Here is a 56,700-nt window from a genome sequence, read left to right on the forward strand (position 1 = left end):
CGCTGCACGGCCGGCTGCACCTCCCGGCGGGCACCCGCGCCGTCGTCGTGTTCGCCCACGGCAGCGGGAGCGGCCGCCACAGCCCCCGCAACCGGCTGGTGGCCTCCGTGCTCGCCGAGGCCGGGATCGGCACCCTGCTGCTCGATCTGCTCTCCCCGGTGGAGGAGCAGGACCGGCATGCCGTGTTCGACATCCCGCTGCTCTCGTCCCGCCTCCGGGCGGCCACCGAGTGGCTGCGGAGCAGGCCGGACACCGCGGGGTTCCGCATCGGCTACTTCGGGGCGAGCACGGGCGCGGGGGCCGCGCTCTGCGCCGCCTCCTCGGATCCCGGGATCGCGGCTGTGGTGTCCCGCGGCGGCCGCGCGGACCTCGCCGGCGAGCGGCTCGCCGACGTGCGGTGCCCCGTGCTGCTCATCGTCGGCAGCCGGGACCCGGACGTGCTGATGCTGAACCGCAGGGCGCGGGCCTCGATTTCGGGCGAGGCCGCCCTGGAGGTCGTCCCCGGAGCGTCGCACCTGTTCGAGGAGGCCGGCACGCTCGACCGGGTGGCGGTGCTCGCGCGGGACTGGTTCTCCCGCACCCTGCTGCAGCCCGAGAGCCGCCACGAGCCGATCCTGTCGTGACCCGGGCGCCCGACGATCAGCTGCTCGACGAGATCCGCTCGCTGGCGCGTCCGCTGACCGACGCGGGTTCGCTCGACCCGCTGATCGGCGCCGTCGAGGGTGCGACGATCGTCGCCGTCGGCGAGGCGTCCCACGGCACCTCGGAGTTCTACTCCTGGCGCTGCACCGTGAGCCGGCGGCTCCTCGAGGAGGGCGGCTTCTCCTGGATCGCCGTCGAGGGGGACTGGCCGGACTGCTGGCGCCTCAACAGGTGGGTGCGGGGCGTCGACCAGGAGCCCGGCGATGCGAGGACGCTGCTGCAGGGCTACTCGCCGTGGCCTGCGTGGATGTGGGCGAACGAGGACGTGGCCCTGTTCCTCGACTGGCTCCGGCGGGAGAACTCGGGGCGGCCGCCGCTGCGTCGCATCGGCTTCTACGGCCTCGACGTCTACTCGCTCTGGGACTCGCTTCGCCAGGTGCGCGCGTGGGCCGAGACCGCGGCGCCGGCCGTCCTGCCCGCTGCCTCCCGGGCTCTGCAGTGCCTGGAGCCGTACGGCGAGGACCCGCACGAGTACGCCTGGAGCACCCGTGTCGTCCCGGGGTCCTGTGAACCGCAGCTGCTCCAGCTGCTGCGGGAGGTGCGGGTGCACGCCCTCGAGCGCAGCGCCGACCCCGAGGCGTTCTCTGCGCTGCAGAACGCGGAGGTGGCGGTGAGCGCGGAGCGCTACTACAGGGCCATGGTGCGCGGCGGCAGCGAGTCCTGGAATCTGCGCGACACCGCGATGGCCGAGACGGTGGACCGCATCGCCGATCGCCTGCATCCCGGGTCGCGCGGCCTCGTGTGGGCGCACAACACCCACATCGGTGACGCCCGCGCGACCGACATGGCGGCCGAGGGGATGCTGAACCTCGGGGAGCTGCTCCGCCGGCGCCGTGGGGACGCCGACGTGCGCCTGGTCGGGTTCGCCTGCTCCTCCGGCACGGTCACGGCAGCGAGCTCCTGGGGCGAGCCGGCGGAGCGGATGCCGGTGCCGCCCGCACGGCGAGGATCGCACGAGGACCTCCTGCATCGCGCCCTCGGCGAGCCGGCGCTCCTCCTGTTCCCCGATCGCCGAGACTCCCTGTGGCTCGGGAGCGAGCGCGGCCACCGCGCCATCGGGGTGGTCTACGACGCTCGGAGCGAGTACGGGAACTACGTGCCCACGCGGATGGGCGCCCGCTACGACGCCCTGCTGTGGCTCGAGGAGACGCACGCTCTCACGGTGATCCCGACCCGCGCCGGCGGCCCGGAGTACGAGACGGAGCCGAGCGGGTTCTGACGGCGCTGCTGACGGCGCTTGGCCGCCGGTGCCTCAGGACCCGAGCGCCGAGCCGATCGACCCCACGACGCCGTCGAGCGGGGAGCCGGAGGCGTCCCGCCGTGCGCCGAGCTCGGGCAGGGTGCGCGCGCTGCCGTCCGGTCCCACCGCGAGGGCGGGGTCGGTGCCCACCCAGGCCAGGGACAGCCCGTCCTCGCCCTTCAGGAACCCGTGCGCCCGGACGCCGCCCGTCGCGCGGCCCTTCGCAGGGAAGTCGACGAAGAGCGAGACCTTGGCGCGGCCGGGGTCGGCGCCCGGGAGGGTGCCCGAGCCGGTCGAGATCGTGGCGACCACGGCGTGCTCCGGCTTCGGCACCGCGCCGAAGAAGAGGACCCGCGCGCCGCTGCCGAGGTTTATGCCCGCCATGCCGCCGGCCGCGACGCCCTGCGGCCTCACGGTGGACGCCGGGAAGTGCAGGAGCTGGGCGTCGGAGGCGACGAACACGAGCTCCGCGTCGTCGCCGCACTGGGCCGCGCCGACGACCTCGTCACCGGGCTTGAGGGCGATCACCTCGAAGTCCGGGCGGTTCGGGTACATCCCCGGGACGATGCGCTTGACGACGCCCTCGCGGGTGCCGAGCGCGATCGGCGAGTCGGCGGTGAGCGACACGAGGGCGACGACGCGCTCGCCCTTCGGCAGCGAGAGGTACTCCCCGATCTTCGCGCCCGCCCCCAGCTGCACGGAGTTGCCGGGGACCACCGGCAGGTCGACGGGGGAGAACCGGACCACGCGCCCGGTGCTCGTGAGCGCGCCGAGTTCGCCGCGGCTGGTGGCCGGGACCTGGGAGAGGAGGGCGTCGTGCTTGCTGCGGCGCGACGGGCGGTGCAGCTCGCCGTCCTCCGGCAGGTCGATCCGGACCGCGCGGCCGGTCGTCGAGAGCACGACGACGCAGGGCACGTCGGCGATCTCCAGGGAGGACGCCTTCTTGCCGCGGGAGCTGCCGGCGAGCGACGGCGGGGCCTCGGTCAGCAGCGTCCTGCGCGGGGTGCCGTACTTGTCCGCGGTGGCCTCGAGCTCGTTGCTCACCACCTCGCGGATGCGCTGCTCGCTGCCGAGCAGCTCCTCGAGGTACGCGATCTCCTCCTTCAGAGCATCCCGCTCGGCCTCGAGCTCGATGCGGGAGAACCGGGTGAGGCGGCGCAGGCGCAGCTCGAGGATGTACTCGGCCTGCACATGGGAGAGGTCGAAGACGTCGATGAGGCGGGTCCGCGCCTGCTCGCTGTCGTCGCTGCCGCGGATGACCTGGATGACCTCGTCGATGTCCAGGATCGCGATGAGGAGGCCCTCGACGAGGTGCAGCCGCTCGCGGCGCCGCGCGAGGCGGTAGCGGGTGCGCCGTGTGACGACCTCGACCCGGTGGCCGATGTAGACGCGGAGCAGGTCGAGCAGCCCGAGGGTGCGCGGGCCGCCGTCGACGAGGGCCACGTTGTTGATGCTCATCGACTCCTCGAGGGGCGTGTACCGGTACAGCTGCTCGAGCACGGCCTCGGGGCTGAACCCGGTCTTGATGCCGATGACGAGGCGGAGCCCGTTCTTCCGATCCGTGAGGTCGTTGACGTCCGAGATGCCCTGGAGCTTCTTGGCGTTGACGCCGTCCTTGATCTTCTCGATCACGCGCTCCGGCCCGACGAGGTAGGGCAGCTCGGTGACGACGAGCCCGACCTTGCGCGGGGTGATGTTCTCGATGGAGACGCGGGCGCGCGTGCGGAAGGTGCCGCGTCCCGTCGCGTACGCCTCGCGGATGCCGTCGAGGCCCGAGATGGTGCCGCCGCCCGGCAGGTCGGGGCCCGGGATGAACCGCATGACGTCCTCGAGGGAGGCATCCGGGTTCTCGATGAGGTGCCGGGCCCCCGCGACCACCTCGATGAGGTTGTGCGGGGCCATGTTGGTGGCCATGCCGACCGCGATGCCGCTCGCGCCGTTCACGAGGAGGTTCGGGAACGCGGCGGGCAGGACGTCCGGCTGGGTGAGCTGGTTGTCGTAGTTCGGCACGAAGTCCACGACGTCCTCGCCGAGGTCCTCGACCATCGCCACGGCCGCCGGCGCGAGGCGCGCCTCCGTGTAGCGGGAGGCGGCGGGGCCGTCGTCGAGGGACCCGAAGTTGCCGTGCCCGTCGATGAGGGGCAGCCGCATGGTGAAGGGCTGGGCGAGGCGGACGAGCGCGTCGTAGATCGCGGAGTCGCCGTGGGGGTGGAGCTTGCCCATGACCTCGCCGACGACGCGGGCCGACTTCACGTGGCCGCGGTCGGGCCAGAGGCCCATCTCGGCCATCTGGTACAGGATGCGCCGCTGGACCGGCTTGAGCCCGTCGCGGGCGTCCGGAAGGGCGCGGGAGTAGATGACCGAGTAGGCGTACTCGAGGAACGACCCCTGCATCTCGGAGGAGACGTCGACGTCCTCGATCCGCTCGGTCCCGCCGGGGGGAACCTGGGTGCTCGTCATCGCGCGCGCCGCTCTCGTCGCATGCTCGTTCTGCCGTTCGCTCGATCCGCGCCGGGAGGGCGCGACGGGAGCCGTCGGGCCGGCTCGGGGATGGTCAGGGCCGCTGTGCCAGACTGACCCGGGTGTCCCTCATGGTACGCGGAGGCCCGGAGCTCGACGCCGTTCTCCCCAGCTGTGTCGCCGCCCTCGAAGGGAGACCGAACGTCCTGGGACTGCCCGAGGCCCGGTCGGTGATCGTCGTCGTCGTGGACGGGCTCGGCGCCTCCGCCCTGAAGGCGCGCAAGGGGCATGCCCGGACCATGGGCGGCGCGCTCACCAAGTCCTCGGTCATCTCGACGGGAGTCCCGACGACGACCGCCGCCGCCCTCACCACGCTGATGACCGGCGAGCCGCCGGGCCGGCACGGGGTCGTCGGCTACTCCGTCCTCGATCCGGACACGGACCGGGTCGTCAACCAGCTGAACGGCTGGGGCGACGGCAGTGTCGACCCGCTGACGTGGCAGCGGATGCCGACCGTGTTCGAGACAGGCGACCTGCGGGCCGTCGCGGTGGGCGCGAAGCGGTACCGCTCGTCCGGGTTCACCCGCGCGACCCTGCGCGGCGCCGAGTACGTGGTGGGGGACTCGATCGAGGACCGGTTCGAGGCGGCGCTCGAGGCCGTCCGGTCGGCGCCCGGCACGCTCGTCTACCTGTACATCCCCGAGCTGGACCAGGCCGCGCACGCGGACGGCTGGCAGTCGGACGAGTGGACCGCGGCGCTCGAGGAGGCCGATTCCTCGCTCACCGCGGCGCTGCCCGCCCTGGGTCGGGGCGACCGGCTCCTCGTGACCGCCGACCACGGCATCCTCGACGTCCCCGGCCACCGGCACGTGCTCATCGACGAGCACCACGAGCTCATCGACGGCGTCCGGCACGTGGCGGGGGAGCCGCGGATGCTCCACCTCTACCTCGAGCCGGAGCTCGCCGGCGGCGATCGCACCGCTCTGCTCGAGCGGTGGCGCGCCGCCGAGGGCACCCGGGCCTGGGTGCGCAGCCGAGCGGAGGCCGTGGCCGAGGGCTGGTTCGGCGCGGTGGACGCCGAGGTGGAGCCGCGGATCGGCGACATCCTGGTCGCCGCCCGCGGCTCCGTCGCCTACTACGACACCCGCACCGCGACGGTCGGCTCGCGGGCCATGATCGGCCAGCACGGGTCGTGGACTCCCGAGGAGACGCGCGTCCCCCTGCTCCGGTTCTCGGGCTGACACGGGCGGCGGAGCCGTCAGGCCGGGTCGTCCTCCGGCTTCGCCCCGAACACGATCTCGTCCCAGCTCGGCATCGACGTCCGCCCGCGGCGCTTCGGCACCGGGCCGGTCTTCGTCGTCACCGGAGCCGTCTTGGGCCGGACCTCGGTCGTGTCCACCTGCTCCGTCCGGGCGCGCTCCAGCACCCGGAGCCCGCCGGGCGCCGCCGGCGTGGTGTGGGGCTGCTCGTCCTCGTAGGAGGCCGCCTCACGCTCGCCGCGACGACGGCGGAGCGCCTCGAGGAGGTCCGCCGTGTCCGCCGGCTCGGGCGCCGGAGGCTGCTCGCCCCGGATGACCGGCAGGGAGCCGGTGCGCGGAGGGATGCGGATCCGCCCGGTGGGGGTCTGGTCGACCGGAACCACCGGGTCCGGGATGTCGCCCTCCTCGAGCGGGAACTCGAACGCGGCCGAGTCGAAGCGGGACGAGTCCGGCGGCTCGGGCGCGACCGCCCGGAGGCGGGGCAGGAGGGTCGAGCCGATGTCGTCCTGCTGCGACAGCGCGGTCGCCTCGCCGTTGAGCGGGGTGAGGTGCTGCTTCTTGGGGTCGAACGCCCAGCGGGCGTCGTGGTCGATGCCGTCGGCGGTGAAGCTCAGCTTCACGATCCAGCCGCCCTCGGGCTCCTTCCAGCTCGCCCAGCGCGTCCCCGTCGCGGACAGCTGCTCCAGGCGCTCCTCGAGCACCGATCCGAACGTGAGCGGGTCGCCGTCCGGGTCCTCCGTCGCGCGAGCCGACAGCACGGGGACGCCCAGGGCGGACTCCACCATGTACTGGCGCTCGGCCAGGATCGGTCCCTCGTACCGCTGCACGTACTCGAGCGCGGCGCCCGTGTACTTGGCGACCTGCTCCGCGGACATGCCGCCGCGGATGTAGGTCTGGATCTCGCGAGGAGTGGAACGGCGGGTCGCGATGCTTCCCGTCGGTGTGCCCCGGAGTTTGGAGCGGAGCTCGTCGTCGAGCTGGATACGGAACTCTGTGCCGTCCTCTGCGGTGGCCACGATGGCCCCGTGCTCGACGGCGACGGCTTTCAGATTCTGCATGCCTGTCGCCTCCCGTTGGTCGTCCTCAGGATGGCATCGGGTGGGGCGTTTCCCGCGGAATAGGTGGGGCGTGCCGCGAGTTGATCGGGAGTCGGCCTCGGGCGCGCCCCCTGGTTTGCAATCGATAGGCCGATGGATCACACTGTCTCCGCCGATTCCGGCGGATAGCGAAGAAGTGGATGGGAATGGCGACCGATTACGACGCCCCACGCAAGACGGACGATGACTCCGAGTCGATCGAAGCTCTGAAGGAGCGCGTCCCGGACAAGCTCGCCGCGGTCATCGACGTCGAGGACGCCGACAACCCCGGCAGCTTCGACCTCCCCGGTGCGGACCTCTCCGACCTCGACCTCGACGTCGTCGTCCTTCCGCCTCAGGCGGACGAGTTCACCTGCGTGTCCTGCTTCCTGGTGAAGCACCGCTCGCAGCTCTCGGAGGAGACGAAGCTCGGCCCGGTCTGCCAGGAGTGCCTGGCCTGACGAGCCCGACCCGGACGACCCCGCCGCCACTCACGTGGCAGGCGGGGTTTCTCTTTGTCCCCCCTGCCGCAGGGCGGCGACGAGCTCCTCGGGGCGCCGGGTGGAGACGAGCCAGTAGGGCGCGGGATCGGCGGGGTCCGTGATGTGCACCCGGACGACCGGGTCCACCCAGCCGCGCAGGCACAGCCACGCGCGGGCGTCGAGGTCCACGCCCCGCGCCGCGGTCGCCGCGGCGCCCCGGAAGGCCTCCGGATCCGCCGTGAAGGAGAGGGGGATGCGCGCCGAGCCCGCGCGGAACTCCCCGTCGGCCACCTCGATGACCGGGGCCCAGCGGATCAGCCCGAGCACGGCCGCCCCGAAGAGCCCGATCCCCACCGCGATCCCCGCGGCCAGCGAGATGGGCGTGAAGACGAGCAGGCTCGCCGGCACGAGGAGCAGCGCCACCAGGTACATCCACGCAGAGGGCCACAGGCGTTCTCGGTAGGTCACACCTCATTCCACCAGACGCAATCCACTAGCCTCGTTCCGTGCTGCAGAGCGTGCCGGTGCTGATCACGGGCGACCGGATCCCCGCCTATGCGCACCCCGGCGATGCGGGAGCGGACCTCGTCTCCGCCGAGGAGGTCGTGCTCGGGCCGGGGGAGCGGGCGACGGTCGGCACGGGCGTCGCGATCGCCCTGCCGGAGGGCTATGCGGCCTTCGTCGTGCCGCGCAGCGGGCTCGCCGCCCGGCACGGCATCACGATCGTCAACAGCCCCGGCACCGTGGACGCCGGCTACCGCGGCGAGATCCGGGTCACCCTGCTCAACACCGACCGCTCCGAGCCCTACCGGATCAGCCCCGGCGACCGCATCGCGCAGATCATCGTGATGCCGGTGCCGCCCGTCCGGTTCGTGCCCGTCGACGCGCTGCCGGGCTCCGCCCGGGGCACCGGCGGCTTCGGATCGACCGGATACACATCGCCGGCACCTGCCGGCCAGGAAGGACAGCAGTCGTGAGCGACAGCCCCGAGGACCTCTCGCAGCCGAAGTCGGCGCCGGACGACCGGGCGATCAACGGGCCCTTCGACGTCAGCGAGGCGAACGCCGTCCGCCCGTACGTGGACCTCGGCGGCGTCAAGATCGTCCCCCGCGAGGGCCTGCACCTGCGGCTCGAGGTCGAAGAGGGCACGAAGCGGGTCGTGGCCGTCGGACTCGACTACGCCGGGTCGACGCTGCAGGTGCAGCCGTTCGCCGCGCCGCGCTCTGCCGGGCTGTGGCACGAGATCCGCGCCCAGATCGCGGACCAGATCCGCCGGCAGGGCGGCACCACGCAGGAGGCGAACGGGCCCTTCGGTCCGGAGCTCCTCGCGGAGATCCCGGTGTCCGCCGGTCCCGGTCAGCCGCCCACGGCGCGCCTCGCGCGCTTCATCGGCGTCGACGGGCCGCGCTGGTTCCTCCGCGGCGTCATCGCGGGGGAGGGTGCCGTCAACCCGCAGGCGGCGGCCCAGATCGAGGACCTCTTCCGCAGCGTCGTGGTCGTGCGGGGCTCGACCCCGATGCCGCCGCGCGACCTGATCCCGCTCCACGTGCCCGCGCAGGCGGCCGGTCCCGCGACCGGGACGCAGCTGAACGGGGCCGGATGACGGCCGGCCGCGACGACCGGGCTCCGGGCGTCGAGGACGCCCTGGCGCAGGCCGCGAGGCGCGCCGGGTTCGATCGCGCCGCCGGTCCGGTCACGGGCCGCAGCGTGCTCGAGGCCGTCGGGGGGATCCGCGGCATCCTGGAGTCCCTCGTGCCCGGCCTCGTGTTCGTGGTCCTCTTCGCCCTGACGAACCTGCCGCTCGCGCTCGGGGTGTCGGTCGGCCTCGCCGCGGCGTTCGTCGGGCTGAGGGCGCTCCAGCGCAGCCCGGTGGCGCCGGCGGTGGGCGGCCTCCTCGCCGCCGTGGTCTCCGCCGCGCTCGCCCTGATCACCGGGCGGCCCGAGGACAACTTCGTCCTGGGGCTCATCCAGAACGCCGTCTACGGCGGGGTCCTGCTCGCCTCGGTGCTCGTCGGCTGGCCGCTGATCGGCCTCGCCGTCGGCTTCCTGCTCGGCGAGGGCACCGCCTGGCGGAAGGAGCGGCGGAAGTTCGTCGCGATGCAGGGGCTCACGCTGCTCTGGGTCGGCCTGTTCGCGTTGCGCCTGCTCGTGCAGCTTCCCCTCTACTACTCGGGCCAGGTCGAGCTGCTCGGCACGTTCAAGCTGATCATGGGCATCCCGCTGTTCGCGCCGCTGCTGGTGCTGTCGTGGCTGATCGTCCGGGCCGCGTTCCCGGCGCACACGCGGGCGGCGCAGCGCGGGGGCGCCACCGGCTTGTGAGGTAGATTTATCTCGACGTCGAGATATCTTCCGAGGGGGCAAGGCGGCTCCGGTGGGTCAACCCCCACCGGGTCACCGTGGCGTTCGGGCAGTCGGCGGGACACAATCGACCTGGGCGGAGCGCCGCCCTCGCGACGGAGGAGGACGACATGTCCACGGTGAACAGCTTCGGGGCGAAGGACCGCCTCTCGGTCGGCGGGACCGACTACGAGATCTACCGGATCGACAAGGTCGAGGGGTACGAGCGGCTGCCGTACAGCCTCAAGATCCTGCTCGAGAACCTGCTGCGGACCGAGGACGGCGCGAACATCACCGCCGACCACATCCGCGCCCTCGGCGGCTGGGACCCCTCCGCCGAGCCGGACACCGAGATCCAGTTCACGCCCGCCCGCGTGGTCATGCAGGACTTCACCGGCGTCCCCTGCATCGTCGACCTCGCCACCATGCGGGAGGCCGTCGCCATGCTCGGGGGAGACCCCACCCGCATCAACCCGCTCGCCCCCGCCGAGCTCGTCATCGACCACTCGGTCATCGCCGACCTCTTCGGCCAGCCGGACGCCTTCGAGCGCAACGTGGAGATCGAGTACGAGCGCAACGGCGAGCGGTACCAGTTCCTCCGCTGGGGCCAGACCGCCTTCGACGACTTCAAGGTCGTGCCCCCCGGCACGGGCATCGTCCACCAGGTCAACATCGAGTACCTCGCCCGCGTCGTCTACACCCGTGAGGTGCGCGGCGCCCTGCAGGCCTACCCCGACACGCTCGTCGGCACCGACTCCCACACCACGATGGTCAACGGCCTCGGCGTGCTCGGCTGGGGCGTCGGCGGCATCGAGGCCGAGGCGGCGATGCTCGGCCAGCCCGTGTCGATGCTCATCCCGAAGGTGGTCGGCTTCAAGCTGACCGGCTCGATCCCCGCCGGCGTCACCGCCACGGACGTGGTGCTCACGATCACCCAGATGCTGCGCAAGCACGGGGTCGTCGGCAAGTTCGTCGAGTTCTACGGCGCCGGCGTCGCCGAGGTGCCGCTCGCCAACCGCGCCACGATCGGCAACATGAGCCCCGAGTTCGGCTCCACCGCGGCGATCTTCCCGATCGACGCCGTCACGCTCGACTACCTGCGCTTCACCGGGCGCGACGAGGCCCAGGTCCAGCTCGTCGAGGCGTACGCCAAGGAGCAGAGCCTCTGGCACGACCCCTCGAACGAGCCGCAGTTCAGTGAGTACCTCGAGCTCGACCTCGGCACCGTCGTCCCTTCCATCGCCGGTCCGCGCCGTCCTCAGGACCGCATCGAGCTGAGCGTCGCGAAGAGCCAGTTCGAGCACGACCTCGCCGACTACGCGGCCCCCGGCGCGCACACGCTCGTCGACGCCGCCGCGGAGGGCACCTTCCCCGCGTCCGACCCGATCGCGCTGAGCCCGCAGGACGAGGACCACGAGGAGGCCGACGAGATCAGCCACCACCACCAGTTCGAGAGGGGCTACCAGGCTGCGGCCCCGCAGAAGTACTCGAAGCCGGTGCAGGTGACGGGCCAGTACGGCGAGTTCACGCTCGACCACGGCGCCGTCGCGATCGCGGCGATCACGTCGTGCACCAACACGTCGAACCCGTCGGTCATGCTCGCCGCGGGCCTGCTCGCCAAGAAGGCGAGCGAGAAGGGCCTGAAGGCCAAGCCATGGGTGAAGACGACCCTCGCGCCCGGCTCCAAGGTCGTGACGGACTACTACCAGAAGGCCGGCCTCATGGGCCCGCTCGAGGACCTGGGCTTCTACCTCGTGGGCTACGGCTGCACGACGTGCATCGGCAACAGCGGCCCGCTCGAGGAGGAGATCTCCGAGGCGGTGCAGCAGAACGACCTCGCCGTCACCGCGGTGCTCTCCGGGAACCGCAACTTCGAGGGCCGGATCAACCCGGACGTGAAGATGAACTACCTGGCGAGCCCGCCCCTCGTCGTCGCGTACGCCCTGGCCGGGTCGATGCACTTCGACTTCGACAACGACGCGCTGGGCACCGACAGGGACGGCAATCCCGTCTACCTGAAGGACATCTGGCCCGACGCGGCCGAGGTGCAGGCGACGATCGACTCGGCGATCGACACCGGCATGTTCGACAAGCAGTACTCGGCGGTGTTCGAGGGCGACGAGCGCTGGCGGTCCCTGCCGACGCCGAGCGGCGCGACGTTCGAGTGGGACGAGAACTCCACTTACGTCCGGAAGCCCCCGTACTTCGAGGGCATGGAGCTGCAGCCGGCGCCCGTCACGGACATCGCCGGCGCGCGGGTGCTCGCGAAGCTCGGTGACTCGGTGACCACCGACCACATCAGCCCCGCCGGAAGCATCAAGGCGGACAGCCCGGCCGGCCGGTACCTGCTCGAGCACGGCGTGGACCGCAAGGACTTCAACTCCTACGGATCCCGGCGCGGCAACCACGAGGTGATGATCCGCGGCACGTTCGCGAACATCCGGCTGAAGAACCTGCTTCTGGACGGCGTCGAGGGCGGCTACACCCGCGACTTCACCCAGGACGGCGCGCCCCAGTCGTTCATCTACGACGCCGCGCAGAACTATGCGGCCGAGGGCACCCCGCTCGTGATCTTCGGCGGCAAGGAGTACGGCTCCGGGTCCTCGCGCGACTGGGCCGCGAAGGGCACGCGACTGCTCGGCGTCCGCGCCGTGATCTGCGAGAGCTTCGAGCGCATCCACCGCTCGAACCTCATCGGCATGGGCGTGCTCCCGCTGCAGTTCCCGGCGGGGGAGACCTGGGCGAGCCTCGGCCTCGACGGCACCGAGAAGGTGTCGATCACGGGCATCGAGGAACTGAACCAGGGCAGGACTCCGAAGACCGTGCATGTGGTTGCCGAGCCGACCGAGCACTCTCCCGAGGGCAAGCAGACGATCGAGTTCGACGCCGTCGTCCGCATCGACACCCCCGGTGAGGCGGACTACTACCGCAACGGCGGCATCCTCCAGTACGTCCTCCGGTCGCTCGTCGCCTGACCTCGATTCTGGGAGGCCGCTCCGCGCGGCCTCCCAGCGGTCGATGTCTAGACTCGAACAGATGGCCATCCTCGAGACGATCCGCGGACCGCGAGACCTCGACGCCCTGAGCCGCGAGGACCTCGTCCGGCTCGCGGACGAGATCCGCTCGTTCCTCGTGGCCAACGTGTCGAAGACGGGCGGCCACCTGGGTCCGAACCTCGGCGTGGTCGAGCTCACGATCGCGATGCACCGGGTGTTCCAGTCGCCCAAGGACCCCATCGTGTTCGACACCGGGCACCAGTCGTACGTGCACAAGCTGCTGACGGGCCGCCAGGACTTCTCCCGGCTGCGTCAGCTGGGCGGCATCGCCGGGTACCCGCAGCGGAGCGAGTCCGAGCACGACATCGTCGAGAGCTCGCACGCCTCCAGCTCGCTCTCCTGGGCCGACGGCATCTCGCGCGCCTTCTCCGTGACCGGGCAGGACGACCGGCACGTCGTCGCTGTGGTCGGCGACGGGGCGCTCACCGGCGGGATGACCTGGGAGGCCCTGAACAACATCAGCGACGACAACAACCGTCGCCTCGTCATCGTCGTCAACGACAACGGGCGCTCGTACGCGCCCACGATCGGCGGGCTCGCGCGGTTCCTCAACGAGGTGCGGACGCGGCGCTCCTACCGCGACCTCTACCTCTCGTCGCGGCGGTTCTTCGACCGGCTCGGCAAGCCGGGCCGCGCCATCTACCGCGGCACGCGGGGTGCGCTGCACGGCTTCCTCAGCCGCGTCGCGGGCAACCAGGGGATGTACTCGAACCTCGACATCAAGTACATCGGACCGGTGCACGGGCACGACATCGGCGCCCTCGAGGAGGCGTTCCGGCAGGCGAAGCACTACGAGCTGCCCGTCATCGTCCACGTCATCACTCAGAAGGGCCGCGGCTACCAGCCCGCCCTCCAGGACGTGGCGGACCAGTTCCACGCGGTCGGCCAGATCGACCCGGAGACGGGCGAGTCGCTCGAGGCGCCCGGCTCCCCGTCCTGGACCTCGGTGTTCTCGAAGGAGCTCGTCCGGCTCGCCGACCGGAACAAGCGGATCGTCGGGATCACCGCCGCGATGCTGCGGCCGACCGGGCTGCACGCCCTCGCCGAGAAGTACCCGGACCGGGTCTACGACGTGGGCATCGCCGAGCAGCATGCGGCCACGAGCGCGGCGGGTCTCGCGTTCGGCGGACTGCACCCCGTCGTCGCCCTCTACGCGACCTTCGTGAACCGCGCCTTCGACCAGGTGCTCATGGACGTCGCGCTGCACCGCGCGGGCGTCACCTTCGTGCTCGACCGGGCCGGGGTGACGGGACCGGACGGGGCCAGCCATCACGGGATGTGGGATCTCGCGATCCTGCAGGTCGTGCCCGGCATCCGGCTGGCCGCACCGCGCGACGCCAGCCGGCTCCGCGAGGAGCTCGCCGAGGCCGTGGCCGTCGAGGACGGGCCGACCGTGATCCGGTTCCCGAAGGGGGCCGCTGCGGACGACATCCCGGCCGTGGACCGAACCCCCGACGGCGTCGACGTGCTCCGCGTCGGCACGCAGAACGACGTGCTCCTCGTCGCGGTCGGTCCGCTCGCCGGGCTCGCGCTCGAGGTCGCCGACCGGCTGGAGGCGCAGGGCATCGGCGCGACGGTCGTCGACCCGCGCTGGGTCGTGCCGGTGCCCCGCAGCGTCGTGGAGCTCTCGCGCGAGCACCGCATCGTCGCCACGCTCGAGGACGGCATCCGGGTCGGCGGCATCGGCACCCGGGTGCGCCAGGACCTGCGCGAGGCGGGCGTCGACACCGCGCTCACCGAGCTGGGCCTCCCGGACGAGTTCCTCGAGCACGGCTCGCGCGCCCAAATCCTGGAGCGGGCGGGCCTCACCCCGCAGCAGATCGCCCGCGACCTGGTCGCCCAGGTCCTGGGCACCAAGATCCCGGTGGCCCGCCCGGTGCAGGAGCACCGCCCGGCCGTCGAGGAGCACACCGAGCTCTAGCCCGCGCGCCCCCCGCTGGTGCACCCGTCCGTCCGCACCGTGCCCACTCGCGCGGATCAGGAGATTGCACGCGGATCAGGGGATTCCGGCGGTTTCGCACGCGGATCAGGAGAACACGCCGGGTCGCGGCGAGGGGTTCCTGATCCGCGCAGAGGGCGAGGGTCAGTCGCCGGGGTGTTTCCCTGATCCGCGCAGCAGCGGACGGTCAGCCGGCCGCGTGGTACGAGTACACGAGCTCTACGGCGCCCGACTCGAACAGGGTGTGGCGCAGCAGCGCGAGCGGCCGGGTCGGCTCCGCGAGCGGCAGCAGGGGAGCGCCCTTGCCGAGGATGATCGGCATCAGCGTGAGGTGGAACTCGTCCACGAGCTCGAGGTCCGCGGCCTGCGCCGCGACGTCGCCGCCCCCCATGAGCCACACGTTCGTGTCCCCGGCCGCCTCACGCGCATCCTGGATCACCTGCCCGACATCGCCTGCGGCGAAGCGGACGTCCGCGCCCTCGATCGCGGGCAGCTCGCGGTGGGTGACGACCCAGGTCGGGATCTGGGCGTAGGGCCAGGACTCGGTGCCCTCGTCGAGCAGGAACTCGTAGGTCTTCGACCCCATCACGATCGCGCCGACCCCCGCGATGAACCGGTCGTAGTGCTCCTGGTACGGCTCCATGCCGAACTGGAGCAGCCAGTCGATCTTGTTGTCGGCGTCGGCGATGAAGCCGTCGATGGATGAGGCGACGTAGTACTGGACGGCCATACCGCCACCGTACAAGCGCCCCCGGACGCCGCCGAGGGGTTGCCTCGGCAACCGGGGCCGTACCGGAGATCCTGGGCCGCCGTGCCGGCCCGGATGCGCCGCTCCGGCCCGCGTTGGGATCCGGACTAGATGACGCCCAGCGCGAGCATCGCGTCCGCGACGCGGGTGAACCCGGCGACGTTCGCCCCGAGCACGTAGTTGCCCGGCTCGCCGTACTCGTCCGCGGTGGCGGCGCAGCGCTCGTGGATGCCGACCATGATCTCGTGGAGCCGCTGCTCGCTGTGCTCGAAGGACCACGAGTCGCGGGACGCGTTCTGCTGCATCTCGAGCGCGCTGGTCGCGACGCCGCCCGCGTTCGCCGCCTTCCCGGGGCCGAAGAGGACCGACGACTCCGCGAAGACCCGCACCGCCTCCGGCGTGCAGGGCATGTTCGCCCCCTCGGCCACCGCCAGCACGCCGCTGCGGACGAGCGTCCGCGCGTCCGCCTCGTCCAGCTCGTTCTGCGTGGCGCAGGGCAGCGCGACGTCCACGCGCACGGACTCCGCGATGCTCCAGATGCGCGCCCCGGCCCGGTAGTCGGAATCCGCGCCGCGGGCCTCGGCGTAGTCGGACAGCCGGCCCCGGTCCACCTCCTTCACCTGACGGAGGAGGCCGAGGTCGAGACCCTTCTCGTCGTACACGGTGCCGGACGAGTCCGAGCAGCCGACCACGATGCCGCCCAGCTGCTGGACCTTCTCGATCGCGTAGAGCGCGACGTTGCCGGAGCCGGAGACGAGGACGCGCTTGCCGTCGAAGTCCTCGCCGCGGGTCCGGAGCATCTCCTCGGTGAAGACGGTCGCGCCGTAGCCGGTGGCCTCCGTCCGGACGAGCGCGCCGCCCCAGCCGACGCCCTTGCCCGTCAGCACACCCGACTCGTAGCGGTTGGTGATGCGCTTGTACTGGCCGAACAGGTAGCCGATCTCGCGGCCGCCCACGCCGATGTCGCCCGCCGGCACGTCCGTGTACTCGCCGATGTGGCGGTAGAGCTCGGTCATGAAGGACTGGCAGAAGCGCATGACCTCGTTGTCGGACTTCCCCTTCGGGTCGAAGTCGCTGCCGCCCTTGCCGCCGCCGATGGGCATCCCGGTGAGCGCGTTCTTGAACACCTGCTCGAACCCGAGGAACTTCACGGTGCCGAGCAGGACGGACGGGTGGAACCGCAGCCCGCCCTTGTAGGGTCCGAGCGCGGAGTTGAACTCGACGCGGAAGCCGCGGTTGATCTGCACCTGCCCGGCGTCGTCGACCCACGGCACCCGGAAGATGATCTGCCGCTCGGGCTCGCAGATCCGCTCGAGGATCGCCGCCTCGGCGTACTGCGGGTGCTTCTGGATCACGCGGCCCAGGGAGTCGAAGACCTCCCGGGCGGCCTGGTGGAACTCCGTCTCGCCGGGGTTGCGGCGCAGGACGTCGTCGAAGATGGACTCGAGTCGGGCGCTCGCCGTCGTGGGCGGGACGAGGGTGGTGCTCATGGTGCTCTCTCTGAGATGGGGACGCCGGGGCACGGCGGATGAGCAGGATCCCGGGCGGGGCCAGCAGGCTGCGGAACGTCCCGGTCAAGGCTAAGCGGTTGCGCCGCGCTGACCGCGCCCGGGGGCGGGGCTTGCGCAACCGGGGCCGTTCCGGCAGTCGCGGGCCGAAACGCCGGCCCGGAAACGCCGGATCGGCCCGTGTCGCACGACGCGGGCCGATCCGAGGGGGACTACGCGACGGGGGCGGGTTCCTGGGTCCGGTGCGCCGCGCCGCGGATCGGCGGGGTGTGGAACGTGCCGCCGAAGGCGCGCTCCGACGCTCCGACCCGGTCGAGGTACGGGGTGAGGCCGCCCATGTGGAACGGGTACCCCGCGCCGAGGATGAGGCACAGGTCGATGTCCTCGGGCCCGGGCACCACCTGCTCCTCGAGCATGCGGTGCACTTCGTCGGCGAGGCCGTCCTCGAACCGCGCCCGCAGCTCCTCGGCGCTCATCGCCGTGCCCCTGCCCTCGTGCTGGGCGTCCACGATCCGCTGCGCCCGCTTGTCGATGCCCTTGATCTCGCCCTTGCCGTCCTTCTCGTAGATGCGGCCGAGCTCGGCGAGCTGGTGCAGGCTCTCGCTGCGGAAGAAGCGGTCCGGGAAGGCGGCATGGTGCGTGTCGAGGACGTGCGCACCCACCTTGAGCCCGACGAGCTCGAGCAGCACGAAGGGCGTCATCGGGAGGCCGAACGGGCGGATCGCCTCGTCGACGGTGGCGAACGGCGTGCCGGTGTCGACGGCGTGCATCGCCTCGCCGAGCACCTTGGCGAGGATGCGGTTGACGACGAAGCCCGGGGTGTCCCGCGTGATGACGGCGTTCTTCTTGAGCGCCTGGGCGGTCACCATCGCCGTGCTCAGAGTGGCGTCGTCGGTCCTCGGGGCGCGGACCACCTCGACCAGCGGCATCACCGCGACCGGGTTGAAGAAGTGGAAGCCGACGAGGCGCTCCGGATGCTGGAGCTTCTCGCCGATCCGCTCCACGGACAGCGACGAGGTGTTCGTCGCGAGCACGGTCTCGGGGGAGACGTACCGCTCGATGTCGGCGAACACGTCCTGCTTGACCGAGAGCTCCTCGAACACGGCCTCGATGACCCACTCGCAGTCCGCGAAGTGGGCCCTGTCCGTCGTGCCGTGCAGCAGTGCCTTCAGCCGGTTGGCCTCATCACCGTCGATGCGTCCCTTGCCGAGCAGCGCGTCGATCTCGCTCCGGATGGTGGCGAGACCTTTGTCGACGCGGGCCTGGTCGAGGTCCGTGATGACCACGGGCACCTGGAGGCGGCGCAGGAACAGCAGCGCGAACTGCGTGGCCATGAGGCCGGCGCCAACGACGCCGACCTTCGTGATCTTGCGGGCGAGCGCCTTGTCGGGCGCACCGACGGGTCGCTTGGCGCGCTTCTGCACGAGCTCGAACGCATAGATGCTCGCGGCGAACTGGTCGCCCGCGATCAGGTCGGCGAGGACCTCGTCCTCGGCCTCGAACGCCTTCTCCCTGGTCGTGCTCTTCGCAGCCTTGAGCAGGTCGAGGGCGGCGTAGGGGGACCTGGGAACGGTCCCGATCCTGCTCTCCAGGCTCTTCCGGGCGATGCCGATGGCGACATCCCACTTGGCGAGGCGCTCGAGCTTCCCGGGCCTGTTCGGCCGCTTCACCGTGATGCTGCCGCCGAGCACGCCGTCGGCCCAGCGCAGGGAGTCCTCGAGGAAGGTCGCGGCCGGGAACTTCGCGTCCGCGATCCCCATCTCGAACGCCTGGTCCGCGGACAGCATCCGGTTCTGCTTGAGCGGGTTCTCGATCACGACCTTGAGGGCGTTCTCGATGCCGATGAGGTTCGGCAGGAGGTAGGAGCCGCCCCAGCCGGGGATGATGCCGAGGAACACCTCGGGCAGCGCGATCGCCGGCGCGGAGGCGTCCAGGGTCCGGTAGTCGGCGTTGAGGGCGATCTCGAGCCCGCCGCCCAGGGCGAGGCCGTTGATGAACACGAACGACGGCACGCCGAGCGTCGCCTGCTTGCCGAACACGAAGTGCCCGAGCTGCGCGAACTTCCGGCCGACCTCGCGGGACGGGATCTCGCCGACACGGCTGAGGTCGGCGCCCGCCGCGAGGATGAACGGCTTGCCCGTGACGGCCACGCCGTGGATCTCGCCGCGCCCGGCGCGCTCGGCGAGCTCGTCGAAGACGCGCCCGAGCTCCAGGAGGGTGTTGGCGCCGAGCGTGTTGGGGCGCGTGTGGTCGCGCCCGTTGTCGAGCGTGATCAGCGCGAGGAGGCGGCCGCTCGGCAGCCGGACGTCCCGCACGTAGGAGTGCGTCACGACCTCGTCGGGCGAGCCCTCCGCGAGGTCGCTGAAGTCGATGGCGGAGTAGTCGGTCACTTGGACGCCTTCCTGCGCGCGGCGAGCTCCTTGGCTTCCTTGCCGAGTCGCCCGCTGTTCCACTTCTTGCCGTTCCAGTTGGGGTTCTCCCAGACGACGGTGCCGCCCTGACCGAGCCCGATGCAGAGCGCCGTGATGCCGTACCGGACCTCCGGGTAGTCCTCGAAGTGGCGGGCCAGCTGGCTCATGATGCGGACGCCGGAGGCCGCGAGCGGATGGCCGACGGCGATCGCGCCGCCCCAGCGGTTCACCCGCGGGTCCTCGTCGTCGACGCCCCAGTGGTCCAGCAGGGCGAGCACCTGGACGGCGAAGGCCTCGTTGAGCTCGATGAGGCCGATGTCGTCGATCGTGAGTCCCGCCTTGCGCAGCGCCTTGTCGGTCGAGGGGATCGGGCCGAGGCCCATCACCTCCGGCTCGACGCCTGCGTAGGCGAAGCTCACGAGCTTCATCCTGGGCTTGAGGCCGAACTCCTTGGCCGCCTTCGAGCTCGCCATCAGGGCGACGGTCGCACCGTCGGTCAGCGGGGAGGAGTTGCCCGCGGTGACGCGGCCGTGCGGGCGGAACGGCGTCTTGAGGCCGGCCAGGCCCTCCATCGTCGTCTCGGGCCGCATGCCCTCGTCCTGCGTGGCGAGCCCCCAGCCCTGGTCGCTGCGCACCGCGATCGGGATGAGGTCCTTCTGGATCTTCCCGGCGGCGTAGGCGGCGGCCAGCTTGTGCTGGCTGTTCATCGCGTACCGGTCCGCCCGCTCCTTCGTGAGGTGCGGGAAGCGGTCGTGGATGCGCTCCGCAGTCTTGCCCATGTTCAGCGCGTCGGCGCTGACCAGCTTCTCGGCGAGGAAGCGGGGGTTGGGGTCCGCGTCGAGACCCATCGGGTGGCGGCCCATGTGCTCGACGCCTCCCGCGATGGCGACGTCGTAGGCGCCGAAGGCGATCGCTCCCGCGGTGGTCGTGACGCTCGTCATCGCGCCGGCGCACATCCGGTCGATCGCGTAGCCGGGGACCGTCTGCGGAAGACCCGCCAGGATCGCGGAGGTCCGGCCGAGGGTGAGTCCCTGGTCCCCCTGCTGCGTGGTCGCGGCGATCGCGACGTCGTCGACGCGGTCCTTCGGCAGCGACGGGTTCCGCTCGAGGAGGCCGATCATGGCCTTCACGATCAGGTCGTCGGCGCGGGTGCCCCAGTACATGCCCTTCTCGCCGGCCCGCCCGAACGGGGTGCGGACCCCGTCGACGAAGACGACCTCGGTTCCCTCGGCCACGATGACTCCCTTGTTCGCTCGACTGCCTCGAGTGCCCTGTCCCGGCACGACGCGGCGGCTGGGCGCACGGCGCCGCAGCGGGCACGCAGAAGCCTACGGATCGGGGTCGGCGCCCCAAATCCTTTGACCCTTCCTACGAAGCGGCGCTCTCCGCCGCATCGGGGGATTGGCGGGCCGCGACAAAGGCCTCCGCGACCGGTCCGGCGATCGCCTCGACCTGCCACGGACGGGCCCCGAGGGCGGCGAAGGCGGCGGCCACGGAGTCGGCGTCGACCGGCTCCGGCGGCGTCCACGCGACGCGGCGCAGCGTGTCCGGGGTGATCAGGTTCTCGACCGGGAGGTCGAGGTCCTCGGCGATCGCCGTCACCGCCTGGCGCGCCCGCTTCAGGCGCCGGTCGGCATCCGGGTTCCGGTCTGCCCACGCGCGCGGCGGGGGCATCGGGTCGCCGGTGACGCGCAGCTGCGGGAGGTCCTCGGTCGTCAGGCCCTGCTCGATCGCGGCCCACCAGCGGTCGAGCTCGTTCCTGCTGGCGCGGCCGGAGAATTCGCGGAGGGCGGCCAGGTCACGCTTGGTCTTGGGCAGGGCCCGAGCGGCGGCGACGAGCGACGCGTCGGGCACGAGGCGACCGGGGGAGACGTCGAGCGTGCGCGCGAGGTCGTCGCGGGCCCGCCAGAGCTCGCGGGCGACGGCCAGGCCGCGCAGGCCCTTGATCGTGTGGACGCCGGACAGCCGCCGCCACGGCTCGGCGCGCACCGTCGCCTCCCGGTCGAGCACGGCCTGGAACTCCTGCTGGGCGATCGCGGTCTTGCCGGATGTCTCGAGCAGCTCGACCATCCTGTCGCGGAGGTCGACGAGCAGCTCGACGTCGAGCGCGGCGTAGACGAGCCAGGAGTCGGGCAGGGGGCGCGTCGACCAGTCCGCCGCCGAGTGCTCCTTCGCGAGGTGCAGGCCTAGCAGCTCCTCGACCACGTAGGCGAGCCCGACGCGGGAGAACCCGAGCAGGCGGGCGGCCAGCTCGGTGTCGAAGATCCGCTCCGGGTCGAGGCCGACCTCGCGCAGGCACGCGAGGTCCTGGCTCGCCGCGTGCAGGATCCACTCCTCCCCGCGGATCGCGGCCTCGAGCTCGCGGAAGTCGCCGATGGCGGGAGGGTCGAAGAGGAAGGTGCCGGCGCCGCGGCGGTGCACCTGGATGAGGTAGGCGCGCTGCGAGTAGCGGAAGCCGCTCGCGCGCTCGGCGTCGACGGCGACGGGGCCGGTGCCGTGCGTGAGGAGGGAGACGGCTCGGAGGTACCCGGCCCTGGTGTCGGTGACCTCGACGGGCGCGAGCGGCCGCGCGGTGGGCAGGGGAGGAGCGGCGGGAGCGCCCTCGGTCGGGGATTCCGGGGACGCGTCAGCCACGGGCGGCTCGCCGCGCAGACAGCATCGTGACTCCCTCAGCGCCGGGGGGAAGCCCCGCCAGCATGCAGACCAGTTCCGTCCAGCCTTCCACATGAGCGGAGACGTCCGACTCCAGCGGCGTCCAGGACGCGCGCAGCTCGATCTTGGCGCCGTCGCCCTGGGCGGCGAGCTCGCCGAAGCCCGTGGAGATGATCTTCGTCGCGGTGCCGGAGGCCGCGGTGTACTGGGCGCCTCGGGTGTCCAGCGCATCCGTCAGCCAGGACCAGGTGACCTCGGCCAGGAAGGGGTCGAGCCCGATGTCCGGCTCGAGCGGGGCCTGCGCGAAGCACACGATGCGGAAGCGGCCGCCCCACGCCTCGGGCTCGTCCTCGTCGTAGAGGAGCACGAGGCGCCCGGTGCCGAGGTCCAGCTCGACCCCGTGGGGCGTGGGGTTCACGTCGGCCGAGAGCGCGACCGACCAGGGGGCGAGACCGGTGGGGGCCGGGATCGACTCGATCACCACGTCCCGCCGCACGCGAGCGCGCTCGATGGACTCCAGCGCCTCGGCGAACTCGGCGGGGGGAGTGGTGTCTCGGGATGCGCCCACGGCATGAAGACTAGGCCGATCCGATCCGGATGGACGGGCTTCCCGGGCGGTGGGTCGGGCGAGGAGCCGCGCCGGAAGGTGCGCGGCCCCTGTTGGTACCGTGGAGCGAACGATCGGAGGCGAATCGGTGGGACGCAGGGCGCGCACGCTGGCCGGCGTCGCGGTGGCCCTGGGCGGTCTCGCGACCGCCGCGGCGCTGTGGGGCGGAGCGGTCACGACCCGGGTCGCGCGGAGCGTCGTCGTGCCGCCCCGGCGCCGGGTGCAGGACACCCGGGTCCTCTCCTACGACTCCGAGGCGTCGACCGTCTCCCTCAGCGTCACGCAGGACTCGCTCCTGCCCGGGCACTACTCCTTCTGGTTCGACCAGGGGAAGGGGCACGCCCGCCTGGGCGAGATCGTCGACCGCGGTCTCGGCAGCGTGACCCGCGAGGTCCTCGCCGTCGACTTCGGCGACCTCGCGACCGCGGGCACCGGGCGCTTCAGCGGCTGGCTCTACCTGAGCCCGAAGGAGCTCGGAGTCCCGTTCGAGGAGGTCCGCGTGCAGACCTCCCTCGGCGCGGCCCCCGCCTGGCTCGTTCCCGCACCCGACCCGTCCACCCGCTGGGTGATCCAGGTGCACGGCCGGGCGACGCTCCGGCAGGAGACGATCCGCGCCATCCCGGTCTTCCGGGACGCCGGCTACAACTCGCTCCTCATCTCTTACCGGAACGACGGCGAGGCGCCGCCGAGCGAGGACCGGCGCTACGCCCTCGGGGACCGCGAGTGGCTCGACGTTGAGGCGGCGATGCTCTTCGCGCTCGACCGCGGGGCCGAGGAGATCGTCCTGATGGGCTGGTCGATGGGCGGCGCGACCGTGCTGCAGGCCGTGACGAGATCGCGGCTCCGGTCGGTGATCACCGGCGTCGTGCTCGAGTCGCCGGTCGTCAACTGGGTGGAGACCCTCCTCTACCAGGGCGAGGGGATGTCGCTGCCGGGTCCGGTCAAGTCCGGCGTCCTCACGCTGCTGAGCTCGCGCTGGGCGCGGCCGCTGACCGGGCAGGCGCACCCCATCGACCTCGCGCGGCTCGACTTCGTGGCCCGCGCGGGCGAGCTCGACGTGCCCGTGCTCGTGCTGCACAGCGACGACGACGGGTACGTGCCGTCGAACGGCTCCCGCGAGCTCGCGGCCGCCCGGCCCGATCTCGTCACCTTCGTCGGCTTCGAGACGGCGAGGCACACGAAGCTCTGGAACTTCGACCGCGAGCGGTGGGAGTCCTCGATCGCCGCCTGGCTCGCCGAGCGCGCGGCGGCTGCAGGGGCCGACGACGAGGCTCAGCCCGCGGCCTGACCCCTCTCGAGTCCCCACCGCGCGTAGAGGTACCCGCCGTCGTCGGCGAGGAGCGAGCGGAGGGAAGCGGGGAGGGTGCGGCGGAGCCCCGGCAGCAGGGGCAGTCCCGGCGCGTGCAGCATCGGGCTCGTGGTGAGGCAGAGCTCGTCGACGAGGCCTGCGTCGAGCAGGCTCCCGGCCAGGGTCGGGCCGCCTTCGCAGACGACGCCGGGCAGGCCGCGGTCGCGGAGGGCGCCGAGCACCTCGACGGGATCCGGCGTCGAGGAGCGCAGGGGGACGATCTCGACGGCCGCGCTGCGCATCTGGCGCCTGACGAGGGGGATCGCCGCCTCCGGGCAGAGGATGAGCGGCCGGAGGAACGTCTCCCCGAGGCGGTGGCCGGTCAGGTCGCCCGAGCGGGTGACCACCGCCAGCCGGGCGTGCTTCGGAGCGAGGTAGCCCTCGCGGCGCACCGTCCGGGCCCCGACGAGAACGACGTCGGCGTGCTGGCGGATGACGCCGAGGATGCGCCGGTCCAGGCGGCTGCTGAGCGACTCCGAGGTGCCGTCCTGTCCGACGACCGAGCCGTTGATGGACGCGACGAAGTTGAGGCGGACGGATGACGGGGCCGCCGGCGCGTAGAGCTCGGCGAGCCAGTCGCGCGTCTCGGGATCGTCGGCGTCCCGGCTCTCCGCGGGACCGGGGAGGAGCCGTGTGACCGCGGTCACGTCAGGCCGCCGTCTTCTCCGCGACCTGGCGCTTGGCGCGCGCGAGCATCCCGCTCATCCCGCGCACTCGCAGCGGGGAGACCGCCTCGTCGAGCCCGAGCAGGTGCGGGTAGTCGCCGGGCACGGCGAGGACGTCCTGAGCCGACAGCCCGCTGAGGCCCTGCACCAGGATCGAGGCGAACCCGCGCGTCGTGGGCGCCTCGCGCGGTGCCGTGGCATGCATCCGGACCGCGCCGTCCTCGACCTCGAGGTCGATGAACACGGGCGCCTGGCACTCGATCACGCGCTCGAACAGGTCGTCGCGGTCCTTCAGGTGGTCCGGCAGGGGCGGGAGCTCGTTGGCGAACTCGAGGAGCAGCTGCAGCCGTTCCTTGAGATCGAGCGCGAGGAACTCGTCGCGGATCTCGGTGAGGGAGGGGGGCAGCGCGGGCATGCCCCCGATTCTCTCACCCCGCCGAGGAGTGCCCGGCGACCCTCCTGCTCAGACGGAGCCGGGCTCGGTGCCCTTGGTGATCGGCACGCGGACTGCGCTGCCCCACTCGGTCCACGAGCCGTCGTAGTTGCGGACCTTGTCGAAGCCGAGCAGGTGATGCAGCACGAACCACGTGTGGCTCGACCGCTCGCCGATGCGGCAGTAGGCGATGATGTCGTCGCCCTCGGACAGGCCGACCTCGCCCCGGTAGATGGACTCGAGGTCCTGCTTCGGCTTGAACGTGCCGTCGTCGGCCGCGGCGCGCACCCAGGGCACGTTCTTCGCGGTCGGGATGTGGCCGGCGCGGAGGGCGCTCTCCTCCGGATAGGCGGGCGCGGTGGTCCGCAGGCCCGAGTACTCCTCGGGGCTGCGGACGTCGATCAGGGGGACCTGTCCGAGCGATGCCAGCACGTCGTCCCGGAACGCACGGACCCTGCGGTCGTCGCGCTCGACGACCGGGTAGTCGGTGGGGGCGGGGGAGGGTGCGTCGGTGGTGAACGGCCGGCCCTCGGCCTCCCACTTGGCGCGCCCGCCGTCGAGCAGTCGCACGTCCTCGTGGCCGAACAGCGTGAACACCCACAGCGCGTAGGCGGCCCACCAGTTGCTCTTGTCGCCGTAGATCACGACGGTGCTGTCGCGGGCGATGCCCTTGGACGAGGCGAGAGCCGCGAACCCGTTCCCGTCGACGTAGTCGCGATTCACCGGGTCGTTGAGCTCGGTGTGCCAGTCGATCTTGACCGCGCCGGGGATGTGGCCCGTCTCGTAGAGCAGCACGTCCTCGTCGGACTCGACCACCACGAGGCCCGGGGTGCCGAGGTTCTCCGCCAGCCAGTCGGTGCTGACCAGACGCTCGGGATGCGCGTAGTCGCGGAACTGCGGGGCCGGATCTGCGGCGACGGGCATGGGGTCCTCTCCGGTGCGGGGCGCTGGTCGGCGCGCAGCCGCGGTCTAAGCTGGTTCCGGTCGCGCTGTGCGCGCGAGCACACTCGAATCTACGCCAGCAGCTCCGTCCCGGAGCACGGCGGGTAAGAGTTCGACACATCGCTTCGACGCAGGGTGGGCCCGTGACCGTTGCCGTGAATCCCGGAAGCCTGGTCACCCGCTCCCCGCGGCTCTCGGGCTCGGAGATGGCCGCGTACCTGGTCCCGCCGCGCCAGTTCGAGCACGCCACGCTCGAGAACTACCGGCCGGACCCCGACTATCCGTCGCAGGCCCAGGCGCTCGACACGATGCGCCGCTTCGCGGCCGCGTGGTCGCCGCGCACCGGCGGTGGATGGTTCCGGCGGCAGAAGAAGGTGCAGCCCGGCAAGCCCGGTGTCTACCTCGACGGAGGCTTCGGCGTCGGCAAGACGCACCTCCTCGCCGCGCTCTGGCACCTCGCGCCCTCGCCCCGCTACTTCGGCACGTTCATCGAGTACACGGCGCTCGTGGGGGCGATCGGCTACCGGGACACGGTGCACCTGCTGAGCGGGTCGAGCCTCGTCGCGATCGACGAGTTCGAGCTCGACGACCCGGGCGACACCATGGTGATGACGCGACTCCTGGGCGAGCTCGTGGCCTCCGGCACCCGGATCGCCGCCACCTCGAACACGCCGCCCAACGCCCTGGGCGAGGGCCGGTTCGCGGCGTCCGACTTCCTGCGCGAGATCCACTCGATGGCGGCGAACTTCGACGTGACGCGCATCGACGGACTCGACTACCGGCGCCGGCACGTCGAGGGCACCGCCGTCACGGTGCCGGCCGGCGAGGTCGCCGCGCGTGCCGCCGCCCTCGCCGACGGCGGCGAATGGACGCTGGACCGCTTCCCGGACGTCATCGCGCACCTCGCGCAGGTGCACCCGTCCCGCTACATCAAGCTCGTCGAGGGTCTCTCCGTCGCGGGCTTCGAGGAGGTCGCGCCGCTGTCCGGCCAGACCGACGCCCTCCGCTTCGTCGCGCTCGTCGACCGGCTCTACGACGCCCAGGTGCGCATCGTGGCGAGCGGGACGCCCCTCGACCAGGTGTTCGGCGAGGACATGCTCGCCGGCGGCTACCGCAAGAAGTACCTGAGGGCGATGTCCCGTCTGATCGCCCTGACGGAAGGTTCGGAGTAGAGCCCCAGCTCTCCGAAACCCACTGTTTACAGAAGCGGCTCTCGTGTAACGGTCGCGAAACACGCCTCTCCATCCGGTGAAACCTCGAGCCACAACAATGAGGCCGTACCCGAGGCAGGTCCCCTGCGCGCCACCCGAGTCGGCGCGCCAGCGGGCAGACCTTCGCAGAAACAAGAGAGGTAGCAGATGGATCAGGGCAACACCGCCTTCGTACTCATTGCGGCGGCACTCGTGCTGCTGATGACCCCTGGGCTGGCGTTCTTCTACGGCGGCCTGGTCAAGGCCAAGAGCGTCGTCAGCATGATGATGATGAGCTTCGGCGCGATCGGCCTGATCGGAGTGCTCTGGGTCCTCTACGGCTATGCGATCGCCTTCAGCAACGCCGGCACCGACAGCTTCTTCGGCATCGACGGCTCGTTCGGCATCGACTGGGCGAACCTCGGCCTGAACGGGCTGCTCGCGGACGCCAGCGAGCCGGCGGGCAACTTCCCGGTCCTCGCCTTCGCCGGCTTCCAGGCGACCTTCGCGATCCTCACGGTGGCCCTGATCTCCGGCGCCATCGCCGACCGGGCCCGCTTCGGCGCCTGGATGATCTTCGCCGGCATCTGGGCGACCGTCGTCTACTTCCCCGTCGCCAACTGGGTGTTCAACTTCACCCTCGGTGAGGAGGGCCTGGTCGACGGCGGCTGGATCGTCTACGGCCTGCAGCAGGTCTTCGGCGTCGGCGTCATCGACTTCGCCGGTGGAACCGCGGTCCACATCAACGCCGGCGCCGCGGCCCTCGCCCTCGCCCTCGTCCTCGGCAAGCGCGTCGGCTTCGCCAAGGGCATCAACCGCCCGCACAACGTGCCGTTCGTCCTCCTCGGTGCCGGCCTCCTGTGGTTCGGCTGGTTCGGCTTCAACGCCGGCTCCGAGGTCGCCGCCGACGGCATCGCCGCGCTCGCCTGGATCAACACGCTCGCCGCTCCCGCCGCCGCCCTGCTCGGCTGGCTCGTCGTCGAGAAGATCAAGGACGGCAAGGCCACCTCGGTCGGCGCCGCGTCCGGCGCGGTGGCGGGTCTCGTCGCGATCACCCCGGCCTGCGCCTCGCTGACGCCGTTCTGGGCGATCATCCTCGGTGTCGTCGCCGGTGTCGTCTGCGCCCTCGCGATCGACCTCAAGTGGCGCCTCGGCTTCGACGACAGCCTCGACGTCGTGGGCATCCACCTCGTCGGCGGCATCATCGGAACCCTCTACCTGGGCTTCTTCGCGAACAACACCGGCCTCATCTACTCCGGCTCGTTCGCGCAGCTCGCCGCCCAGGCGGTCGGTGCCTTCTCGGTCCTCATCTACTCCTTCGTCCTGGCCTTCCTGATCGGCTTCGCGATCGAGAAGACGATGGGCTTCCGGGTCAAGAACGAGGACGAGCTGGCCGGCATCGACACGGTCGTGCACGGCGAGGAGGCCTACCTCCTCGACGAGCGCGAGCCGGCCTCGGTCCGCATCTGACAGGTCCAATCAGGAGGGGCGTCGCCGGAAGGCGGCGCCCCTTCGCTGTCTGCCCGAGAGCGGAGGCGACGGCGCTAGCCTGACGACAGGAGGTGCCAGGTGACGGACGAGGACTTCGAGCGGAAGCGCCGCGATCAGCTGACGAGCGCGCCGGGGGACAAGCCGAGCCGCGAGGGCTCGGACGCCGAGACCTCCGCCGCGCCTCGGGTCGAGGTCACGGAGACCGAGGACGGCTTCACCCGCGTCGAGGTCGCGGACACCGCAGCGGTTCGGCCCGGCACCCCGGACTGACGCTCCGGCCCGGCCCCCGCCTTGCAACCATCCGGCCGTGCTGCACCGGCGTGCCGATGCACGGCGACCGCATGGATGCGTGTCCAGGTCAAGGCGTAGAGCGGGGGAGGGGGCCTCCGAATAGGGTCCCCCTCATGGGCATCCAGCGGAACCCTGACCCGAGCCGACTCCTTCCCATGCTGACCGACCGGCTGGGGCGGGTCGCTCTGCGGAGCGGCCAGATCCTGCTCGTGCTGATCCTCACCGTCGCCGTGATCTGGGGTCTGCTCCAGCTCAAGGTCGTGGTCATCCCGGTCCTTCTCGCGATCATCCTGGGTGCCGCCTTCGCCCCCGTCGTCGGCTGGCTCGTGCGGCATGGCGTGCCGAGGACGCTCGCGGCGTGGATCACGCTGCTCGGCACCCTGTTCCTGCTCGCGCTGCTGCTGACGCTCGTCGGGTACGCGGTGCAGCGTCAGTGGAGGACTCTCGTGACCTCCGCCTCCGAGGGCTTCGCCGAGCTGCAGCAGCTGCTCGCCGACTTGAACGTCCCGATCGACGCGGAGCAGCTCGGGAACTTCCGCGAGCAGCTGGTCGACTACGTCACCAGCGCCGAGTTCGGCTCACGGGCGCTCGGCGGCGTCTCGGTGGTCACCGAGGTCGTCGCCGGGATGTTCCTGCTCATCGTCGTGCTGTTCTTCTTCCTGAAGGACGGCGAGAAGATCTGGCGGTTCTTCCTCCGCCCGCTCAACCCCGTGCGGGAGGCGCGCGGAGAGCGGATCGGGCAGACGGGCCTGCGGGTGCTCGGCGGCTACGTCCGGGGCACGGCCATCGTGGCGCTGGTGGACGCGGTGGCGATCGGCGCCGCCCTGTTCATCATGCAGGTGCCCCTCGCGCTGCCGCTCACGGTCATCGTGTTCCTCGGCGCGTTCATCCCGATCGTCGGCGCCACGGTGGCCGGCATCCTCGCCGCGCTCGTGGCCCTCATCGCGAACGGCCCGGTCGTCGCCCTCATCGTGGTCGGGGTCGTGATCGCCGTGAACCAGCTGGAGGGCGACCTGCTCCAGCCGCTCGTCATGGGGCAGTCGCTGAAGCTCCACCCGCTCGTGATCCTGCTCGCCCTGACCGCGGGCACCATCCTCGGCGGCATCATCGGCGCGATCCTGTCGGTGCCGATCGCCGCGGTCGCCTGGGCGATCGTCAAGGTGTGGGACGAACCGCAGAACGTGCCGGATACCGAGGCGATCGGGCCGGAGTCGCCCGGGGCGTAGCGCCCTAGACGGCGTGCGGGACGCCGGCCCTGCGGCGCCGGTAGGAGGACAGGTAGGTGACCCGGCCGGGCTGCCGGGAGGCGCTCTCGGCGAGCTTGTCGAACGCCGCCTCGAGGCTCGGCGCCATCCAGTAGCTCACCGGGTCGCCGAGCTCCACCACCTCGAACCCGCCGGGGGTCCGGGCGACGAAGCCGATGACGGAGCGGCCGTCGTCCGCCGGGAGGCGATCGTCACTGATGCGCCACTCCCGGTCGGACAGCTGGACCGCGGTGAGGGAACCGCGGGCGATGGTCGGGCGGAGGAGGGAATCGGGCTGGGACATCGCCGTCCTGTCGGGGGAAGGGAAGCGCGGACCAGGGCCGCCCCCGTCGAGCTCGCACCCCTGCGAGGTCGTACCCCTACAGCAAGCATTCGGGAGGGACGTCCGGTACGGATGGGACCAAGGTCCCACGTGGACCTCCCGTGCGCATCGCGGATACTGCACGCCGGCGGGACCGCCGGCCCAGATGCCGCTCCGGTCGTGTCGAGCACGGCTTTCCGCCCCTGGTGGTCCCCGGAACGCCGGCGTAACCTCCGCGGTGGCGCTCACGGCGCCTCTTCGATGGAGAAGGGAGCAGGATCATGCTTCGGAAGTCGGTCCTGGCGGCAGGTGCGGCCGTCATCGTCGGGTCCTCACTCGCGGCAGCCTCGCCGACCACGGCGGCCGTGCGTTCGGGGACCTGCCCCGCGAGCATGGAGCTGGTGACGGTGGAGGAGGCGGCCCACATGGTGGACCTCCGGGCGATCCCCGGGCCGGACCCGATCGGGTTCCTCATCGACGCGATCAGCGAGAACGACGACCTCAACGACGACCAGCTGGTCTGCGTCGCCTACAAGCAGACCACCAACAGGGGCCAGGACAAGAAGTTCGGCGCCGAGGACTATCTGCCGCTCGCCGTGATGGACAACAAGGTGGCGAGCATGCGCTGAGTTCGCAGGCGGACGGACGTCGTGGTGGGCGATACCAGACTCGAACTGATGACCTCTTCCGTGTGAAGGAAGCGCGCTACCAACTGCGCCAATCGCCCGTGCCCGACAATCTTGCCATACCCCGAGGGGTGGCCGAGCCATCCCGTCGGCCCACCGCTCGGGGCGTCGTCGCACAGCGCGCGGCGGTTTGGCGAGCGGCGGCGGCATCGGTTAGAGTCGTCAGGCGGCCGTTGAGGCGGACGCGAAATGCGGATGTGGCGCAGTGGTAGCGCATCACCTTGCCAAGGTGAGGGTCGCGAGTTCGAATCTCGTCATCCGCTCGAGTGGGACTTCTTTCGAGATCCACGTACGGTGGAGTGGCCGAGAGGCGAGGCAGCGGCCTGCAAAGCCGTATACGCGGGTTCGAATCCCGTCTCCACCTCGGCCGCGGAGCCTGATCCGCAAGACCTGGGCGATTGGCGCAGCGGTAGCGCGCTTCCCTGACACGGAAGAGGTCACTGGTTCGAACCCAGTATCGCCCACCACCGAAAGCCCCTGAGAGATCAGGGGCTTTCTTCCTCTGCCGCCTCAGCGGCGCGACGGCCACCGCGATCGCCAGCGCCGCGAGCGCGCCGGCTGGCTGGTTCAGCGGCCGTTCGAGGACCTCAGCACGTCCAGTGCTACAGCGATCGCCTCGTCGACCGGTAGTCGGTATCCACGCCGACGCGCATTCTCGAAGTCCTCGGCCTGGGCTCCGGCGAGAAAGCGCTCCGCCATGGCGCGGTGGTTGGGGTCCTCGACAGAAGGTGCCATCCCGATCCGCTCTCGCGCTGCTTCAGCCGCGCCGAGCAGCAGGCCGCAGCGTTCGCCCTCGTCGCGAAGGGTCGTCGCTGCGAACGCCCCCTCCAGCCCCCAGACGATGCCGACCTGATCATCGATGCGGAGGGAGATGCTCAACACCCGGTCGAAAAGCCTCTCGGCCGCTTCGACATCGCCCGTCTGAACGCTGCACCAGCCGAGGAAGACGTAGGCCAGCGTCTCCGAGATGGCGTCCTCGAGCTCTTGGGCTACAGCCAGCGAAGCCTCGAATCGCTCGACAGCCGAAGGGATGTCCTGCTTCACCATCAGGACCAGGCCCTCGGCGGACAGGCGCTGACAGTCGCCCCACGGGCTTCCGGACGCCGAGAATCCCGCATCAGCGCAGGCGAGAGCCGCCCATGCCCCATCCTCGTCTGGTGGGACCAGAAGGCTGCAGGCGAAGGTGAGGTGCACGGAGACCCATGCCATGTCGAAGCTTCTGCCCAGTTCGTCGAAGAGCTGCGCGCTTCGATGGAGGCTGTCGATGATCGCCGGCGTCGCCTCCTCCCAGAAGAGGCGGAAGTTCGGATAGGCGAGGGCGACCGCCCTGGCGAACGGGGGCAGTTCGTCGCCCGCCGCGAGCAGCTCGGCGGACCAGCCGAGGGCCTCCCCGGTCGTTCCCGTCAGGACCCAGAGCAGCCAGGGTGCCCAGATCAGCTCCGCCGCCTCGTTCCACCTGTGCGCGTCGAGCAGGTATCGCTCCGCGAGGCGGAGGTTGTCGAGCTCGGCCGTGAGTCGGGCCCGGGCCGTCTTCTGGCGCACGTCCCGAAGGCTCATGCTCGTCGTGGTACCCCATCGCTGGTAGAACTCGGCGTGGCGGGCGCGGACGTGGAGAAGGTCCCCGTGCTCCTGCAGTCGGTCGAGCGCGTACTCCCGGACCGTGGCGAGCAGCTGGAAGTAGGTGCGGCCCTCGCGCTCGTGCTGGCGCACGAGGCTCGCATCGACGAGCCCTTCGAGGAGCTCGAGGACCTCGAACGGCTCCTGCTCTGCGACGGCCTCGACCGCCTCCAGCGAGAACCGTCCGGCGAAGACGCCCAATCGCCACAGCAGCTCCTGCTGCGGGGGACTCAGCAGCCGCGTGCTCCACTCGATGGTGTCGCGGACCGTCTGCTGGCGCGCCGGTGCGTCCCGTCTCCCGCCCACGAGCACCGGCAGCTGCCGATCCAGCCGCTCGAGCAGGGTCGGCGGCGTGAGGAGCCGGGTCCGCGATGCGGCGAGCTCGATCGCGAGAGGCAGTCCCTCCAATGTCGCGACGATGGACTCGGCAGCTCGGACGTTCTCCTCGGAGGCGTCCAGGTCCGGCTTCACCGATCGGGCCCGCTCGAAGAACAGCTCGACCGACGGGGCGAGCCGCCGCTCGGCGTTCTGAGAAGCGCCGGTCGCGACCGGGAGCTCGAGTGGCGGCACGCTGTAGCCGTGCTCCCCGTCGACTCTCAGGAGGACGCGGCTTGTGACGATCACCTTGAGCCAGGCGACGCTCTCCAGCAGGTTGGAGACGAGGGGAGCGGCCGGGAGGACCTGCTCGAAGTTGTCGAGGACGAGGAGCACCGGTCGTCCTCGGAACGCGAGCGTGAGCCGCTGCTCGAGGGGGGCGTCGCCGGTGTCCACGATCCCGAGCGCCCTCCCGATGGCCGGCACGACCAGCGCTGGATCCTCGACGGCGGCCAGCGGGACGAAGACGACGTCCTCGTCCCGCGTACGGCCTACGGTTCGTGCCGCTTCGATCGCCAGCCGGGTCTTGCCGACACCTCCGGGCCCCGTGAGGGTGACGAGCCGAACATCGGGGGACGAGAGCAGCTCCGTGACGCGTGCGATGTCCTGCTCCCGCCCGAGCAGCCGAGACAGGGGTGCGGGGAGGGAGTCCCGTCGCGTGCCGAGGCCGCCCGCCCCGGCCCTGATCGCCTCCGCCTCCCCGGGAGGATCGGCGCGGGGAGCGCGGCTGTCGTCGAAGCGTTCCGCCAGGAGCACGGCGAGATCGCTCACGAGCAGACGGCCCAGTTCTCTGGCGTCGGTGAAGGGCTTGTACGACGCGGTGTCGTCGGCGCGGATGCGGCCGAGGAGCGTGACGAGGGCGGGATCGCGTCCGGCGTCGGACGCCTTGACGTAGATGAGCTTCGGCATCGTCGTCGGTGCGAGGTTGTACTCGTCCTCTAATCCGGAGACGCTCTCGCCTGGCGCGACCCAGCCGTACTTCTCCCAATAGATGCCCACGAAGATGTCGCTCTGCTCCAGGTAGGCCCGGTACAGCGAGCGTGGCGGATGGGGGCGGGCCCCGAGCTCGAACATCACCGGCGCAGCGGAGAGGCGCTCGATCGCGCGTCTCGCGGCCTTGCGCTCGGGTGCCAGCTCCTGGAGGGTCGAGCTGACGAACACCCGGAGCCGTTGATCCGGCGTGCGGATCCGCTGATTGGCGCTCGCCTCCGCGGTGCTCATGCGTCCTGCTCGGGGGCACGACTCGACGAGGAGGCTGCAGTCGAGCTCATCCGCGCACGCTATTGCTTCCATAGCCGGGCAGTCCAGGGGCCGAGGGCCGGCAGGCAGGCCTGGGCACGTCTGCAGCCGCAGAACTGCATGGCGGGTGCATGGACTTCCACAGCCGGCCGCGGCGGGGGCCCCTGTCCCCGGGCGCCCGGAATCCGATGTGCTCCGTGCGTTATGACCCGTCGCGTCTGCCCGCCGTTCGAGGCTCACGTCCCTACCCTGTCGCCGGCAGCCGGGACTCCGATCCCGACCAACGTCGGCGAAGTTCTCCATATCGAGAACAGGTCTGTTCGGGACGACGGTGGTAGACCTGCTTCGGTGACGGGGCTAGCATCCCGCCATGTCGGCCGCGAGACGCCGCGGTGTCCTTTCGAACGGGGGTGTGGACCCTCTCGCAACGCCAATCGTTGGAGAGGGGCAGTCCAAATTCTGGCGTGACCCTCCATGGTGGTTCCGTGACCTTCTCGTGGCGCTGCTGGTGGGGGCGGCGATCTCGGTCCCGACCACCCTGATGCAGAAAGTGTTGGACGACCAAAGATCGGAACGGGAACTCCGGATCGCGAATCTGCAGTTTGTGCGGGAGCATGCAACTGCCGATTCCGATCGACCGCGGCCCTTCGCCGGGCTGGATCTGCGCGGACAGGAGTTGAGCGGGCTGCAACTACGGGGCGCGGACTTCAGCAGGGCTGACCTGACTGACGCGGACTTCTATGGGAGCGACCTGCGGCATGCCCGGTTCGACTCCGCCGTCCTTGTCGGCGCCAATTTCATCGGTGCTGACCTTACAGGGGCGTCCTTCGGTGGCACCGATCTGCGAGGCGCCCTATTAGCGCAAGCCACGCTCGACGACGCCTTCTTTGGTCGAAGCAGTTTCGGGCGAGCGGACTTTCTCGGAAGTTCCATGATCGGGACGAGGTTCCTCGGAACACCAGAGCTTGGAAGCGACTACGAAGTGATCACGTTGCGAGATACGACGGTGGTCGGAGCGGAATTCGACGAGGTGGTCGTGATGATCGACGGAGGCCGCTTGTGGGGGAGCAGCTTCATCGACTCGTCGGTCCGCGCTGTCGGGAAAGAGCTGCCGGATGTTGAGGCAGTGTGCTATCGGCGCGACACATTGGTAGAACGCCCTTTGAACTTCCCCGACTCCGTGTGCCCGCCCCCTCCCATTGAGGAATTCGAGCAACGCCTTCGCAAGGAGTAGAGACTGCAAGTGCCTTGGCCGCGGGCGTTGCTAACCGGCCCGACTCTCAAGGACGAATCGAACCTGCGGCCGAGATGCACTTCTACGCGGATCCCGAGCCGTCGCCCTCCCCCCACGCCGGCGAGAAGGGTGAGGGCGTTCCACCCGGCCCCGATCTGAGAATGGCCGGCCCAGCCGCCCGTTCCGTTGCCCGCGTACTCCCAGAGCGTCCCGTCCGGGCTTGCGGCCAGGACTTCGGGGTAGCCGTCGCCCGAGAAGTTTCAGGCGCGCCCCCAGATTTGGGGAGGGACGGAGTAACAGTTCAGAAGCCCCTTCTCCCCCCGGGTTAGGGCTACTACTTGCTGTGCTATTGGGTGCAGACGCCCAACTCTGCTTCGGACGGCGATTTGAGACGAGCCCTAACGATCGCGATGGAGGACGACGAGCTGCGGCGATGGGTGCCGAAGGACCCCGAACTCATCAGAGTGCGGTCGGAGCGCTGGTTCCGAGAGGTCGTCCATGGCGACGGTGCCTCCTAACTTCTCGGAGGGCGTGGTCGGGACGGAGTGCTGCCGCGCCCGCTCGTTTCCCAGGGCGACCGAATCGCTTCCCCCGCGCGGGGGCGGAACCATCGAGGTCGATTTGCATCCCCATACGCGTCGGCAGTCAGGAGAACGACCATGGCTGTGACAGCAGCCTCAGAGTCGTTTCAGGTGGATCGACCAGCTCAGCGTGCTCCTGATTCTGAACCTGGTCTGCGAGGTGGATTGTGCTTCCATGACTGCGCCTCCGACCTAACGCTGTGACTGATCACGGCATTGCGGGCGGACCGCGTCGCTGCGGGCTGGCCGGGCTGGACCGCGATCAGTCACACCAAATCTGTCAGTCAGAGTGCGACGGGGGCGACGATCGGGTGGCGCTACCCAGGCTCCGCCCGGCGATGTACGAGCTTCCGCGAGTCGGCTTCCCTTCCACAGCGGTCGATTTCCTGGCCCCAGCCGGGGGCCTCAGCGTTGCCCGACGAAGGCCCCTCATTGCACAGGCAACCGAAGTCCGTCCGGCCACACGGCGAAGGTGCCTGCTCCGCCGTCGCGTCACCCCACCCCGGCGAGAAGGGTGAGGGCGTTCCACCCGCCCCCGATCTGGAACTGGCCGGCCCATCCGCCCGTTCCGTTGCCCGCGTACTCCCAGAGCGTCCCGTCCGGGCGTGCCGCCAGGACGTCGGGGTAGCCGTCGCCGGAGAAGTCGCCGGCGGAGAGGACATCGGTGAAGTTCTGCCAGCCGGCGCCCACCTGCTGCTGCGACCGCCAGCCCCCGAAGCCGTTGCCGGAGAAGAGCATCAGCGCGCCGCTCGCGGTCACCCCGAGGACATCGGGGTACCCGTCGCCGTCGAAGTCCCCGGCGCCCAGGATGTGCCGGTAGCCGGTGAACCCGGCGCCGATCTGCTGGGGAGCGGCCCAGGTGCCGTTGCCGGCGCCCGGGTACAGCCACAGCGTGCCGTCCGAGGCTCGGAGGCCGATGGTGTCCGAGATCCCATCGCTCGTGAAGTCGCCCGGCGAGAAGATCGTGGAGAAGATGTTCCATCCCGTCCCGACCTGCCGGTTGCTCGCCCATCCGCCGGCGCCGTTGGTCGAGTACATCCACAGGGAGCCGTCGGAGCTCTTGCGGTACAGCAGTGCCGGATGGCCGTTGCCCGAGAAGTTCACGGCGAAGTACATGGCATCGGCGATCTGCCATCCGCTGCCGACCAGTGGCTGGCCCAGCCAGCCGCCGGCTCCGTTGCCGAGGTAGGCCCAGAGGGAGCCGTCGGGGCGGGTGGCCAGGACGTCGCCGAGCTGGTCGCCGTTGAAGTCGGTGTTGAAGCCGCGCAGGCCGCTGCCGCCGTCCATGCCGACGAAGACATACCCGTTGGCGCGGTACCACTCGATGATCCGCGGCAGCGCCGCCACGGTGTTCGCCCGGAACCGGGTGACCTGGGAGTCCGGCTCGTGGCTGGCCTTCGCGTCGTGCATCAGCACGATGGGGTGGGCCTGTCCGCCGACGTTCGTGGCGCGGCTGACGATCGCGTCCACGGCGGCCTGCGAGAAGTACGGGGGCTGCTGCCAGTCGAGGGTGTCGATGCTCCACAGCACGGCCGACGTGCCGGTGTGCTGCATCGTCGCCAGGACGTTGTCCGTGAAGCCGCCCGGAGGCCGGAAGTAGCACGTCGTCTGACCGGTCAGGGCGATGTCCTGAGCCGCCGTCCGGTAGATCTGATCGACGAGGTAGGGAACGGTCCAACCGCCCGGGACCTGGGACGGGTAGTTGTGGTCCCACGTGTGGTTGCCGAGAACGTGCCCGTCCGACGCGATCTGCCGGGTCATGCCGGGATAGGTCGCGTCGTGGGCGCCCGTGTCGAAGAACGTGGCCCGGACGTTGTACTGCCGCAGGATCTTCAGGATCTGCGGCAGGAACGGACCGGGCCCGTCGTCGAAGGTGAGCGCAACGGTGCGGGGAGCGGTCGCGGGGGCGCTCGAGAGGAAGCCGGTCGCCGGTGGCGGGCACACCTGTGCCGCGGCCGGGGAGGGATTCACCACCGTGAGGCCGGTCAGCGCGACGGTCAGGGTCGCGGTGCCGACGAGCAGGCGGTGCACGAGCCGACGTGGGTCCACGGTGACCTCCTTGCCGCCGCGTCAGCGCGACGACCCGTGCCCAATCTGGCCCTGCCACCGGCACTTGGCAAGGACTTTGTGCTCGGATCCGGCGACGCGCCGTTGCGGGTCACCCGCCGGTGCCGCCCCCGTGGGCGTCGGGCACCGGAGGTGCGCCCGTCCCGGTGCCGGGCGAGGACTCCGCGCTGTCCGTACCGCCCGACGCAGCGGCCGCCCCGGACGCGGCAGCCGCGCCGGACCCTGCGGTCGCGCCGGCGCCTGCGGAGGCCGTGCCGCCGAGCGGGATCCGCGTCGGCGACGGCATCTCGCGGAACGGCACGGTCACCTTGAGCACGCCGTTCTCGAAGCGCGCCTCGATGGCGCTCTCGTCGGCCTGCTCGGGCAGAGCGACCCTCCGGTAGAAGCTCGTGCTGCTCTCGCGGACGATGTACTTCTTCTTCTTGTCCTCCTCGCGCTCGTGCCGCTCGGCCTGGATCACGAGCACGTTCTTGTCGAGGTCCACCGAGATGTCCTGCTCCTCGAAGTCCCCGAGGTGCGCCTCCACGACGAGGCGCCTGTCCTCCTCGGTGTACACGTCGGTGGTCGGCAGCTTGAGCGCTCGGACGGAGCCCATGATCCCGTCCTCGAAGAACTGTCGCCCGACCCCCATCAGGCCGTCGAAGGGATTCAGCCTCGTCAGGTTGCGTACCATCGTTCGTCTCCTCGTCTCAGCGCCGGCGGTCGGCTACCAGTAGGCAACCGCCCGTCCACCGTGGGGGTCAAGGGCCTTCGTTCACTGTCCTGCAGGCGGGGCCGCAGCACGCAGAACCGGCGCGCCCGTGCCTCGGCTGCCGTCCGTCGTTGCCGCACCGCTGATCCGCCCAGGATGATGAGGGCATGCGGGAAAGCAGCGGCGCGTGAGAGGCCACGGGGACCGTTACCGCCAGATCGCGGAGATCCTCGCGCGCCACAGTCTCGGCTTCCTCCTCGCCGTGTCCGGCCTCGATCGCCGCTTCCCCGCCCTCGGCTTGCGAGCAGGATCCCAGGACGGGCAGCGGCGGCACACCGACCCCGAGCACCTGCGTCTCGCCCTCGAGGAGCTGGGGCCCACGTTCATCAAGCTGGGCCAGATCCTCTCGACCCGCCCGGAGCTCCTTCCTCCCCAGTACATCGAGGAGCTGGCGAAGCTCCAGGACTCCGCTCCCCAGGTCCCCGGCGACGTCGTGCGGGAGCTGCTGGCCGACGAGCTCGGCCGTCCTCCCGAGGAGGTGTTCGCTTTCTTCGACCTCACCCCCCTCGCCAGCGCGTCGATCGGGCAGGCGCACGCCGCCCGGCTCGACGACGGGACGGAGGTGGTCGTGAAGGTGCGTCGGCCCGGCGTGCTCGAGCAGATCGAGCAGGACCTCGAGATCATGCAGACTCTCGCCAAGCGGGCGGACCGCGCCTGGCGCATGGCGGCGGACTACGACCTCCCGGGCATCGTCGCGGAGTTCGCCGAGAATCTCCGGGCGGAGCTCGACTACGTGCGGGAAGGGCGGAACGCCGAGCGCTTCGCCCGGAACTTCGAGGACGAGCCCGACCTGCACATCCCCAAGGTGTTCTGGGAGACGAGCACGGCGCGCGTGCTCACCCTGGAGCGGATCCGGGGCATCAGCGTCAACGACGTCGCCGCTCTGCGGGCGGCGGGGGTGCAGCCCCGGCGCATCGCCGAGCGGGCCGCGGAGCTCGCGGCGGAGATGGTCTTCGAGGACGGCTTCTTCCACGCCGACCCGCACCCCGGCAACCTCTTCATCGAGGCGGACCAGCGCATCGGGCTCATCGACTTCGGGATGGTGGGCGAGCTCGACGACGAGCTGCGCGACCGCCTCGCGATCGTGCTCCTCGCGCTCGTCCGGCAGGATCCCCGACGGCTCGCGACCGCGCTCCTGCGGCTGGCGGTCGTTCCCCGCTCACCCGACCCGACCGCGCTCGCGGCCGACCTCGTCCCCGTCATCGAGCTGTACCGCGGGCGGTCGATCGGCGAGGTGTCCGTGGGGAGGCTGACCCTCGAGGTGCTCACGGTGCTCCGGCGGCACCGCCTCCGCCTTCCCCCTCAGGTCGCGCTCCTGGTCAAGATGGTCACCACCGTCGAGGGAATCGGGGTCCAGCTCGACCCGGACTTCCAGCTCGGCGCCGTGCTGGGCCCCTACGCACGACGGCTCGCGGCTCAGCGACTCTCCGTCCGCTCGCTGATGCGGCGGGTGACCGGAGCCCGGGCCGAGCTGATCGACGTCGTGGCCGACCTCCCCGAGCAGATGCGGCGGGTCCGGGAGATCCTCGACTCGGGTGGGCTCGATGTGCACCTCCGAGCCGAGGAGCTGGAGCCCCTCGTGGGCCGGATGGAGCGCGTCGGGCAGCGGCTGGTGGTGGCCGTGATCGCGAGCGCGCTGGTCCGGGGGATCGGGCAGCTGATCGCCGCCAACCCATCGCGGTGGCACTCCTGGCAGGGACCGCTGATGGGGGCCGGGATGGGGATGCTCGCCACCATGAGCACGTACCTCGCCTGGACCGCCCGCCGCCGCCGGGGGCGCTGACGCCGACTCTCAGCACTCGGAATCGCGACCGGATGCGACGGAACCCGGCCGTTCAGCCGACGCCGGTGACGAGGGTGAGGGCGTTCCAGCCGGTGCCGATGAGGTACTGACCGGCCCAGCCGCCGGTGCCGTTCCCGGCGTACTCCCACAGCGTGCCGTCGGGACGCGCCGCCAGGACGTCCGGGTAGCCGTCGCCCGAGAAGTCGCCCGCGGAGAAGACCTGGGTGAAGTTCTGCCAGCCGGCGCCGACCTGCCGCTGCGACCGCCAGCCCCCGAATCCGTTGCCGGAGAACAGCACCAGCGCGCCGCCCGCGGTCACTCCGAAGACATCCCGGTACCCGTCGCCGTCGAAGTCGCCGGCTTCCAGGATGTGCCGGTAGCCGGTGAACCCGGCGCCGACCTGCTGGGGGGCGAAGAACCGCCCGTTGCCGGCGCCCGCGTAGAGCCAGAGGGTGCCGTCGGACCGCCGGAGGGCCATGACATCGGAGACCCCGTCGCTCGTGAAGTCGCCCGGCGAGAAGATGGTCGAGAAGATGTCCCAGCCGGTGCCGATCTGCTGGTTGCCGGCCCATCCGCCCGCGCCGTTGGTCGAGTACATCCACAAGGAGCCGTCGGCGCTCTTGCGGTAGAGCAGTGCCGGATGGCCGTTGCCCGAGAAGTTCACGCCGAAGAACATGCTGTCGGCGATCTGCCATCCGCTGCCCACGAGCGGCTGACCCATCCAGCCGCCGGCACCGTTGCCGAGGTAGGCCCACAGGGTGCCGTCGGGGCGCGTGGCGAGAACGTCGCCGAGCTGGTCGCCGCTGAAATCCGTGTTGAAGCCGCGCAGGCCGCTGCCGCCGTCCATTCCCACGAACACGTACCCGTTGGCGCGGTACCACTCGATGATCCGCGGCAGCGCCGCGACCGTGTTCCCCCGGTACGCCGGGGCGTCGTGGAGAAGGATGACCGGGTGCGCCTGACCGCCGATGTTGGTGGCACGGGACACGATCGCGTCGACCGCCGCCTGCGAGTAGTAGCCGGGCTGCTGGTAGTCCATGGTGTCGACGCTCCACAGCACGGCTGAGGTGCCCGTTCGCGGCATCGCGGCCAGGACGTTGGTCGTGTAGCCGCCGGGCGGCCGGAAGTAGCACGAGGTCTGTCCGGTCAGCTCGATGTGCTGTGCGGACGTCCGGTAGATCTGGTCGACGAGGTACGACACCGTCCAGCCGCCCCGCACCGCCGATGGGTAGGCGTGGTCCCACGAGTGGTTCGCGAGGAGGTGCCCGTCCGACACGATGGCGCGGGTCATGCCGGGATAGCGGGCGTCCTGGCGGCCCACGTCGAAGAACGTCGCGCGGACGTTGTACTGCCGCAGGATCTTCAGGATCTGCGGCAGGAAGGGACCCGGCCCGTCGTCGAGGGTGAGCGCGACAGTCCGGGGGGAGGTCGCGGGCGCGGTCCGAATGAAGTCCGTCGCCGGCGGAGGGCAGGACTGGGCGGACGCCGGGGATGCGCCCACGGCGACGAGTCCGGTCGCCGCGATGCCGAGAGCGGCAGCGCTGGCGAGCAGACGGTGGACGAGCCGAGTCGGGCGCACGGTGACCTCCTTGGGCACGCCACGTCAGTGTGGCGACCCGAGCCCAACCTGGCCCTTCACCAGCCCCTTTGGCAAGGACTTTGGACTGGGAGGCCGCAGATCGGTCGTTCTGCTCGCCGTTGCCGACAGCCTGTTATCCCTGTTCTTCCGCCACCTCCGGTCCGGGTCCTTCCACCGGTCCGCGTGGCGTCGGCCCGATGTCGGTGGCTGCCGTCACACTGCTTCCGAGAGCAGGCGACGAGGCCACGATGAACGATCTGAACCAGATGACGACGCAGGTCCTGCAGGACTGGTGGGAGCGCTACGTCTGCCCCTCCTGCTTGTCCAAGCACCGGGACGCTGCAGGCATCTGCGGCAACCCGTGGCACTCCGTTCCCGCGGTCACGTACGAGTGCGCGGGCTCGGCGTTCTCGCCGCTGAGCATTCCCGTCACCGAGCTGCAGCAGGTGGGACCGCTGGGTGCGCCCACCGTGGCGAAGTACGGTCTCGTCTGGACGCCCGCGGCGATCGGCCGGCGACCGGAGCGGAAGACGCTCGGCTTCGTGTAGCGCCCTAGCCGCAGGTGTCAGGAGACCAGTTCCCACGATCCTGCGCTCCCGTGCCCACCGTAGGGAACTCGGCCCGAACCTCTGACGCGCATCCGACGCGCGCCTGTTGACACCGAATCGGCCCCGGTCTAGCTTCGCGCCAGACAATCGAATCAGGCGGGAAGCCAAGAGGTGGGGCCGACGTGGAGGCACTTCGCAGCCGGCAGCTGCGGTCCCGCGTCCGGCGCCGTCGCCGGTCCCTCTGCACTGCGGCCGCGGGCGCGGTCGCAGCCCTGAGTCTCACCGCCTGCGGCGTCCTCCCTGGCACAGGGGAAGCGCGTGAGCTGAGCACGCTCAGCTCACAGGCGCTCGTCGACCTCAGCCCCATCGCGGAGTCCTTCAACCAGTGGGGGCCGGATCACCTGCTGCTCGAGACGATGGCCGACGATCTGCTGCACGAGCGCATCCGGGAGGAGCTGGCCGCCGAGTCGACCTCGTTCGATGTGGTCGCCGTCGAGGGGAGCTGGCTCGCCGAGTTCGGGGAGCACCTGACGCCGCTGGACCGGCTCTACACCCCCGAGGTGCGCGAGGACCTGCTTCCCGGCGCCCTCGAGGAGGCGGAGGTGGACGGGGACTTCGTCGGCATGCCCGTCTCGGTGGACTCCGACGTCCTCTACTACCGCACGGACCTCTTCGAGGACGGGTCGGAGCAGGCCGCGTTCGAGGAGCGCTACGGCTACCCCCTGTCGCCTCCGGGGAACTGGGAGCAGTACCGCGATGTGGCCGAGTTCTTCACCCGGGACATCGACGGCGACGGCCAGCTCGACCTCTACGGCACGGACCTCAAAGGGGGCGTCGAGACCGACTGGCTCGCGGCGGTGTCCCAGGCCGGTGCCGCGGCCCTGGTGGTCGACGGGAACGGCGTCGTGGTGAACGACGCCGCACATGTGGCCGCCCTCGACTTCTATGCGGGCCTCCGGCGGTTCGCGCCGCCGTTCGCCCCGACCCTGGACGCGGCCGGCGCGCGCATCCTGTTCCTCCAGGGCTCCCTCGCCATGATGCGCTTCTCGGGCTCCGCCTATCCGGACATGCCGCAGAACTCGCCGGTGACCGGCAAGGTGGGGGTCGCACCGATGATCGCCGGTCCCGGAGGCGTCGCGGGCGTCCCGCGGAGCGTGTACCTCGCGGTGCCGGAGGGATCACGCAACCGGGGGACCGGCATCGACTTCCTGCGGCACGCGTTCGAGCACGACGGTCTCCTCGTCGGCGCCCCGCCCCGCCTGCCTGCGCGGATCTCGGTGGTCGAGGCCTACGCGGACCGGGAGGGGTTCGAGCACTATGCCGCTCTGCTCACGACCCTGAGCTCGCCGGCGAGCCGGGCGGCGCCGGCGATCCCGCGGTGGCGGCAGATCGCCGACACCGTCCTTCTCCCGGTGATCCAGAGCGCGCTCGAGGGGAACCGGGACACGCAGGCCCTGCTCGACCAGGCGAAGGCGCAGATCGAGGCGATCCTCGCGCAGCCCTGACCGGCACCGTCGGGTGTCCCTGGCCGGCCCGCGGGGGCTCGTCCGGCTCAGGCGAGCGCCGCACAGAGGTCCGTGCTCGTCCCCGAGGTCCGCTGCAGCGTGAAGACTCCGGCAGCGTCGATCGTGAACTCGATGCGACCCGCGTACAGCGTCGTCGTCGGACCGGCGGGGACGTCCGTCGGGAACAGGATCAGCACGACGTGCCCGGAGGCCACGACGGTCTGGGTGCCGTCGGGGTGATACGTCACCCGCTGCGCTGCCCCACGGAATGCGAGGACCAGGGACTCGCCGGTTTCGGCGTTGATGAAGGTCAGGTCGTCGCCCCGGCCGGTGACGAGCGTCCTCACGATGTTCCCGTCCTCGTCGAAGAAGTCGCGGGTCCGAGCATTCCCGCCCTCGATCTCGACGGTGACGGCGAACTCGCAGGCGACTCCCGCCGGGAAGTCGACGACGACGTCCTGCGCTCGAGCAGGAGCGGCGCCTCCGGCGACGAGTGCGGCGGCGAGGGCGACCGTCGTGGCGGCCGTCCTGGCTCTGTGGTTCATGGATGCCTCCTCCTTCGGATGGACGCGGCCAGTGAAGACCTGCCGGTCGCGGGGGTCCCAGGGCCGATGGTCCCGCTCCGGCCCGTTCGCCGACGCTCGCGAGGCGTGCGCCGCGGCTCGGGATCCGCCGGCTGGGCGGTGTCGGATGGAGCCCGTACGATCAGGACGGCGGGAGGCCGGACCCGCTCCTCGACCAAGGAGCCCGAACGCCATGCCCTCTTCCTCGGAGCCCGCGATACCCGCCGGCCGAGCCGGGCGGTCCTGCGTCGCCGACTCGTGCGGGCGGACGGTCCCGGCCGACGGCCCGCTCGGTCTGTGCGACGTGCACCTCGCGATCGCGGCCGCCTGGGTGGAGGAGACCGACGGTCGGACGGACCTGCTGCCGTCGCCGTGCCGGCTCTGCGGCTCCCGGCTCGGCGTGCGCTATCCGTCGGGCTGGCTCTGCGCGATCTGCGAGTGGCGGGTGGGCGACACGGTCGACGAGGAGCTCCCGCCTCCGCGGGTCGACGTCGTCTATTACCTCCGGTACGAGGACCGCGTGAAGATCGGGACGTCCGCCAACCCGCGCCAGCGGCTCTCGCGCATCCGCCACCAGGAGCTGCTCGCCTTCGAGCGAGGGGGCCGTTCGATCGAGCAGCGACGCCATGCGCAGTTCGCGGAGGACCGCTACACCCCGGCCTCGGAGTGGTTCCGGCTGTCGCCTGTGATCCTCCGTCATCTCGAGGTGCTGGGCGCCGGCGCCCAGGACCCGTGGGAGCTGCACGCGCGATGGGTCAGCGAGGCTCTCGCCCTGCGCGGGTAGCGGTCAGCGCGCGTAGGCGTCGACGAGCAGTGGACCGCGGATCGCCCGGAGCTCGTCGAGGATCGCGTCGCAGGTCCGGCGGGTGATCCCGGACAGCTGGAGGTCGTGCGGGCCGAGCTTCTCCAGGCGGCCGGTGCGGATCCGCATGACCTCCCAGCCGGCCGACCGGAGGGCGCGGTCCTTCCGCCTATCGGCGTCCTCCCGCTGGCCCACGTGCTCGAGGCCGTGCCGCCCCGTGCTGTCGTACTCGATCGCGACACGCAGCTCGGGAAGCAGGATGTCCGGCCACACCTCCAGGTGGTCGAAGAAGGGCCGGCGCACCCGGACCGCGTTCAGCCCGGGGGTGAAGGCGAGCCGATCGGCGAGGTCGCTGCGCAGCCGCGCCTCGACCGCGGACGCCGGCTTCGGCGCGCACTCGCTGAGGAACGGCTCGCCCACGGGGAGGTCGGGCGTGCGCGGGCACAGGTCCAGGCGCCGCCGCTCGGGCGGGACCGCCGGAGCCTGTGCGGGGCGAACCGACCGGGGACGCGCCGCCGCGAGGCAGTCGGGGCACCACACCGAGCGGCGCCGCTCCCGCCCGGGCCGGTTCCGCTGCTCGTCGGGGGTCGCCACGAAGATGTGGCCGGCGTCGCACTGCCACTGGAGCAGCACCTCGGCGGCCGGCGGGATCTGGCTCAGCACGATCCCGCCGTTGAGCTCCGGGTGGTACTGCCGGATCAGGACGGGGAACGGCGCCCACGCCTCCCGGTACGTGCCGACCGCGTAGGGCACGTCGACGCCGCGGGAGAACTGCCGCCTCGCCCACCACGCGCCGACCGGTTCCGCCATGCCGGAACCGTAACCCCAGCCACCCACACGTCCGGGGGACGTTGGCCCCTGACGCCCGGGCGCGCCCACCGCGAGCATCGGACGCTTCGGGAAGGGGAGACGTCATGACCCAGACGACGGAGCGGGAGAGCGTTCGAGGAGGAACTCCAGTCGGCGCGATCGTGATGCTCGTGCTCGGCGGACTGCTGACCCTGGTCGGCCTTCCGATCGTCGCCGGCGGTGTCGCTGCGGCCACGTTCGCGGCCGCACAGGGCGACGAGGGCTTCGTCACGGCGCCGTCGACCCTGTTCGCCACCGACGCCTACGCGCTGACCACGCCTCGCACGGCGGAGTTCGTCGGCGACGAGGGGACACCGGACCTGCCGTTCGACATCGGCGAGGTCCGGCTCCGGGCGTCCGGCGACCGTGCTCTGTTCATCGGCATCGCCGCCCAGGCGGACGTCGACCGCTACCTGGCGGGTGTGCATCGCACCGAGGTGACCGAGATCGGATACCACCCCTTCGAAGCCGAGTACCGCGACATCCCCGGCTCCGAGGAGCCCGCCGACCCGACGCGTCAGACCTTCTGGGTGGAATCGTCGTCGGGCACCGGCGAGCAGGAGATCACCTGGAGCATCCAGCCCGGCGACTGGGCGATCGTGGTGATGAACGAGGACGGGAGCCCCGGTGTGTCCGCCCGGATCCAGTCGGGCTTCCGCAGCGACCTGTTCGCCCCGCTCGCCCTCGCCGTCCTCGGTACGGGGGTCCTCCTGGTGCTCGCCGGGATCCCGCTGCTGATCCTCGGGGCGACCGGGGTCGGCAGGTCGCTGCTTTCGGGACCGGGAGCCGCGGTACAGGCGGCCGTCGTGCCGGGGGAGGGGCTCCGGCCGATCCCGGTGCGGCTCGTCGGTCGACGGGGCGAGCCCCTGTCCCGCTGGCTCTGGCTCGTGAAGTGGCTGCTCGCAATCCCGCACTACCTCCTGCTGGCGCTGCTCTGGGTCGCGTTCCTGGTCACGACCATCGTCGCGGGGGTCGCGATCCTCTTCACCGGCCGGTATCCACGGTCCCTCTTCGAGTTCAACGTGGGCGTCCTGCGCTGGAGCTGGCGGGTGGGCTTCTACGCGTACGCCGCGCTCGGCACCGACCGCTACCCGCCGTTCACCCTCGCGAGCACCGACTACCCGGCCGATCTGCAGGTCGACTATCCCGAACGGCTCTCGAACGGCCTCGTCCTGGTCAAGTGGTGGCTGCTCGCGATCCCGCACTACCTCGTGCTGGCCGCGCTCACGAACGGATTGATGTTCCTGCCGAACGTCTGGCAGGGCTTCAGCGAGCTCGACTCGCTCACGGGCGCCGCCCGGACGGTGTCGGTTCTCGGCGCTCTCGTCCTCGTCGCCGGGTTCGTCCTGCTCTTCACCGCCCGGTATCCGAACGGGCTGTTCGACCTCGTCGTGGGCATCAACCGCTGGCTGTACAGGGTCGTGGTCTACGCGGCGCTGCTGCGCGACGAGTACCCGCCGTTCCGCCTCGACCAGGGACCGGACGAGTTCAGCGTCGACCGAGTGCCGGCGGGCCCGCGGGAGGGGTCGGCGCTCCGCTAGCGCGCGGCCCGCGGACCCACCGGCGGTGGACCCGGTCGAGCACCTCGACCGCGGCCGCCGCGACGAGCCCGACGGACCCGGCGGCGATCAGCAGCGCGGGAGGGGGCACGGGCAGCACGAGGAACTCGGCGACGAACGGCACGGCGAACATCAGGACCGCGCCCGCGAACATCGCGGCGATGACGAGGATCCGGCGCGCGTCGAGCGGGCGGGAGATGACGACGAGGATCCACAGGCCCGCGACGGTCAGCGTGATGACCGACGCGCTTCGGACGGCGTCCGGGTCGTCGGCGCCGGTGACGGAGCCCGCGATGTGCACCGCGGTGATCGCCGTCGTGACGATCGCCCCCGCGGGCACGGCGAAGAGCAGGGACCGTCGGAGGAATCCGGAGCGGTAGCGGCGGGGATTGGCCATGAGCGCGAGGAAGAACGCCGGGATCCCGATGGTCAGGCCGTCCGTCACCGACAGCTGCCGGGGCAGGAACGGGAACCCCCACAGCAGGGCCCCGAAGACGACCGAGATGAGGATCGCGTACGACGTCTTCGCGAGGAACAGCATGGACACGCGCTCGATGTTCGCGATCACGCGCCTCCCCTCCGCGACGACACTGGGGAGCCGGTCGAACCGCCCGTCGAGGAGCACGAGTCGCGACACCGCCTTGGTCGCGGCCGTGGCGGTGTTCATCGCGATCCCCATGTCCGCGTCCTTGAGCGCGAGGACGTCGTTCACGCCGTCGCCCGTCATGGCGACGACGTGGCCGCGGGACTGCAGGGCCCGCACGATGTGCCGCTTCTGCTCGGGGGTGACCCTGCCGAAGACGACGTGGTTCTCGAGGACCTCTCCCAGCTCGGCCTGATCCTCCGGAAGGCGGCGGGCGTCGAAGCAGTCCCCGGCGTCGAGACCGACCTGACGGGCAACCGCGCCCACGGTCCGGGGGTCGTCGCCGGAGAGGATGCGGATCTGCACGTCCTGCTGCCGGAAGTAGTCGAGGGTCTGGCGGGCGTCCGGGCGGACCACTTCGGTGAACGTGAGCAGCACGACCGCGCGCAGTCCTGGCGGAAGCTCCTGGTCCTGGGCGTCGACGCGCAGGTCGCGCGTCGTCGCCGCGAGCACCAGCGTCCGGCGCCCCCCGGCGGCGAGGTCGGCGGCGGCACGCAGCGCGTCGTCCGACGCGTCACGGAGGACGAGCTCGGGTGCGCCGAGCACCCAGGTGCCCGGCGCGGCACTGCCGTCGCCGAACTGCGCGGCGCTCCACTTCCTCGTCGAGTTGAAGCGGACGGCGGCCACCGGAGTGAGCTCGTGCGAGACCGGGAACTCGGTCGTGAGGCTCCGAGCCGTCGCGTTCGCGTTCGGGTCGGACCCGAACCAGGCGAGGGCGTCCCGCCAGCCGTCGGGAGGCGTCGCGCCGACGGGGTGCGTGGCGTCGAAGGCGATCGCGCCCTCCGTGATCGTCCCCGTCTTGTCCAGGCACAGCATGTCCACGCGGGCCAGGCCCTCGACGGCGGCGAGCTCGCGCACGAGCACCTTCTGCCGGGCCAGGCGGACGCCGCCGACGGCCATCGCGACGCTCGTCAGCAGCACGAGACCGAGGGGGATCATCGCGATCGTGCTGGCGACGGCGCCCACGGCCCCCGTGCGCCAGGTCCCGGTCCGGATGGCGGTCTCCCATCCGCCGAGGACCTGCATCTGCCCGTTGATCACGATCAGCATGATCGGGGCGAGCATCCAGGTGATCCAGCGCAGGACGCGGTCCAGCCCGGCCCGGATCTCCGACGCGACGAGGGAGAAGCGCTTCGCCTCCGCCGTCAGCTCGCTCGCGAACGAGTCGTCGCCGACCTTCGTGACCCGCACGAGCCCGGTCCCCGCCAGGACGCTCGACCCGGAGAGCGCGCCCGCCCCCGGCTCCTTCGCGACGGGGTCCGCCTCGCCGGTCAGCACCGATTCGTCGACCTCGAGCCCCTCCGACTCGACGACGGTCCCGTCCGCGGGAAGCTGGTCGCCGGGGCGCAGGACGAGCACATCGTCGAGCACGACGTCCGCGATCGGGATCTCGACCTCCTCGCGGTCGCGCAGCACTCGGGTGCGGGGCGCGTTGACCACCGCGAGGCGGTCCAGGGACCGCTTGGCGCGGTACTCCTGCACGACGCCGATGACCGCGTTCGCGACGGCCGACAGCCCGAAGAGCGCATCCCGCCACTGCCCCAGGACGAGCAGCAGGACGAAGCTGCCCGCGACGATCGCGTTGAACAGGGTGAGGACGTTCGCGCGGACGATGTCCCAGACGCTCCGGCTCGTGACATCGCTGACGGTGTTCGTGAGGCCCTGCGCGACCCGTTCGGCGACCTCCGCGCTGGTGAGCCCTTCCGGTGGGGTCGCGAAGGCGGTCGCCGCCCCTCCGGGCGCGCCGCGCGCCTGCTCAAGCGCCATCAGGCGGGCCTGCGCCGATTCCCGGAGGCATCGGGTGCGGCGGGCGGGAGAGAGCGGGCGGGCATCGGCGCTCCGTTCTGCAGTCGGGTCCCCTCGGCCTGCACAGTACTCGTGCGGTCCGGCGCGGCGACAGACCAGGGTGCGACGCCGTGCCGAGGGCGCCTCGCATGTCGGGAAGCGGCTCAGCTGCTCCGGTCGGTCCTCAGCCGGAGGCGCCTGCCCGTGATGGTCGCGGGCTGGATGCGGACGAAGACCGGCTTCGCCCCCGGGACCCAGGGGCTGAGCTCGCGCCGGGCGGCCTCGTCGAGCTCCTCCGCGCTCTCCAGGATGGAGGCTCTGCCGCGGATGACGACGCTCGTCCCCTCCGCGATGTTCCAGCGGTCGGCCTCGAAGGCGACGTACTGGTTGACGGCCAGCTCGAGGAGCTTGGTGCCGTGGGCCGTGCGGAACAGCACGGTCCGGGCGTCGGTGACGAAGTTCACCGGGAAGATGTCCGGCACACCCGCCACGCTGACCGCCAGCCGGCCGAGCTCCTGGCTGCGCAGGAAGTCCCAGCACTCGTCCTCGGTGAGCTCGACGACGGGCTTTGGGCCTGAGGCCTCCGGTGCAGTGTCCATCGTCCTCATCATGCTCGGGCCGTGCCGATCGCGGAAGGACGGGCGCGAGGGAGGCGGCGGCGGGCGCCGCCCCCCTCGCCGACTGTCAGGAGTCGGGGCCCTCCTGCTCCTCGCTTCCCGCGCCGCGGCCGCCGTCGAGATCGTCGTCGCCCGGCCCGCCGACCAGGCGGTCGTCGCCGTTCTCCCCGCGGAGCCGGTCGTCCCCGAAGCCGCCGAGGAGCACGTCCGCGCCGTTCCCGCCCTCGATCAGGTCGTCCCCGTCGCCGCCGCAGATGACGTCCTCGGCGTTCCCGCCGCGGAGCGTGTCGTCGCCGCCGAGGCCGAGGATAACGTCGACCCCGCTGGTGCCGATGAGGACGTCGTCCCCGTCGGTGCCGCGGAGGGTCGGCTCGAGCCCGTTGCAGCGCTCCGCGAGGTCGATGCCCAGCAGGAGGGGATCGTGGTCGCTGGAGCGGTAGGGGTCGGCGGCGTAGAGGACCGGGTCACCGGTGTACTGGTGCGCGAAGGACTCGACCGCGTTGATGTTCCAGTGCACGAGGTCGGTGACCTTCGCAGCCAGCTCCTCCGTCGCGAGTGCATGGTCGAGGGAGCCCGACATGTCGTCGAACACGTAGCTGTACCGGCCCGGGTCCAGCGTCTCGCCGAGGTCGACGTAGCCCGCCTCGCGCAGCGTCTCGATCGGATCCTCCTGCATGTAGGCGTTGAAGTCGCCGAGCAGCACCACGTCCTCGTCGCCGGTGGACGCCCGCAGCTGCTCGGTGAACGCCGCGAGGGACTGGGCCTGGCGCACGCGGTCGCCGTTCCAGGCGCCCTGGCCGTCGCCGCTGTCCACGTTGTCGCCGGTGGCGTCATCCGCGGAGCCCTTCGACTTCAGGTGGTTCGCGACGACCGTGAACAGGTCGCCGTCCTTGGTGAAGGACTGCGCGATCGGCTCCCGCGCGTTGTACCAGACGGTCTCGTCGACCAGGCCGGCCGGCTCCCCGACGGGAAGGACGACATCGCTCCGGTAGATGATCGCGTTGCGGATCACGTCCCGGTCGACCGCGTACAGCTCGTCGGGCAGGGGCACGTAGTCCCACACCGTCGCGCCCGCCGTCGCGTTCAGGCGGTTCACGAGGTCGGCGAGGGCGGAGTCGGCGTTCCCCGGCGTGAAGCCGGTGGAGTCCGTGTCCTCGATCTCCATCAGCGTGACGACGTCGGCCTCGAGCCCCTGGATCGCGGTGACGATCTTCGCGGCCTGCCGGTCGAACTCGGCGGCGCTCCGAGCTCCGCGCGCGTCCGGTCCGCTGTGCGTGACGAAGTAGTTGAGCACGTTGAAGGCGCCGACTTGGACGTCGCCGCCCACCTCGTCCGGTGCGGCCGGGCGGGTGTTCTGAGGAGCGAAGACGCCGGCGGCGGCGCCGTCGGAGGGCTGGAGGCGCCACTGGTCGAAGCCGTAGCCGAGCACCACGGGCTCGAGAAGCGTCAGCTCGTCGCCGACGCGGACGGGCGTGGTGGGGGAGAGGTAGGGCCGGGTGGCGACGGTGACGCGCGCGCTCAGTCCGTCGTCGAGCACGATCCGGCGCAGCGCGTTCGCCTCGGCGATCGCCTCCGCCTCCTCGCCCGGGCGGGCGAGCTCGGTCGGCTGGACGAGGAGCCCGCCCTCGGACAGGGTCAGCTCACCGAAGGACGTGAGGTCGAAGACCTCGCTCACGGTCAGGGTGTCGACGGGGGAGACGAGCATGCCCTCGAGCCGCTCGCGGGCCGCGTCGTCGGCGGGCAGGTCGAGCGGAGCAGGCCCGGGAAGGCTGGAGGCGTCGCCGTCGGTGCAGATCTCCGACTCCGCTCCGGCGCTGATCTGGGTCTGCCCGAAGCGCTCCTGTGCCGCGCCCGTGACCGCCACCGTGTCGCCGAGGCCGACGTCGACGGTGCTGAAGACGAACACCGCGTCGGAGGTGTGCTCGTTCCCGTCACCGTCCGGGTCCTGCAGGTGGAATCCCGAGAAGCCGGGGAGATCGGCCACGACGGTTCCGCGGACCGTGACCTGCTGACCCTCGACGGGCGTCGACGCCCCCTCGCCCTGGACGGCGCCGATCTCGTGGGTGACCGCGAGCTCGCAGACGGCGACCGGAGCCGGCTCCAGGGCGGTGTTCACGCGCCCCTTGGTCGACTCGGCGGGGCCGCTCCAGACGAGGGCATCCGCCGCGGAGTCGTAGGTGCGTGACAGCGAAGAACCGGGAGCCTCGGCCCCCTCGCGGACGCCGATGTCGGTGCTCGCGGTCCCGGCCGCGGGTCCGTTCGCCGCGGTGAACCGCCCCTCGTAGGAGAGGAACTCGAGCACCGTCCCGTCCGCGGACACGAGGGCGATCCCGTCGGGCGAGCCGTTCTGGATCCCGTCGACGGGGTAGTCGATGACCGCGACGGCCGGGGCGTCGGCGGACGCCGTCACCGTCGGCAGCGCTGCGGTGCCGTACACGGCGCCGTTGCTGCCGTTGTAGAGCACCACGGACAGCCCCGCCGAGGACGTGCCCGCTGGGAGCTGCACCTCGACGAACTCGCCGGTGTCGACTCCGCTGTTGTCGTAGTGGAGCTCGGCGATGAAGGGGGTCACCGGCACGGCGGCGGAGGCGCTGGATGCGGGCAGACCGGCCAGCGCAAGCGTCGCGGCTGTCAGGCCGGCGAGGCCGCAGGCGCCGCGATGCCGTGGGGCGAGAGAGGGGGAGGGCACGGAGAGAGTCCTTCCGGATAATCGATGGACAACGGTTCCGTACCCTATGCGGACGATGCAGACTGATCGTTCCACCTTCGCCTTCTGTCGGCGAGTCGCCCGAGTTCCGTAACCTGCGCGACACCTGCGGTTGCGAAGGTCGCCTTCGAGAAGAGACTCAAGGAGATCCATGTCCCCCATTCCCCTGCGCCGAGGAGCACTCGCGGTCACAGTCGCCACGGCGACCCTCGTCGCCTGCTCGGTGCCTGCCGCCGCCTCCGCCTACCCCGACAAGGCGCCGAAGCCCGACTTCACCCTGACCGTGCTGCACGCGAACGACCTCGAGTCGGCGCTGCTGCCGATCACGGGGACGGACGGCGGCACCTATGGCGGCGCCGACCGATTCGTCGAGCTGATCCAGCAGCAGCAGGAGCTCGCGACCAAGGGCGAGCCCGGCCCCGGGCAGGCCGGCAAGCGCGGCGTCATCACCATCTCCGCCGGCGACAACTTCCTCCCCGGTGCCCAGCTCGCCGCGAGCGAGGAGTCGGGCCTTCCCATCTACGACGCGACCGCGTTCGCCGCGGCCGGGTTCGACGTGTCCGCCATCGGCAACCACGACTTCGACCTCGGACCCGACTTCCTCGGGCAGTACCTGGAGGACCTCGGAACGTCGACCACCTTCGTGTCCGGCAACCTCGGCTTCGCGGAGGAGCCCGCGCTCCTCGCGCAGGTCGAGGACGGCACGATCGTCACGTCGCACGTCGAGAGGATCAAGGGCGAGGAGATCGGCATCATCGGTCTCACGACCGACCAGCTTCCGCAGCTGACCAGCCTCGGGGACGTGACCGTCGACCCGGATCTCGCAGGCATCGCGAACGCCCAGGCCGCGGCCTACGCGGCGGCCGGCGTCGACAAGGTCATCCTCGTCTCCCACCTCCAGGACATCGACAACGAGGAGCTCCTCGCCGGGCAGCTCCGCGGCGTCGACATCATCGTCGGCGGCGGCGGTCACGAGCTCCTGGCCGACCCGGGCGACCCCCTCGTGCCCAACGGCACGACCGTCTACGACAGCTACCCGATCGACGCCACGGACGCCGACGGGGAGACCGTGCCGATCGTGACGACCGCTGCGCTGTACACCTACGTCGGCCGGCTGGTCGTCACCTTCGACAAGGAGGGCGAGCTCCTCCAGATCCACGAGGACCTGTCGCGCCCCATCCCGGTCGCGGCTCAGGGCCCGGACGCCGTCGAGCCCGATGCCGCCGTGCGCGAGCAGGTGGTGGAGCCCGTGCAGGAGTACGTCGCCGGACTCGCCGAGGAGGTCGTCGCCACCTCGGAGGTCGCCCTCAACGGCATCCGGAACGACGTGCGCAGCATCGAGACGAACCTCGGGAACCTGGTCGCCGACTCGCTGCTCGCGGTCGGCCAGCGCGAGGCGGAGGAGGCGGGCATCGAGCCGCCTGTCGTCGCCCTGCAGAACGGCGGCGGCATCCGCAACGCGTCGGTGCTTCCGGCGGGACCCATCACCGCACTGGACACGTACACCGCGCTGCCCTTCGTGAACTTCGTCGCCGTTGCGCCCGCCGTTCCGGTGGAGACCTTCATCGCGGTGGTGGAGCACGGCCTGGGCGGCGGCGTCGAGGACGGCGTGCTGCAGCCGGCGGGCCAGTTCGGCCAGGCGGCGGGCTACAGGGTCAGCTACGACCCGACGCAGGAAGTCGGATCCCGCATCGTCGACCTCGTCCTCGACGACGGAACGGTCCTGGTCGAGGACGGTGTGGCGACGGGTGTGTTCGACACCATCTCCGTCGCGACGATCGACTTCCTGCTCCGCGGCGGTGACGGCTACCCGTTCGGTGGCGTCGACTTCACGGTCCTGCCGATCACGCAGCAGGAGGCCTTCGAGATCTACCTGACCGAGGACCTCGGCGGCCGGGTGACCGCGGCGGACTACCCGGAGGGCGGCGAGGGCCGCATCACCGTGGCGATGCCCGCCGCCGGCTGACCCTCGACGAGAACAGCGGGCGCCCGTCCTCGGATGGGCGCCCGCTCCTCGTTGGCCCGGCCGTGACTTTCGTCCCCCGCTTCCATCCGAAGTGGAACGAGCCGTCTACCACGGGACGGCGGAGGCCGAAAGTCCCATTCGGAACCGTCCGGGAAGTGGGACGCTTCCTCCACGGTGGCTGGGCAGGGCCTGGAGGGAGGCTCTTGTGGAGGACTCGCTGGTGGATGCTCTCTTCCACCTCGTCATGACGGCACTGCTCGCAGGGGCGCTCTGCGTCGCCTCGGTCGTGGTCGCGGGAGGACTCGCGCTCACGATCTGGGCCGTTCCGCGGATCGCGCGTCGGCTCGCGGGAATCGTGGCCTGGGTGCAGCAGATCCGCGCCGCCCGCGCGAACCGCACCGGTCCGGAGCGCGAACCCCGGTCGCTGACCCTGCCCGCGCTCCGGCACCGGCTGCGGCGGCCCTGATCTCCTCCTTACCGCGCGCAAATCCACGGGACGTAGGTCCCGCACGCGCCCATCGCGAGGGTGGAGACTTCGGCCGGTTGGGCGCATCCTCGCGCCCGAGGGGACCTTGACCCTGCATCGAAGCGGAGGTCGACATGGGTGTGCCGTCTGATCATCGGGCGTCCCCCGAACTCGCCGCCTGGCTGGGAGGCGCGATCCTCGTCGCGGGTCTCGGCCTCACCTCGTCGTTCCCGCGCGCCGGCGGGGAATGGTCGGAGAGCCCGCCGCGGACCCTCGCTGCGGCCGCCGAGACCATCACGTCAGCGCTGGGCAGGCTGCTGCCGCAGGCGCCGGAGCGGACCCCGGCGTATCTCCGTCCGGACTGCCGCCTGTTCC

General features: G+C 71.2%; 46 protein-coding genes and 4 tRNA genes (2 of these 50 running past the window's edge). 27 read left to right on the forward strand and 23 right to left on the reverse strand.

Features of this window, described 5'->3' with window-relative positions:
* A protein-coding gene (locus J3P30_RS12195) for a phosphoribosyltransferase family protein (protein ID WP_210481292.1) crosses the window boundary here: on the forward strand, positions 1-623 show its final stretch. It extends 715 nt beyond the left edge of the window; 623 of the gene's 1,338 nt are visible here — the last part of the coding sequence; its start codon lies off the left edge, out of view; its stop codon occupies positions 621-623.
* On the forward strand, positions 620-1,921 hold the full coding sequence (locus tag J3P30_RS12200) for an erythromycin esterase family protein (RefSeq protein ID WP_210481293.1): 1,302 nt from the start codon (positions 620-622) through the stop codon (positions 1,919-1,921). The genes J3P30_RS12195 and J3P30_RS12200 overlap by 4 nt, the downstream gene beginning before the upstream one ends.
* Positions 1,922-1,954: 33 nt before the next feature.
* On the opposite strand, the gene J3P30_RS12205 is transcribed toward J3P30_RS12200, so the two are convergent.
* Entirely contained in the window at positions 1,955-4,402 is a 2,448-nt protein-coding gene (locus tag J3P30_RS12205) for a DNA topoisomerase (ATP-hydrolyzing) subunit A (protein ID WP_210481294.1), read from the reverse strand.
* A gap of 131 nt (positions 4,403-4,533) precedes the next feature.
* Here J3P30_RS12205 and J3P30_RS12210 point away from each other — a divergent pair, with 131 nt between their 5' ends.
* Positions 4,534-5,643, forward strand: a complete 1,110-nt coding sequence (locus J3P30_RS12210; RefSeq protein WP_210481989.1) for an alkaline phosphatase family protein — start codon at positions 4,534-4,536, stop codon at positions 5,641-5,643.
* 17 nt (positions 5,644-5,660) lie between these two features.
* Here J3P30_RS12210 and sepH read toward each other — a convergent pair whose 3' ends face one another.
* Complete coding sequence (gene sepH / locus J3P30_RS12215; protein ID WP_210481295.1) at positions 5,661-6,719, reverse strand: septation protein SepH; 1,059 nt, start codon at positions 6,717-6,719, stop codon at positions 5,661-5,663.
* A gap of 185 nt (positions 6,720-6,904) precedes the next feature.
* On the opposite strand from sepH, the gene J3P30_RS12220 reads away from it, so the two are divergent.
* Positions 6,905-7,198, forward strand: coding sequence for a DUF4193 domain-containing protein (locus J3P30_RS12220; protein ID WP_210481296.1), 294 nt, complete (start codon positions 6,905-6,907; stop codon positions 7,196-7,198).
* Positions 7,199-7,228: 30 nt separating this feature from the next.
* Here the strand turns inward: J3P30_RS12220 and J3P30_RS12225 are convergent, their stop codons facing one another.
* The gene (locus J3P30_RS12225) at positions 7,229-7,687 is read right to left on the reverse strand and encodes a DUF3093 domain-containing protein (protein ID WP_307807493.1); all 459 of its coding nucleotides are present in this window, start codon (positions 7,685-7,687) and stop codon (positions 7,229-7,231) included.
* A 38-nt stretch (positions 7,688-7,725) separates the two neighbouring features.
* Here J3P30_RS12225 and dut point away from each other — a divergent pair, with 38 nt between their 5' ends.
* The 5 genes from dut to dxs all read left to right on the forward strand — a co-directional run bounded on the left by dut (position 7,726) and on the right by dxs (position 14,533).
* Complete coding sequence (dut, locus tag J3P30_RS12230) at positions 7,726-8,196, forward strand: dUTP diphosphatase (protein ID WP_210481297.1); 471 nt, start codon at positions 7,726-7,728, stop codon at positions 8,194-8,196.
* Positions 8,193-8,822 carry a DUF3710 domain-containing protein gene (locus tag J3P30_RS12235; protein WP_210481298.1) on the forward strand — a complete coding sequence of 210 codons (630 nt, stop codon included), beginning with the start codon at positions 8,193-8,195 and terminating at the stop codon, positions 8,820-8,822. The genes dut and J3P30_RS12235 overlap by 4 nt, the downstream gene beginning before the upstream one ends.
* Positions 8,819-9,538, forward strand: coding sequence for a DUF3159 domain-containing protein (locus J3P30_RS12240; protein ID WP_210481299.1), 720 nt, complete (start codon positions 8,819-8,821; stop codon positions 9,536-9,538). The genes J3P30_RS12235 and J3P30_RS12240 overlap by 4 nt, the downstream gene beginning before the upstream one ends.
* Before the next feature lie 149 nt (positions 9,539-9,687).
* The gene (locus J3P30_RS12245; protein ID WP_210481300.1) at positions 9,688-12,531 is read left to right on the forward strand and encodes an aconitate hydratase; all 2,844 of its coding nucleotides are present in this window, start codon (positions 9,688-9,690) and stop codon (positions 12,529-12,531) included.
* A gap of 61 nt (positions 12,532-12,592) precedes the next feature.
* Positions 12,593-14,533, forward strand: a complete 1,941-nt coding sequence (gene dxs, locus J3P30_RS12250; RefSeq protein WP_210481301.1) for a 1-deoxy-D-xylulose-5-phosphate synthase — start codon at positions 12,593-12,595, stop codon at positions 14,531-14,533.
* A gap of 205 nt (positions 14,534-14,738) precedes the next feature.
* Here dxs and J3P30_RS12255 read toward each other — a convergent pair whose 3' ends face one another.
* The 6 genes from J3P30_RS12255 to J3P30_RS12280 form a co-directional block, all read right to left on the reverse strand.
* Entirely contained in the window at positions 14,739-15,281 is a 543-nt protein-coding gene (locus J3P30_RS12255) for a dihydrofolate reductase family protein (protein WP_210481302.1), read from the reverse strand.
* Positions 15,282-15,406: 125 nt separating this feature from the next.
* A complete protein-coding gene (gene gdhA, locus J3P30_RS12260) occupies positions 15,407-16,789 on the reverse strand; it encodes an NADP-specific glutamate dehydrogenase (RefSeq protein WP_210481303.1) in 1,383 nt (460 codons plus the stop codon).
* 230 nt (positions 16,790-17,019) lie between these two features.
* Positions 17,020-19,197, reverse strand: a complete 2,178-nt coding sequence (locus J3P30_RS12265) for a 3-hydroxyacyl-CoA dehydrogenase NAD-binding domain-containing protein (protein WP_210481304.1) — start codon at positions 19,195-19,197, stop codon at positions 17,020-17,022.
* Positions 19,194-20,453, reverse strand: coding sequence for a thiolase family protein (locus J3P30_RS12270; protein ID WP_210481305.1), 1,260 nt, complete (start codon positions 20,451-20,453; stop codon positions 19,194-19,196). The genes J3P30_RS12265 and J3P30_RS12270 overlap by 4 nt, the downstream gene beginning before the upstream one ends.
* Before the next feature lie 133 nt (positions 20,454-20,586).
* Positions 20,587-21,798, reverse strand: a complete 1,212-nt coding sequence (locus tag J3P30_RS12275) for an HRDC domain-containing protein (protein WP_246853347.1) — start codon at positions 21,796-21,798, stop codon at positions 20,587-20,589.
* Between the two features lie 46 nt (positions 21,799-21,844).
* Positions 21,845-22,438 carry a DUF3000 domain-containing protein gene (locus J3P30_RS12280; RefSeq protein WP_210481307.1) on the reverse strand — a complete coding sequence of 198 codons (594 nt, stop codon included), beginning with the start codon at positions 22,436-22,438 and terminating at the stop codon, positions 21,845-21,847.
* A 127-nt stretch (positions 22,439-22,565) separates the two neighbouring features.
* Between J3P30_RS12280 and J3P30_RS12285 the strand changes: the two genes are divergently transcribed.
* Positions 22,566-23,765, forward strand: a complete 1,200-nt coding sequence (locus J3P30_RS12285) for an alpha/beta fold hydrolase (RefSeq protein ID WP_307807494.1) — start codon at positions 22,566-22,568, stop codon at positions 23,763-23,765.
* Here the strand turns inward: J3P30_RS12285 and J3P30_RS12290 are convergent.
* From J3P30_RS12290 to J3P30_RS12300, 3 genes are read right to left on the reverse strand one after another with little or no spacing between them, the layout of a single operon-like run.
* On the reverse strand, positions 23,750-24,472 hold the full coding sequence (locus J3P30_RS12290) for a dihydrofolate reductase family protein (RefSeq protein WP_210481308.1): 723 nt from the start codon (positions 24,470-24,472) through the stop codon (positions 23,750-23,752). The genes J3P30_RS12285 and J3P30_RS12290 overlap by 16 nt on opposite strands.
* Before the next feature lies 1 nt (position 24,473).
* Positions 24,474-24,905 carry a SufE family protein gene (locus tag J3P30_RS12295; protein WP_210481309.1) on the reverse strand — a complete coding sequence of 144 codons (432 nt, stop codon included), beginning with the start codon at positions 24,903-24,905 and terminating at the stop codon, positions 24,474-24,476.
* 48 nt (positions 24,906-24,953) lie between these two features.
* Positions 24,954-25,847 (reverse strand): sulfurtransferase, encoded by an 894-nt coding sequence (locus J3P30_RS12300; protein ID WP_210481310.1) that lies wholly within the window; start codon positions 25,845-25,847, stop codon positions 24,954-24,956.
* A 161-nt stretch (positions 25,848-26,008) separates the two neighbouring features.
* Here J3P30_RS12300 and zapE point away from each other — a divergent pair, with 161 nt between their 5' ends.
* From zapE to J3P30_RS12320, 4 genes are all read left to right on the forward strand, one after another.
* Complete coding sequence (gene zapE / locus J3P30_RS12305) at positions 26,009-27,037, forward strand: cell division protein ZapE (protein WP_307807495.1); 1,029 nt, start codon at positions 26,009-26,011, stop codon at positions 27,035-27,037.
* A 186-nt stretch (positions 27,038-27,223) separates the two neighbouring features.
* Positions 27,224-28,525: an ammonium transporter gene (locus tag J3P30_RS12310; protein WP_210481311.1), complete on the forward strand. Its 1,302-nt coding sequence runs from the start codon at positions 27,224-27,226 to the stop codon at positions 28,523-28,525.
* A gap of 99 nt (positions 28,526-28,624) precedes the next feature.
* Entirely contained in the window at positions 28,625-28,816 is a 192-nt protein-coding gene (locus J3P30_RS12315; protein ID WP_210481312.1) for a hypothetical protein, read from the forward strand.
* 134 nt (positions 28,817-28,950) lie between these two features.
* Positions 28,951-30,063, forward strand: a complete 1,113-nt coding sequence (locus tag J3P30_RS12320) for an AI-2E family transporter (protein ID WP_210481313.1) — start codon at positions 28,951-28,953, stop codon at positions 30,061-30,063.
* A 4-nt stretch (positions 30,064-30,067) separates the two neighbouring features.
* Here the strand turns inward: J3P30_RS12320 and J3P30_RS12325 are convergent, their stop codons facing one another.
* Positions 30,068-30,385 carry a hypothetical protein gene (locus J3P30_RS12325; RefSeq protein ID WP_210481314.1) on the reverse strand — a complete coding sequence of 106 codons (318 nt, stop codon included), beginning with the start codon at positions 30,383-30,385 and terminating at the stop codon, positions 30,068-30,070.
* A gap of 299 nt (positions 30,386-30,684) precedes the next feature.
* Between J3P30_RS12325 and J3P30_RS12330 the strand changes: the two genes are divergently transcribed.
* Positions 30,685-31,032, forward strand: a complete 348-nt coding sequence (locus J3P30_RS12330) for a hypothetical protein (RefSeq protein WP_210481315.1) — start codon at positions 30,685-30,687, stop codon at positions 31,030-31,032.
* Positions 31,033-31,054: 22 nt separating this feature from the next.
* Here the strand turns inward: J3P30_RS12330 and J3P30_RS12335 are convergent.
* Positions 31,055-31,130 (reverse strand) — tRNA-Val (locus J3P30_RS12335).
* Between the two features lie 150 nt (positions 31,131-31,280).
* On the opposite strand from J3P30_RS12335, the gene J3P30_RS12340 reads away from it, so the two are divergent.
* The 3 genes from J3P30_RS12340 (at position 31,281) to J3P30_RS12350 (ending at position 31,556) form a co-directional block, all read left to right on the forward strand.
* A tRNA-Gly gene (locus J3P30_RS12340) sits at positions 31,281-31,352 on the forward strand.
* A gap of 30 nt (positions 31,353-31,382) precedes the next feature.
* Positions 31,383-31,453 (forward strand) — tRNA-Cys (locus tag J3P30_RS12345).
* A gap of 28 nt (positions 31,454-31,481) precedes the next feature.
* Positions 31,482-31,556 (forward strand) — tRNA-Val (locus J3P30_RS12350).
* A 100-nt stretch (positions 31,557-31,656) separates the two neighbouring features.
* Here J3P30_RS12350 and J3P30_RS12355 read toward each other — a convergent pair.
* Positions 31,657-34,302, reverse strand: a complete 2,646-nt coding sequence (locus J3P30_RS12355) for a DUF4062 domain-containing protein (RefSeq protein ID WP_210481316.1) — start codon at positions 34,300-34,302, stop codon at positions 31,657-31,659.
* A 514-nt stretch (positions 34,303-34,816) separates the two neighbouring features.
* Here J3P30_RS12355 and J3P30_RS12360 point away from each other — a divergent pair.
* On the forward strand, positions 34,817-35,554 hold the full coding sequence (locus J3P30_RS12360) for a pentapeptide repeat-containing protein (RefSeq protein ID WP_210481317.1): 738 nt from the start codon (positions 34,817-34,819) through the stop codon (positions 35,552-35,554).
* Positions 35,555-36,627: 1,073 nt separating this feature from the next.
* Here J3P30_RS12360 and J3P30_RS12365 read toward each other — a convergent pair.
* Both J3P30_RS12365 and J3P30_RS12370 read right to left on the reverse strand, forming a co-directional pair.
* Positions 36,628-38,184 (reverse strand): polysaccharide deacetylase family protein, encoded by a 1,557-nt coding sequence (locus J3P30_RS12365; protein ID WP_210481318.1) that lies wholly within the window; start codon positions 38,182-38,184, stop codon positions 36,628-36,630.
* A 109-nt stretch (positions 38,185-38,293) separates the two neighbouring features.
* Positions 38,294-38,875: an Hsp20/alpha crystallin family protein gene (locus tag J3P30_RS12370; RefSeq protein WP_210481319.1), complete on the reverse strand. Its 582-nt coding sequence runs from the start codon at positions 38,873-38,875 to the stop codon at positions 38,294-38,296.
* Positions 38,876-39,080: 205 nt separating this feature from the next.
* On the opposite strand from J3P30_RS12370, the gene J3P30_RS12375 reads away from it, so the two are divergent.
* Positions 39,081-40,736, forward strand: a complete 1,656-nt coding sequence (locus J3P30_RS12375; RefSeq protein WP_210481320.1) for an AarF/ABC1/UbiB kinase family protein — start codon at positions 39,081-39,083, stop codon at positions 40,734-40,736.
* A 52-nt stretch (positions 40,737-40,788) separates the two neighbouring features.
* Here J3P30_RS12375 and J3P30_RS12380 read toward each other — a convergent pair whose 3' ends face one another.
* On the reverse strand, positions 40,789-42,333 hold the full coding sequence (locus J3P30_RS12380) for a polysaccharide deacetylase family protein (RefSeq protein ID WP_210481321.1): 1,545 nt from the start codon (positions 42,331-42,333) through the stop codon (positions 40,789-40,791).
* Between the two features lie 230 nt (positions 42,334-42,563).
* Here J3P30_RS12380 and J3P30_RS12385 point away from each other — a divergent pair, with 230 nt between their 5' ends.
* Together J3P30_RS12385 and J3P30_RS12390 are read left to right on the forward strand one after the other, a co-directional pair.
* Positions 42,564-42,863 carry a hypothetical protein gene (locus tag J3P30_RS12385; protein ID WP_210481322.1) on the forward strand — a complete coding sequence of 100 codons (300 nt, stop codon included), beginning with the start codon at positions 42,564-42,566 and terminating at the stop codon, positions 42,861-42,863.
* Positions 42,864-43,045: 182 nt separating this feature from the next.
* A complete protein-coding gene (locus J3P30_RS12390) occupies positions 43,046-44,368 on the forward strand; it encodes an extracellular solute-binding protein (RefSeq protein WP_210481323.1) in 1,323 nt (440 codons plus the stop codon).
* Positions 44,369-44,415: 47 nt separating this feature from the next.
* Here J3P30_RS12390 and J3P30_RS12395 read toward each other — a convergent pair whose 3' ends face one another.
* The gene (locus J3P30_RS12395) at positions 44,416-44,913 is read right to left on the reverse strand and encodes a hypothetical protein (protein ID WP_210481324.1); all 498 of its coding nucleotides are present in this window, start codon (positions 44,911-44,913) and stop codon (positions 44,416-44,418) included.
* Between the two features lie 211 nt (positions 44,914-45,124).
* On the opposite strand from J3P30_RS12395, the gene J3P30_RS12400 reads away from it, so the two are divergent.
* Positions 45,125-45,715 carry a GIY-YIG nuclease family protein gene (locus J3P30_RS12400; protein ID WP_210481325.1) on the forward strand — a complete coding sequence of 197 codons (591 nt, stop codon included), beginning with the start codon at positions 45,125-45,127 and terminating at the stop codon, positions 45,713-45,715.
* A 3-nt stretch (positions 45,716-45,718) separates the two neighbouring features.
* Here J3P30_RS12400 and J3P30_RS12405 read toward each other — a convergent pair whose 3' ends face one another.
* Positions 45,719-46,543 (reverse strand): zinc-ribbon domain-containing protein, encoded by an 825-nt coding sequence (locus J3P30_RS12405; RefSeq protein WP_210481326.1) that lies wholly within the window; start codon positions 46,541-46,543, stop codon positions 45,719-45,721.
* A 104-nt stretch (positions 46,544-46,647) separates the two neighbouring features.
* Here J3P30_RS12405 and J3P30_RS12410 point away from each other — a divergent pair, with 104 nt between their 5' ends.
* Entirely contained in the window at positions 46,648-48,123 is a 1,476-nt protein-coding gene (locus tag J3P30_RS12410) for a DUF4389 domain-containing protein (protein WP_210481327.1), read from the forward strand.
* On the opposite strand, the gene J3P30_RS12415 is transcribed toward J3P30_RS12410, so the two are convergent.
* The 3 genes from J3P30_RS12415 to J3P30_RS12425 form a co-directional block, all read right to left on the reverse strand.
* Entirely contained in the window at positions 48,071-50,551 is a 2,481-nt protein-coding gene (locus tag J3P30_RS12415; protein ID WP_210481328.1) for an HAD-IC family P-type ATPase, read from the reverse strand. The genes J3P30_RS12410 and J3P30_RS12415 overlap by 53 nt on opposite strands.
* Positions 50,552-50,733: 182 nt before the next feature.
* Positions 50,734-51,168, reverse strand: coding sequence for a pyridoxamine 5'-phosphate oxidase family protein (locus J3P30_RS12420; protein ID WP_210481329.1), 435 nt, complete (start codon positions 51,166-51,168; stop codon positions 50,734-50,736).
* Between the two features lie 85 nt (positions 51,169-51,253).
* Positions 51,254-53,875 (reverse strand): ExeM/NucH family extracellular endonuclease, encoded by a 2,622-nt coding sequence (locus J3P30_RS12425; RefSeq protein ID WP_210481330.1) that lies wholly within the window; start codon positions 53,873-53,875, stop codon positions 51,254-51,256.
* 169 nt (positions 53,876-54,044) lie between these two features.
* On the opposite strand from J3P30_RS12425, the gene J3P30_RS12430 reads away from it, so the two are divergent.
* The 3 genes from J3P30_RS12430 to J3P30_RS12440 all read left to right on the forward strand — a co-directional run.
* On the forward strand, positions 54,045-55,859 hold the full coding sequence (locus tag J3P30_RS12430; protein ID WP_210481331.1) for a bifunctional UDP-sugar hydrolase/5'-nucleotidase: 1,815 nt from the start codon (positions 54,045-54,047) through the stop codon (positions 55,857-55,859).
* A gap of 220 nt (positions 55,860-56,079) precedes the next feature.
* Positions 56,080-56,325 carry a hypothetical protein gene (locus J3P30_RS12435; protein WP_210481332.1) on the forward strand — a complete coding sequence of 82 codons (246 nt, stop codon included), beginning with the start codon at positions 56,080-56,082 and terminating at the stop codon, positions 56,323-56,325.
* A 134-nt stretch (positions 56,326-56,459) separates the two neighbouring features.
* A protein-coding gene (locus tag J3P30_RS12440; protein ID WP_210481333.1) for a hypothetical protein crosses the window boundary here: on the forward strand, positions 56,460-56,700 show its 5' portion. 125 nt of this gene lie beyond the right edge of the window; the window shows 241 of its 366 coding nt (coding positions 1-241); it begins with the start codon at positions 56,460-56,462; its stop codon lies off the right edge, out of view.

Source organism: Naasia sp. SYSU D00948 (assembly GCF_017916515.1).
GTDB lineage: Bacteria > Actinomycetota > Actinomycetes > Actinomycetales > Microbacteriaceae > Naasia.

Bases quoted from the DNA above. Each gene is read 5' to 3' on its own strand.
- J3P30_RS12205 (WP_210481294.1), bottom strand. From the start codon at position 4,402: ATGACGAGCACCCAGGTTCCCCCCGGCGGGACCGAGCGGATCGAGGAC.
- J3P30_RS12210 (WP_210481989.1), top strand. From the start codon at position 4,534: ATGGTACGCGGAGGCCCGGAGCTCGACGCCGTTCTCCCCAGCTGTGTC.
- sepH (WP_210481295.1), bottom strand. From the start codon at position 6,719: ATGCAGAATCTGAAAGCCGTCGCCGTCGAGCACGGGGCCATCGTGGCC.
- J3P30_RS12220 (WP_210481296.1), top strand. From the start codon at position 6,905: ATGGCGACCGATTACGACGCCCCACGCAAGACGGACGATGACTCCGAG.
- J3P30_RS12240 (WP_210481299.1), top strand. From the start codon at position 8,819: ATGACGGCCGGCCGCGACGACCGGGCTCCGGGCGTCGAGGACGCCCTG.
- J3P30_RS12245 (WP_210481300.1), top strand. From the start codon at position 9,688: ATGTCCACGGTGAACAGCTTCGGGGCGAAGGACCGCCTCTCGGTCGGC.
- dxs (WP_210481301.1), top strand. From the start codon at position 12,593: ATGGCCATCCTCGAGACGATCCGCGGACCGCGAGACCTCGACGCCCTG.
- J3P30_RS12255 (WP_210481302.1), bottom strand. From the start codon at position 15,281: ATGGCCGTCCAGTACTACGTCGCCTCATCCATCGACGGCTTCATCGCC.
- gdhA (WP_210481303.1), bottom strand. From the start codon at position 16,789: ATGAGCACCACCCTCGTCCCGCCCACGACGGCGAGCGCCCGACTCGAG.
- J3P30_RS12295 (WP_210481309.1), bottom strand. From the start codon at position 24,905: ATGCCCGCGCTGCCCCCCTCCCTCACCGAGATCCGCGACGAGTTCCTC.
- J3P30_RS12300 (WP_210481310.1), bottom strand. From the start codon at position 25,847: ATGCCCGTCGCCGCAGATCCGGCCCCGCAGTTCCGCGACTACGCGCAT.
- J3P30_RS12310 (WP_210481311.1), top strand. From the start codon at position 27,224: ATGGATCAGGGCAACACCGCCTTCGTACTCATTGCGGCGGCACTCGTG.
- J3P30_RS12320 (WP_210481313.1), top strand. From the start codon at position 28,951: ATGGGCATCCAGCGGAACCCTGACCCGAGCCGACTCCTTCCCATGCTG.
- J3P30_RS12325 (WP_210481314.1), bottom strand. From the start codon at position 30,385: ATGTCCCAGCCCGATTCCCTCCTCCGCCCGACCATCGCCCGCGGTTCC.
- J3P30_RS12330 (WP_210481315.1), top strand. From the start codon at position 30,685: ATGCTTCGGAAGTCGGTCCTGGCGGCAGGTGCGGCCGTCATCGTCGGG.
- J3P30_RS12355 (WP_210481316.1), bottom strand. From the start codon at position 34,302: ATGAGCACCGCGGAGGCGAGCGCCAATCAGCGGATCCGCACGCCGGAT.
- J3P30_RS12370 (WP_210481319.1), bottom strand. From the start codon at position 38,875: ATGGTACGCAACCTGACGAGGCTGAATCCCTTCGACGGCCTGATGGGG.
- J3P30_RS12385 (WP_210481322.1), top strand. From the start codon at position 42,564: ATGAACGATCTGAACCAGATGACGACGCAGGTCCTGCAGGACTGGTGG.
- J3P30_RS12395 (WP_210481324.1), bottom strand. From the start codon at position 44,913: ATGAACCACAGAGCCAGGACGGCCGCCACGACGGTCGCCCTCGCCGCC.
- J3P30_RS12400 (WP_210481325.1), top strand. From the start codon at position 45,125: ATGCCCTCTTCCTCGGAGCCCGCGATACCCGCCGGCCGAGCCGGGCGG.
- J3P30_RS12405 (WP_210481326.1), bottom strand. From the start codon at position 46,543: ATGGCGGAACCGGTCGGCGCGTGGTGGGCGAGGCGGCAGTTCTCCCGC.
- J3P30_RS12410 (WP_210481327.1), top strand. From the start codon at position 46,648: ATGACCCAGACGACGGAGCGGGAGAGCGTTCGAGGAGGAACTCCAGTC.
- J3P30_RS12415 (WP_210481328.1), bottom strand. From the start codon at position 50,551: ATGGCGCTTGAGCAGGCGCGCGGCGCGCCCGGAGGGGCGGCGACCGCC.
- J3P30_RS12420 (WP_210481329.1), bottom strand. From the start codon at position 51,168: ATGGACACTGCACCGGAGGCCTCAGGCCCAAAGCCCGTCGTCGAGCTC.
- J3P30_RS12430 (WP_210481331.1), top strand. From the start codon at position 54,045: ATGTCCCCCATTCCCCTGCGCCGAGGAGCACTCGCGGTCACAGTCGCC.